74 protein-coding genes and 1 CRISPR repeat array are annotated in these 48,849 nt (G+C 57.9%); of the genes, 29 read left to right on the forward strand and 45 right to left on the reverse strand.

The features are described 5' to 3' along the window. Positions 1–229 precede the first annotated feature (229 nt). Together PSOLE_RS18200 and PSOLE_RS18205 are read right to left on the reverse strand one after the other, a co-directional pair. Positions 230–580, reverse strand: coding sequence for a hypothetical protein (locus PSOLE_RS18200; protein WP_074860731.1), 351 nt, complete (start codon positions 578–580; stop codon positions 230–232). Positions 581–605: 25 nt separating this feature from the next. Continuing rightward, a complete protein-coding gene (locus PSOLE_RS18205) occupies positions 606–1,418 on the reverse strand; it encodes a hypothetical protein (protein WP_074860734.1) in 813 nt (270 codons plus the stop codon). Here PSOLE_RS18205 and PSOLE_RS23880 point away from each other — a divergent pair. Then, positions 1,417–1,623, forward strand: a complete 207-nt coding sequence (locus PSOLE_RS23880; RefSeq protein WP_139205022.1) for a hypothetical protein — start codon at positions 1,417–1,419, stop codon at positions 1,621–1,623. The genes PSOLE_RS18205 and PSOLE_RS23880 overlap by 2 nt on opposite strands. A gap of 196 nt (positions 1,624–1,819) precedes the next feature. Here the strand turns inward: PSOLE_RS23880 and PSOLE_RS18215 are convergent, their stop codons facing one another. The 5 genes from PSOLE_RS18215 to PSOLE_RS18240 form a co-directional block, all read right to left on the reverse strand. Continuing rightward, positions 1,820–2,065 carry a hypothetical protein gene (locus PSOLE_RS18215; RefSeq protein ID WP_074860740.1) on the reverse strand — a complete coding sequence of 82 codons (246 nt, stop codon included), beginning with the start codon at positions 2,063–2,065 and terminating at the stop codon, positions 1,820–1,822. A 222-nt stretch (positions 2,066–2,287) separates the two neighbouring features. Further along, positions 2,288–2,533, reverse strand: a complete 246-nt coding sequence (locus PSOLE_RS18225) for a hypothetical protein (protein ID WP_020308294.1) — start codon at positions 2,531–2,533, stop codon at positions 2,288–2,290. 31 nt (positions 2,534–2,564) lie between these two features. Then, positions 2,565–2,951 carry a hypothetical protein gene (locus PSOLE_RS18230; protein ID WP_020308293.1) on the reverse strand — a complete coding sequence of 129 codons (387 nt, stop codon included), beginning with the start codon at positions 2,949–2,951 and terminating at the stop codon, positions 2,565–2,567. A 232-nt stretch (positions 2,952–3,183) separates the two neighbouring features. After that, positions 3,184–3,390, reverse strand: a complete 207-nt coding sequence (locus PSOLE_RS18235; RefSeq protein ID WP_020308292.1) for a hypothetical protein — start codon at positions 3,388–3,390, stop codon at positions 3,184–3,186. A gap of 13 nt (positions 3,391–3,403) precedes the next feature. After that, positions 3,404–3,622 (reverse strand): hypothetical protein, encoded by a 219-nt coding sequence (locus tag PSOLE_RS18240; RefSeq protein ID WP_073937579.1) that lies wholly within the window; start codon positions 3,620–3,622, stop codon positions 3,404–3,406. A gap of 295 nt (positions 3,623–3,917) precedes the next feature. Here PSOLE_RS18240 and PSOLE_RS18245 point away from each other — a divergent pair, with 295 nt between their 5' ends. The 9 genes from PSOLE_RS18245 to PSOLE_RS23885 all read left to right on the forward strand — a co-directional run bounded on the left by PSOLE_RS18245 (position 3,918) and on the right by PSOLE_RS23885 (position 10,198). After that, positions 3,918–4,403, forward strand: coding sequence for a hypothetical protein (locus PSOLE_RS18245; RefSeq protein WP_020308290.1), 486 nt, complete (start codon positions 3,918–3,920; stop codon positions 4,401–4,403). Then, a complete protein-coding gene (locus PSOLE_RS18250; RefSeq protein WP_020308289.1) occupies positions 4,400–4,663 on the forward strand; it encodes a PapB/FocB family fimbrial expression transcriptional regulator in 264 nt (87 codons plus the stop codon). The genes PSOLE_RS18245 and PSOLE_RS18250 overlap by 4 nt, the downstream gene beginning before the upstream one ends. Positions 4,664–5,205: 542 nt before the next feature. Further along, entirely contained in the window at positions 5,206–7,146 is a 1,941-nt protein-coding gene (locus PSOLE_RS18255; RefSeq protein ID WP_020308286.1) for a hypothetical protein, read from the forward strand. Between the two features lie 432 nt (positions 7,147–7,578). Then, a complete protein-coding gene (locus tag PSOLE_RS18265) occupies positions 7,579–7,836 on the forward strand; it encodes a hypothetical protein (RefSeq protein WP_020308285.1) in 258 nt (85 codons plus the stop codon). Between the two features lie 217 nt (positions 7,837–8,053). Next, complete coding sequence (locus PSOLE_RS18270) at positions 8,054–8,617, forward strand: hypothetical protein (protein ID WP_020308284.1); 564 nt, start codon at positions 8,054–8,056, stop codon at positions 8,615–8,617. Then, positions 8,614–8,823, forward strand: a complete 210-nt coding sequence (locus PSOLE_RS18275) for a hypothetical protein (protein ID WP_020308282.1) — start codon at positions 8,614–8,616, stop codon at positions 8,821–8,823. Before PSOLE_RS18270 ends, PSOLE_RS18275 begins: the two co-directional genes overlap by 4 nt. 138 nt (positions 8,824–8,961) lie before the next feature. Then, the gene (locus tag PSOLE_RS24790; RefSeq protein ID WP_244597308.1) at positions 8,962–9,399 is read left to right on the forward strand and encodes a hypothetical protein; all 438 of its coding nucleotides are present in this window, start codon (positions 8,962–8,964) and stop codon (positions 9,397–9,399) included. 325 nt (positions 9,400–9,724) lie between these two features. Further along, positions 9,725–9,991: a hypothetical protein gene (locus PSOLE_RS18285; protein WP_020308278.1), complete on the forward strand. Its 267-nt coding sequence runs from the start codon at positions 9,725–9,727 to the stop codon at positions 9,989–9,991. A 3-nt stretch (positions 9,992–9,994) separates the two neighbouring features. Continuing rightward, complete coding sequence (locus PSOLE_RS23885; protein ID WP_135406897.1) at positions 9,995–10,198, forward strand: hypothetical protein; 204 nt, start codon at positions 9,995–9,997, stop codon at positions 10,196–10,198. Between the two features lie 287 nt (positions 10,199–10,485). On the opposite strand, the gene PSOLE_RS18290 is transcribed toward PSOLE_RS23885, so the two are convergent. The 11 genes from PSOLE_RS18290 to PSOLE_RS18340 form a co-directional block, all read right to left on the reverse strand. After that, positions 10,486–10,746: a hypothetical protein gene (locus PSOLE_RS18290; protein WP_074860748.1), complete on the reverse strand. Its 261-nt coding sequence runs from the start codon at positions 10,744–10,746 to the stop codon at positions 10,486–10,488. Further along, a complete protein-coding gene (locus PSOLE_RS18295) occupies positions 10,743–11,045 on the reverse strand; it encodes a nicotinamide mononucleotide transporter (RefSeq protein ID WP_074860751.1) in 303 nt (100 codons plus the stop codon). The genes PSOLE_RS18290 and PSOLE_RS18295 overlap by 4 nt, the downstream gene beginning before the upstream one ends. Continuing rightward, the gene (locus tag PSOLE_RS18300; RefSeq protein WP_020308275.1) at positions 11,045–11,467 is read right to left on the reverse strand and encodes a hypothetical protein; all 423 of its coding nucleotides are present in this window, start codon (positions 11,465–11,467) and stop codon (positions 11,045–11,047) included. Before PSOLE_RS18300 ends, PSOLE_RS18295 begins: the two co-directional genes overlap by 1 nt. Positions 11,468–11,856: 389 nt before the next feature. Continuing rightward, positions 11,857–13,128: an IS200/IS605 family accessory protein TnpB-related protein gene (locus PSOLE_RS18305; protein ID WP_211098131.1), complete on the reverse strand. Its 1,272-nt coding sequence runs from the start codon at positions 13,126–13,128 to the stop codon at positions 11,857–11,859. A gap of 271 nt (positions 13,129–13,399) precedes the next feature. Further along, complete coding sequence (locus PSOLE_RS18310) at positions 13,400–13,684, reverse strand: hypothetical protein (protein ID WP_074860753.1); 285 nt, start codon at positions 13,682–13,684, stop codon at positions 13,400–13,402. Between the two features lie 159 nt (positions 13,685–13,843). After that, the gene (locus PSOLE_RS18315; RefSeq protein WP_020308271.1) at positions 13,844–14,197 is read right to left on the reverse strand and encodes a hypothetical protein; all 354 of its coding nucleotides are present in this window, start codon (positions 14,195–14,197) and stop codon (positions 13,844–13,846) included. A 515-nt stretch (positions 14,198–14,712) separates the two neighbouring features. Further along, the gene (locus PSOLE_RS18320; protein WP_074860756.1) at positions 14,713–14,997 is read right to left on the reverse strand and encodes a hypothetical protein; all 285 of its coding nucleotides are present in this window, start codon (positions 14,995–14,997) and stop codon (positions 14,713–14,715) included. Positions 14,998–15,008: 11 nt separating this feature from the next. Next, a complete protein-coding gene (locus PSOLE_RS18325) occupies positions 15,009–15,509 on the reverse strand; it encodes a hypothetical protein (protein WP_074860759.1) in 501 nt (166 codons plus the stop codon). Positions 15,510–15,629: 120 nt separating this feature from the next. Further along, a complete protein-coding gene (locus PSOLE_RS24410) occupies positions 15,630–16,742 on the reverse strand; it encodes a hypothetical protein (RefSeq protein ID WP_074860762.1) in 1,113 nt (370 codons plus the stop codon). Positions 16,743–16,783: 41 nt separating this feature from the next. Beyond that, positions 16,784–17,137, reverse strand: coding sequence for a hypothetical protein (locus PSOLE_RS18335; protein ID WP_074860765.1), 354 nt, complete (start codon positions 17,135–17,137; stop codon positions 16,784–16,786). A 50-nt stretch (positions 17,138–17,187) separates the two neighbouring features. Then, positions 17,188–18,390 (reverse strand): ParB/RepB/Spo0J family partition protein, encoded by a 1,203-nt coding sequence (locus tag PSOLE_RS18340; RefSeq protein ID WP_139205023.1) that lies wholly within the window; start codon positions 18,388–18,390, stop codon positions 17,188–17,190. Between the two features lie 163 nt (positions 18,391–18,553). On the opposite strand from PSOLE_RS18340, the gene PSOLE_RS18345 reads away from it, so the two are divergent. After that, complete coding sequence (locus PSOLE_RS18345; RefSeq protein WP_074860786.1) at positions 18,554–19,798, forward strand: RNA-guided endonuclease InsQ/TnpB family protein; 1,245 nt, start codon at positions 18,554–18,556, stop codon at positions 19,796–19,798. Between the two features lie 36 nt (positions 19,799–19,834). On the opposite strand, the gene PSOLE_RS18350 is transcribed toward PSOLE_RS18345, so the two are convergent. From PSOLE_RS18350 to PSOLE_RS18400, 9 genes are all read right to left on the reverse strand, one after another. After that, positions 19,835–20,197, reverse strand: coding sequence for a histone-like nucleoid-structuring protein, MvaT/MvaU family (locus PSOLE_RS18350; protein ID WP_074860772.1), 363 nt, complete (start codon positions 20,195–20,197; stop codon positions 19,835–19,837). A gap of 601 nt (positions 20,198–20,798) precedes the next feature. Continuing rightward, on the reverse strand, positions 20,799–21,146 hold the full coding sequence (locus PSOLE_RS18360; RefSeq protein WP_020308260.1) for a hypothetical protein: 348 nt from the start codon (positions 21,144–21,146) through the stop codon (positions 20,799–20,801). Positions 21,147–21,281: 135 nt separating this feature from the next. Beyond that, a complete protein-coding gene (locus PSOLE_RS18365) occupies positions 21,282–21,863 on the reverse strand; it encodes a hypothetical protein (protein WP_244597309.1) in 582 nt (193 codons plus the stop codon). After that, positions 21,863–22,147 (reverse strand): hypothetical protein, encoded by a 285-nt coding sequence (locus PSOLE_RS18370; RefSeq protein WP_074860775.1) that lies wholly within the window; start codon positions 22,145–22,147, stop codon positions 21,863–21,865. The genes PSOLE_RS18365 and PSOLE_RS18370 overlap by 1 nt, the downstream gene beginning before the upstream one ends. Before the next feature lie 20 nt (positions 22,148–22,167). Then, positions 22,168–22,374 carry a hypothetical protein gene (locus tag PSOLE_RS18375; RefSeq protein WP_074860777.1) on the reverse strand — a complete coding sequence of 69 codons (207 nt, stop codon included), beginning with the start codon at positions 22,372–22,374 and terminating at the stop codon, positions 22,168–22,170. Positions 22,375–23,159: 785 nt separating this feature from the next. Further along, a CRISPR array of direct repeats spans positions 23,160–23,983; the repeat unit is 29 nt; unit sequence CCGCTCACCCCCGCGCACGCGGGAAATAC. 55 nt (positions 23,984–24,038) lie between these two features. Further along, positions 24,039–24,707, reverse strand: a complete 669-nt coding sequence (locus tag PSOLE_RS18385) for a hypothetical protein (protein WP_074860578.1) — start codon at positions 24,705–24,707, stop codon at positions 24,039–24,041. Further along, complete coding sequence (gene csf2 / locus PSOLE_RS18390; protein ID WP_074860576.1) at positions 24,707–25,750, reverse strand: type IV CRISPR-associated protein Csf2; 1,044 nt, start codon at positions 25,748–25,750, stop codon at positions 24,707–24,709. The genes PSOLE_RS18385 and csf2 overlap by 1 nt, the downstream gene beginning before the upstream one ends. Before the next feature lie 14 nt (positions 25,751–25,764). Next, complete coding sequence (gene csf1, locus PSOLE_RS18395; protein ID WP_139205014.1) at positions 25,765–26,487, reverse strand: type IV CRISPR-associated protein Csf1; 723 nt, start codon at positions 26,485–26,487, stop codon at positions 25,765–25,767. Further along, positions 26,471–27,181, reverse strand: a complete 711-nt coding sequence (locus PSOLE_RS18400; protein WP_074860572.1) for a hypothetical protein — start codon at positions 27,179–27,181, stop codon at positions 26,471–26,473. Before PSOLE_RS18400 ends, csf1 begins: the two co-directional genes overlap by 17 nt. Positions 27,182–27,248: 67 nt before the next feature. On the opposite strand from PSOLE_RS18400, the gene PSOLE_RS18405 reads away from it, so the two are divergent. Beyond that, entirely contained in the window at positions 27,249–29,405 is a 2,157-nt protein-coding gene (locus tag PSOLE_RS18405) for a helicase C-terminal domain-containing protein (RefSeq protein WP_074860570.1), read from the forward strand. 157 nt (positions 29,406–29,562) lie between these two features. On the opposite strand, the gene PSOLE_RS18410 is transcribed toward PSOLE_RS18405, so the two are convergent. The 18 genes from PSOLE_RS18410 to PSOLE_RS24415 all read right to left on the reverse strand — a co-directional run bounded on the left by PSOLE_RS18410 (position 29,563) and on the right by PSOLE_RS24415 (position 38,806). Then, positions 29,563–29,910, reverse strand: a complete 348-nt coding sequence (locus PSOLE_RS18410; protein ID WP_074860568.1) for a DnaJ-like cysteine-rich domain-containing protein — start codon at positions 29,908–29,910, stop codon at positions 29,563–29,565. Between the two features lie 30 nt (positions 29,911–29,940). Continuing rightward, a complete protein-coding gene (locus PSOLE_RS18415) occupies positions 29,941–30,432 on the reverse strand; it encodes a phage protein NinX family protein (RefSeq protein WP_074860565.1) in 492 nt (163 codons plus the stop codon). 117 nt (positions 30,433–30,549) lie between these two features. Further along, entirely contained in the window at positions 30,550–31,284 is a 735-nt protein-coding gene (locus PSOLE_RS18420; protein ID WP_020308252.1) for a LabA-like NYN domain-containing protein, read from the reverse strand. Between the two features lie 15 nt (positions 31,285–31,299). Beyond that, positions 31,300–31,608, reverse strand: coding sequence for a hypothetical protein (locus PSOLE_RS18425; protein WP_020308251.1), 309 nt, complete (start codon positions 31,606–31,608; stop codon positions 31,300–31,302). Between the two features lie 123 nt (positions 31,609–31,731). Continuing rightward, positions 31,732–31,977: a hypothetical protein gene (locus PSOLE_RS18430; protein WP_020308249.1), complete on the reverse strand. Its 246-nt coding sequence runs from the start codon at positions 31,975–31,977 to the stop codon at positions 31,732–31,734. Between the two features lie 11 nt (positions 31,978–31,988). Further along, positions 31,989–32,246, reverse strand: coding sequence for a hypothetical protein (locus tag PSOLE_RS18435; RefSeq protein ID WP_020308247.1), 258 nt, complete (start codon positions 32,244–32,246; stop codon positions 31,989–31,991). Between the two features lie 120 nt (positions 32,247–32,366). Then, entirely contained in the window at positions 32,367–32,807 is a 441-nt protein-coding gene (locus tag PSOLE_RS18440) for a hypothetical protein (protein ID WP_020308245.1), read from the reverse strand. A 213-nt stretch (positions 32,808–33,020) separates the two neighbouring features. Continuing rightward, entirely contained in the window at positions 33,021–33,392 is a 372-nt protein-coding gene (locus tag PSOLE_RS18445) for a hypothetical protein (RefSeq protein ID WP_020308244.1), read from the reverse strand. A gap of 112 nt (positions 33,393–33,504) precedes the next feature. Beyond that, positions 33,505–33,696, reverse strand: a complete 192-nt coding sequence (locus PSOLE_RS18450; RefSeq protein ID WP_020308243.1) for a hypothetical protein — start codon at positions 33,694–33,696, stop codon at positions 33,505–33,507. A 169-nt stretch (positions 33,697–33,865) separates the two neighbouring features. Further along, complete coding sequence (locus tag PSOLE_RS18455; protein WP_020308242.1) at positions 33,866–34,114, reverse strand: hypothetical protein; 249 nt, start codon at positions 34,112–34,114, stop codon at positions 33,866–33,868. 27 nt (positions 34,115–34,141) lie between these two features. Then, positions 34,142–34,471: a hypothetical protein gene (locus PSOLE_RS18460; RefSeq protein ID WP_020308241.1), complete on the reverse strand. Its 330-nt coding sequence runs from the start codon at positions 34,469–34,471 to the stop codon at positions 34,142–34,144. 227 nt (positions 34,472–34,698) lie between these two features. Beyond that, positions 34,699–35,019, reverse strand: a complete 321-nt coding sequence (locus tag PSOLE_RS18465; protein ID WP_020308240.1) for a hypothetical protein — start codon at positions 35,017–35,019, stop codon at positions 34,699–34,701. Between the two features lie 52 nt (positions 35,020–35,071). Continuing rightward, positions 35,072–35,344, reverse strand: a complete 273-nt coding sequence (locus tag PSOLE_RS18470) for a hypothetical protein (protein WP_020308239.1) — start codon at positions 35,342–35,344, stop codon at positions 35,072–35,074. 168 nt (positions 35,345–35,512) lie between these two features. Beyond that, positions 35,513–35,755: a hypothetical protein gene (locus PSOLE_RS18475; protein WP_020308238.1), complete on the reverse strand. Its 243-nt coding sequence runs from the start codon at positions 35,753–35,755 to the stop codon at positions 35,513–35,515. A 10-nt stretch (positions 35,756–35,765) separates the two neighbouring features. Beyond that, complete coding sequence (locus tag PSOLE_RS18480) at positions 35,766–36,515, reverse strand: hypothetical protein (protein WP_020308237.1); 750 nt, start codon at positions 36,513–36,515, stop codon at positions 35,766–35,768. Between the two features lie 328 nt (positions 36,516–36,843). Continuing rightward, positions 36,844–37,260 (reverse strand): hypothetical protein, encoded by a 417-nt coding sequence (locus tag PSOLE_RS18485; RefSeq protein ID WP_020308236.1) that lies wholly within the window; start codon positions 37,258–37,260, stop codon positions 36,844–36,846. Positions 37,261–37,798: 538 nt separating this feature from the next. Next, on the reverse strand, positions 37,799–38,077 hold the full coding sequence (locus PSOLE_RS18490; RefSeq protein ID WP_074860563.1) for a hypothetical protein: 279 nt from the start codon (positions 38,075–38,077) through the stop codon (positions 37,799–37,801). 42 nt (positions 38,078–38,119) lie between these two features. Beyond that, the gene (locus PSOLE_RS24415) at positions 38,120–38,806 is read right to left on the reverse strand and encodes a hypothetical protein (RefSeq protein WP_174575452.1); all 687 of its coding nucleotides are present in this window, start codon (positions 38,804–38,806) and stop codon (positions 38,120–38,122) included. A 124-nt stretch (positions 38,807–38,930) separates the two neighbouring features. Between PSOLE_RS24415 and PSOLE_RS18500 the strand changes: the two genes are divergently transcribed. The 17 genes from PSOLE_RS18500 (at position 38,931) to PSOLE_RS25290 (ending at position 47,898) form a co-directional block, all read left to right on the forward strand. Beyond that, positions 38,931–39,614 carry a site-specific integrase gene (locus PSOLE_RS18500; protein ID WP_074860561.1) on the forward strand — a complete coding sequence of 228 codons (684 nt, stop codon included), beginning with the start codon at positions 38,931–38,933 and terminating at the stop codon, positions 39,612–39,614. Between the two features lie 68 nt (positions 39,615–39,682). Continuing rightward, on the forward strand, positions 39,683–39,958 hold the full coding sequence (locus PSOLE_RS18505) for a winged helix-turn-helix domain-containing protein (protein ID WP_074860558.1): 276 nt from the start codon (positions 39,683–39,685) through the stop codon (positions 39,956–39,958). Positions 39,959–40,004: 46 nt separating this feature from the next. Further along, positions 40,005–40,163: a hypothetical protein gene (locus PSOLE_RS24145; protein ID WP_158212585.1), complete on the forward strand. Its 159-nt coding sequence runs from the start codon at positions 40,005–40,007 to the stop codon at positions 40,161–40,163. Positions 40,164–40,173: 10 nt separating this feature from the next. Next, complete coding sequence (locus tag PSOLE_RS18510) at positions 40,174–40,692, forward strand: hypothetical protein (RefSeq protein ID WP_074860557.1); 519 nt, start codon at positions 40,174–40,176, stop codon at positions 40,690–40,692. 19 nt (positions 40,693–40,711) lie between these two features. Continuing rightward, on the forward strand, positions 40,712–40,966 hold the full coding sequence (locus tag PSOLE_RS18515) for a hypothetical protein (protein WP_074860555.1): 255 nt from the start codon (positions 40,712–40,714) through the stop codon (positions 40,964–40,966). A 38-nt stretch (positions 40,967–41,004) separates the two neighbouring features. Further along, positions 41,005–41,250, forward strand: coding sequence for a hypothetical protein (locus PSOLE_RS18520; protein WP_074860553.1), 246 nt, complete (start codon positions 41,005–41,007; stop codon positions 41,248–41,250). Positions 41,251–41,457: 207 nt separating this feature from the next. Continuing rightward, positions 41,458–41,667 (forward strand): hypothetical protein, encoded by a 210-nt coding sequence (locus PSOLE_RS18525; protein WP_020308214.1) that lies wholly within the window; start codon positions 41,458–41,460, stop codon positions 41,665–41,667. 15 nt (positions 41,668–41,682) lie between these two features. Further along, a complete protein-coding gene (locus PSOLE_RS18530; protein ID WP_020308212.1) occupies positions 41,683–41,934 on the forward strand; it encodes a hypothetical protein in 252 nt (83 codons plus the stop codon). A gap of 11 nt (positions 41,935–41,945) precedes the next feature. Continuing rightward, on the forward strand, positions 41,946–42,200 hold the full coding sequence (locus tag PSOLE_RS18535; protein WP_074860551.1) for a hypothetical protein: 255 nt from the start codon (positions 41,946–41,948) through the stop codon (positions 42,198–42,200). Positions 42,201–42,368: 168 nt separating this feature from the next. Further along, positions 42,369–43,592, forward strand: coding sequence for a tyrosine-type recombinase/integrase (locus PSOLE_RS18540; protein ID WP_074860549.1), 1,224 nt, complete (start codon positions 42,369–42,371; stop codon positions 43,590–43,592). A gap of 44 nt (positions 43,593–43,636) precedes the next feature. After that, entirely contained in the window at positions 43,637–44,455 is an 819-nt protein-coding gene (locus PSOLE_RS18545; RefSeq protein ID WP_074860547.1) for a hypothetical protein, read from the forward strand. A gap of 114 nt (positions 44,456–44,569) precedes the next feature. Beyond that, entirely contained in the window at positions 44,570–44,791 is a 222-nt protein-coding gene (locus PSOLE_RS18550) for a helix-turn-helix transcriptional regulator (RefSeq protein ID WP_074860545.1), read from the forward strand. Then, entirely contained in the window at positions 44,788–45,036 is a 249-nt protein-coding gene (locus PSOLE_RS18555) for a helix-turn-helix domain-containing protein (protein WP_244597310.1), read from the forward strand. Before PSOLE_RS18550 ends, PSOLE_RS18555 begins: the two co-directional genes overlap by 4 nt. Before the next feature lie 115 nt (positions 45,037–45,151). Beyond that, complete coding sequence (locus PSOLE_RS18560; RefSeq protein WP_244597311.1) at positions 45,152–46,042, forward strand: hypothetical protein; 891 nt, start codon at positions 45,152–45,154, stop codon at positions 46,040–46,042. A 173-nt stretch (positions 46,043–46,215) separates the two neighbouring features. Further along, positions 46,216–46,635, forward strand: a complete 420-nt coding sequence (locus tag PSOLE_RS24150) for a J517_1871 family lipoprotein (protein WP_074860541.1) — start codon at positions 46,216–46,218, stop codon at positions 46,633–46,635. Positions 46,636–46,727: 92 nt separating this feature from the next. Then, complete coding sequence (locus PSOLE_RS24795; protein ID WP_139205010.1) at positions 46,728–47,303, forward strand: hypothetical protein; 576 nt, start codon at positions 46,728–46,730, stop codon at positions 47,301–47,303. Between the two features lie 301 nt (positions 47,304–47,604). Beyond that, positions 47,605–47,898 carry a DUF7740 domain-containing protein gene (locus PSOLE_RS25290; protein WP_020308207.1) on the forward strand — a complete coding sequence of 98 codons (294 nt, stop codon included), beginning with the start codon at positions 47,605–47,607 and terminating at the stop codon, positions 47,896–47,898. Positions 47,899–48,849 lie beyond the last annotated feature (951 nt).

Here is a 48,849-nt window from a genome sequence, read left to right on the forward strand (position 1 = left end):
TGTGGAGTGAACGGCGCTGTCAGGCCGTCAGCAGCAGGAACCCACCGAAGCGACGACGCGGCGAAAGCCGCCTAGCGCCGTAGGAATCCCCGGCCTTCCAGCTTGCTGCGAGCGAAGCGAGAGGCCGGGGAGGATGTCAAAACGACCTCAGACAAGGCCCAGCAGCCGGACTTTGCCGCCCGTTCACGGGCTCGATCCATTGACGCGCCTGAATTTAATTTTCGCTCTCCTAGAACCCTGCATTCATGCCTTGTTCTCCTTGTCTGCTTTGATCGAGGGCCTGAGCGCGGCGGCGAGCTGCCGCCTCGAACGAGACAACATTGTCGCGAGGCTCTACCGCAACCAGTTGCCGATGGGTGTGAGTCAGCGTGCGGCGAATGAGCTTGGAGTCCTCGATCATCTTGCTGATGAACCCCACTGGTCGGGAGTGCCGACCATTGAAGCTGCCCGCCAGCACGTCACGGCGGTGCTGGCGGAGGTGTGGGATGCACTGGTTCTTGATCCGGTCGCGCACGCCGGCATCGGCGTAATCCCCGGAGACGCACAGATTGACCATGCGCAGTAGGTGACTGGGCAGCATGCTTGTAACTCCCTCCTGGTGATGGTCAGTGCTTCACAGCTTCGGTAGGAACCTGGGCTGCCGCACGCAACGCCTCACCACCACGCATCCGTGGCGCAGAGGCCCGGCCAAATACCTCGGAAGCTGTCTCCAGGTCGTCTAGCAGGTCATCGTCAAGAAACAGCTCATCATCTTCCTTAGTGTCAGTAACCGGCTGTTGCTTGCGTAGGTCCGGCGAAGCGAGGGCGATACCCAACTGGCGAGCAACGTGGCCGGTCAGATCGCCGCAGGCCTCGCCGAGGGCGCTACGAATATCTGCGGGGTGGGTGTAGAACGTCGCCAGCGCCGGGTAGTCCTCGTCGAACAGCATCGCATCGATCAGGACCGGGGACTCATGGTCATGGTGCCGTGCGATGGCATAGACCTTGATGCCGCCATCGACTTCAACGTAGCGAACCATGCTGAGAGAGGTCTGCTGCATGTGGATGTGGCTGGAGCATTCGACAGTGCTTGCGGTGCCCTTCATGAGCCAGCTGTTTGCCCGAGAAACACGCATCTGGGTCTTCACGTCCATCGTGATGGAGCGGAACAGGTCGCGCAGGGAGTAACCGAGCAGGCCGATGATGATCGCGCCAGTGGCCAGCTTGAAGTTCTGTGCATGCGAGCCGAGGGCTGCGGCGTAGTTCGCATCCATGGCGACATAACCGCTGTAGACCCCAATAGCGGTGATGGCGGTGCTGATGGCGCCAGAGAGAAGACTCCGGGTCCAGGCATTGCCGGCCAGGAAAGGGGTGCGGTCGAAGCTGAACACGGCCAGCATCGTGGAGTGATTGGTGACGCTTTTCAGGAAGTCTTTCATGCGGGCATTCCTCTTTGATTGGAGTGCCCATCGTCACAGGGACAACCGTGTGTCAGCGGCTGCGGCGCGTTATCGCCAGAAATTGTCGGGAGCGGGAATTGGAACCGAGAATCCCGGCGTGCCCAGCCTATTCGTTGTCGATGCGGTCGAGCAGGCGGTGCTGTGCAACGATGCTGAGGTAGCCATCGGACTCAATCGCAGCTGAGGCGTCGCTTGCAGTTGCGGGGTGAGTCAGGAGCAGGGTGGTAGTGAGTTCGTAGGCGGTCGGTTGCATCGTGCGATAGCCGGCTCCGAAGAACAGCCAGTATCCAAACATTGCTGTTACGAAAGCGCCGGAGAGCAGTAGGCAAGCGTAAAGGCCACCAATGGCGCTGGTGCGCGTTGTCGAAGCCATCACTGTGTTAGGCCGGAACAACGTTGAGCCCCAGTTCACGCGCCCGGCTGGTTGCGGCAACGGCTGTGTCAGCGCAGTCGATCCAGAAGTCGCTGCCCTTGGCCACGATAGCGAACGGCGGTACATCATCCCCGCACTCCCGCTGGCGAATGATCACAACATCCGTGGACTTCTCCAGGTATGCAGCCATATCGCTGCGGCACTCAGGGAATGCAGCATCCACAAGTGCCTGCTGAACAGCGGACAATGCCATAACGTTTCTCCTAGGCGTCAGTCATCGAGGTCGGCGGGGGCGGTTCCAGAGCGACATTCTTGATCGGGACCCACTCTAGGCCAGCACGATCCAGCAGCACTCTGTGGTGCATCCAGTCGATGCCCCAGACCTTGTACGCCCCTGCGTCGCCTTTCACCTTCGCAATGAGCTGTGGCGCCGAGGGCATGTTGCCGTATTTGCTTCGCCGAGCCATTCCGGCATTCACTCCGATTCAGGTGGGGTGTAGTTGGGGCTGAGTTTTCGACCCTCAGCAGTTGCCACCCAGCATGGGTATTGAGATTCGCGCTCCACAAGGCCCATACGGACGAGAGCGGTCATGGTGTCGAGGTTGCATACGCGCTCGCCGTTGATTTCAACAGCGGCGCCATGCGAGACGCGAGCGCCCCAGCCCTGGCTGAGCCATTGCATGACTTTTGCCTGAGCAGGGCTGAGCTTGGGCTTCTTCATCCATCCACCTGCGGTTTAGCAGAATTCTGCCTCAACTGGGCTTCTTGTTCTTTGTGCTCAGTATCAAAACGAATGGGCCAATAAGCAGGAGCATGCTTAACAGTATCCAAGTCGCGCCGAAAACTGCTTCTCCAGGGGAGAATGACGGAGATATGGTTCTGAGATATGCACCGGCAGCGCTCAGAGCTTTCGCCAGCCCTACGAGTCCAGCGAAACCTATGGCCAGCCGCCAGCCCTTTCTAAAGGTGAGGTGCTCAATCAGGTTAGTTAGCCACATGAACGCGACTACGACACTTGCAAGCACTGCTACCCAGAATAAAACACCGGCAGCGTCCGCCAAGATTGCATAGGTAAATTCCGAGTCTCGCTCAAAGCGTTCTGCGAGAAATCCGGTAGCACTTGATTGATCGTGATTCATGTCCTTGTACCCTGACTTCCAGCAACTATGCGGTGGACTCCAAAAACCACTCGGCTAATAACCCAAATTGACGCTCCTGTGTAGCAAGCCAGAGGCAGGATCGGAGCCCAGGTAGGTAGCCTCAGCCAGAACGCGGTTGAGCTATCCCAAATTGCAATGCTGACCACCACGCCCAAAAAACCGACCAAAGTGGCGAGCAGCAAAGCCAGCGTTTCTCTCATGTCTGAATTCCTTACTTGATCCTGCCGGACTGAATGGCAGAAAACAGGTCGTTCCTATACTGGTCGCGTTCGATCACTTCGGACTCGCCATTCCGCCGCAGCTCCCACTGGCCGTATGCCTGAACCCAGGTTAGGGTGAAGCGCAACTCGCCTTCACGCTTCACCTCGATGCTGCCGTCTGGTTGTTCGTGGTCGCTCCAGGGCTCAAGCATGGGCATGACGGATAACCTCTTACTCGTCGTCGAATACTTCGAGTTGGCCGAAAAGGGCTATTTCGCCCAGATGAGTTTGATCAGGTCGGACGTGCTCAAGCTGCCGCAGGATTTTTTGAGCCAGATCGAGAGCCTGATCCTTCGGGATGACCAAACGAACAAGGTCGGGATAGTGGGACTTCTCGGAAATAACTTGGTGGCCTTTGCCTACGGTGAATTCGTAATCCTTGGTAGCCATGCCGGTTCCTTTGTTTAACGTTGTTAGGGGAGGGGGCTTTGGCCAGCAGCTGGTGCAGAATTCGCCTTCTCGCCCTCGGCCATGATCAAACAGTTGTGAGCGAGCGCCCTGGCTACTCATCAAAGCATGCGCTGAGGATAACGGCTTTGCCTGGCTCACCCCATTCAATACCGACACTTTGCCAAACCCAACTATGGGCCTCGACGATTTTACACCGGGCACTTCCGTTCGGCTTGCCCAGTCTATGGTTTACCGTAGACTGTGGCCATCGAAACGAATCCAGGAATGGCGAAAAATGGTCCCGGTCGAACTACTAAAAACCGCAGTCGAACAGCTGCCGAAGTGGAATGTCAGCGCTGTAACCCGGCTCACATCGGTGAACTGGCGGCAGGGGTATCAGATCAAGATGCACTGGTACGATGGCGCCGCCTTTATCTGCTACCTGGACTTCAAGCGCGACTACAGTGCCCGAGAAGCTGTACTCAAACGCGCCTTCGAGCTGTTTGCTGACGAAGGCGCCAAGCCGCGCACCATCGACGGTCACGGCTGGACGAAGCTCGATTACGAGTTCCGCTCTGGCTCCTTCATCAGCGTCAACGAGATTGCTGAAATCGCCCAGTCGATGGGGTATGACTTCACAGTGCTCTACGTCCAGGAGTCCATCTGCTCGCGGCCAGTTTTCAGCGTGATGGGTATCCCGCTAATCCCAGGCGAAATGGGCAAAGAGTGGGTGGATGGTGAGTTCGTCCCGTACTCCTGCCCTATGGGGAAGAACCTTTGAGTGCAAGTCTCAAGCCCGGTCATGTAGCACAAGAGCAGTTCGAGCTGCTTCTGGCCGGCACTTCCATACGCAGCGTGAAGGTCATCAACGCACTGCGTGATCACCTTGTCTCTGGGGTGCCAGGGAAAGATGCGTGGAGCCAGAACGGTGCGAGCAAGGCCCAGTTCTATCTGAACCTCGGCGTTCTCAAGGAGGAAAGCGAGCGATCCCGCAAGCTTGCTCCGTTCTATGCCGCCGTAGAGGTCGCCGATGAGCAATAACGCGATGGCTCCAGTATGCGACCGCTCTGAAACTGCGAGCTGGTGCTCCGGCATCGATGTGCGGGCCGTTCGCTTGGTGAGCAAGATCGAAGATGGCAACCTGGAGCACAACGGCCCTGAGCTGCTGATGTGTAAGTGCTGTAGAGCAGTGCATGGCTGGCGAGTAGCGCTGGTTCCAGAGCACGTCGCAGTCGCGCCGCTGGAGGGTGCTAGTGGACAGTAGCCAGCCAGATGATCAGGCACGTCTGCCGTTGCCAGTAGGAGCAGTAATCGAATACTGCGGCGACCTTGCGGTGGTTGTGCGTGATCCTGGCGGGGAAGGGCGTCTGACCGTCAAGGTTCGTGGCTGTGTGACGCAATGGCGCTGGACGCATGAAGGGGTGTCTTGTTCTGTCGTGTCTATCCCCGGCTGCAAGCGATGAACAAAGCAACCCGAACCCCCAGGCTATGGTTTGAAGATTTTTCGTGTGTGGCGATGACACCGTTCAAGCTGGGTAAAGCTCAGCCCACTACCAGCTGAAATCGAATTTTTCGGAGCGTTTATGAGCACCAAATTTGACCCTGCTGTCATCCCGGTCGTTGAGGTGGAGAAGGTTTTCACTGACTTCGAGCAGGCCGAGCTTGGGCAGTGGTACTGGGTTGCCGATGACGATGAGCAGTTGCTTATGTGCGTCATGGAGATAGGCACCAACTATGTCGAGCTGCGCGAGCCTGAGCTACGCGGCTATCGATCTACGCGGGTGCATCGTGACGAGTTTGGGGACTCCCTCTCGTTTGAGCCTAACCCTGAGCAGCATTTCCAGAAGATGGTTCAGCACTATCAGGACGCTTTGGCTGCCAACATGGCCGAAATCCAGCGCCTGACTGAGAGCCTTGGCATTGCCCCTCAGATCGGGCACCAGCCAGCCGGCGATACCGAGGGGAAGTCGCTTGCTTTGCTCTCTGGTCAGGTTGACGTAAGCGCATTCAAGAACGCGCTAGTCCTGGCAAAAAACGAAACCCTCCCTGAGCTATTCGAGCGAAACGAAAAGCTCGCTGGCGAGCTTGCCCGTTGGCTTGGTGCCCCAGGCTTGGCAATGAAGGCCAAGCTGGTGCCTATGAAAGAATCGGTCAAGCAGATCGAGGACAAGCTGTTCAACATCAGCCTTTACTCGGGAATTTTCGAGTCGATAAAGCAGATTTCTGACGGCGTTCCAGCCGGCAGGGATGAGAAGCTTCGAATCATGCAGCGCCGGCTGTACTGTGACGAGGAATGCCTACTCGATTACCACTCAGGGGGTATGGAGTTTGATGGCATGGACGAGTTCGACGAGTGGCTGGCTAAGCCTGTGAACCGTGATCGAATCCTGCCGTTCCAGCGCTGCATGGTTTCGATGAAGGTACGCCGGAATGAGAAAGACCGCACCGGCGTGGGGCTGGACTTCTTCGTTCAAATACGCCTTGCAAATGCCGACAAGTTCACCTTCTTGATCGTTCGCAATGGGGAGCAGCTGTACCGCATCAGCACAGACATTGACTTTGGGGAGCTGATGTTTCCTGAGCGTGCTGTGTTTGATCCCAGCGAGCCGATGATGATGAAGGTCTGGAATCGTGACCGCATCGAACAGATGATCACCAAGCGCGAGTTTGATGCTCTTGTCGAGCAACGAAATCAGCGTGAGGCGGCTAAGCAACAATGGGAGTTGGACAACCCCCGCGAAGAATGGGAGAAGGCCAATCCTAATCAGAGCTGGCAGTTCTCTAACCCCCATCGCGGCTACGACTCTTTCTACCCCGGAGAATGGCAGCCGTTCGACGACACCAGTGTTTACTTTGACCTGGGCATTCGAAAAATCCAAAGCCAAGTAAAGGAGTACAACAGGATCGCCCTTGTCGTGCAGGGTCTGTTTGATCGTACCCAGACGCTGATCCCACACAACCCAGTTCAGATGTGGCGCCCTGCATCCTTTGCCGCGTCGGTCGAGCTGGTCTATGACGGATCAATGGCATTGCACTGGGGGGAGGCCCCCGATATTCATGGCTACATCGCTGCTTGTAACGCAAAGGCAAACGCTGATTCGGTCATGTTTGGCCAAGAGCAGCTTTGGATGGAGCGCGAGGCCGAGCGCGAGAACAACAAAACCAGGAACAACTGGCGGATTCCGAGTAACAACAAGTATTACTACAAGACGCTTCGGCCAGAGGGTGATCTTGGGCCGGGACGTGTTGCAAGGATGGCCGGCTGGACTCCGCGTAGCCGTATGGCCACATTCACTTGGTTGAAGGCGCGTAGAGCTTTCAGCGACGACATGGTACGAGCGCAGCTCAAAGCCCCGCTCGACAAGCTGTTCAACGTCAGTGCTTACAAGCTGGGTGACTTCAAACGCTTCTTCGCAGACCCGAGGACGCGAGCACAGTACCTGGAGTGGGCGCCAATGCTCTTGAGCGCTGAGGACTACCATCGCGGTGCCCTGGCTGCCGCTGACCCTATCCCCTCGGAGTAGGGCCAAGCAGCACTCGACAAGCACTAAGCCCTCAGCCCCAAGCATCGGGATCGACGAGTTTGATCATCGCCCGATGACACAGTTGCATGACCACCACTCTGCCACCTAGTTGAGTAACCTTTGATAGGTATCGCCATGCTGATCGTGAAGCTTGTTGCTGTCTTCTATTTCCTCATTTCGCTAAGGGGCCTAGCGCAGGAAATTCTGGACAACGCGCAGACCCCAAACACATATGCTCAGATTGCCTTGTCATCAGGCTTGATCTGCTACTTCGTTTTCTCAATCTGGACGGGTTCAAAAGGCTAGGGTGGCCAATAAGGCCAGGCATCCCAGTCCCCACCATAGGGATCGACGATTTTTATAGACCCCCGATGACACAGTGAGGGACGGGCTCAAGATGCAGCCATCACTTTCACAAACGAGGGATTTCCAGTGAGCCGCATCAATCTGACCCGCGCAGCCTTCATCGCCATGTCTTTGATCCTGTCCGGCTGCGCGTCCAGCCATAGCGCCGAGCAAGTCGAGACGGCCTCCGCTCCCGACCGTGCGAGGGCTATCCCGGTCTTCGTCGTGCCGAACTGCCAATCGCTGGGCGGTGAGCAGCGCTGCCAGTGGATCGAGCCTCGCGGCTTCGAGCGCGATGCGCCTGCTCCGTCCAGCACGTCTACTGTCCAGGGCATTGCCCTCTGACCCACAAAGGGGTGCCTTCGATGAACACCACGCTCTGGACCGCAGCTCGATTCCCTGATGGCAGTTGGTCAACTGGAGGCGCACCGGATGACCCTGATTACGTCCATTGCACCGTATACCGAGTGCCGGCAAAAGACTCCGACGAGGCCCTGCGCTTGGGCAAGGCGGAGCACCGTAAGGCGGTGCGGAAAGCTGCTAAGGCAAGCGGGGTCAAAGCATGACCATCCAATCCATGCCACAAGCCGCCACCTTGACTTGGGAAGGCCTGCGCAATCTGCCGATCCCCCAAGAGGTACGCCAGGGCTGCGTCTTCAATGAAATCGAACTCAGCCGAAAGGGTATCGACGAACTGCCGGCGCCGCTGAACCGCGCTACTTGCTGGATATACTGCCGCGAGGCGTGGCCGCACTCCGATCCCGACTTCGAGGGTGATATTTTCATCACGCTGGCGGTCCAGGCCGATCATCGATACTGCCAGCTCGTTCCGGGGAACAAGCACACGGAAATCCCGGTTATCCCTGGTCTTCTGTTCACGACTGATCCGTTGTCCCTGCATTGGCTTGCGCCGAACAGTGATGACGGGGCGGGTTTCATTGGCCTCCAGTTCGAGGTGCCTTACCACTCTGCGGACGAGTTCTTCTCGGCGCTGACCGCAGAGCTGTCCTCGCTCGGTCAAATTCGAGTTGAGCGACCGGCTCTGAACGATGCCCTCCTTGTCGCAACTGGGGAGTATGTCGGTACGCCTCCAGGGCCGCTTGCTGAAATGGAGAACTGCGCATGAACGTCGATCTAGTGGATGGTTATCTAGCTGCTTTCGAGGCTGCAAATCCAGACAAAAGAAAGCCCAGGATTACCTACAAAAATGGCTGGTATCGCGTGAGTAGCATCACCAAGTCTGTCCGAGAATCGAAGCTTGCTGAAATGCGCGACGTTCTGCTCAAGAGGGTCGAATCGGCTCAACACCTCAATACCCAACAAGGGAGCTGACTGATATGGCATTGATCACTGGACTGGCCATCGAAGAAGCGGCGGAAATGGAACTTGCCGAGGGCGGACGATTTGGAGATTCGCTGTTTGGTGGGCAGGTCATCGAGGCCGCACGCGAGCTGCTTGAGCAGCAAACCAATGAGCACGCCGACCCACTGCCTCTATGCGAGTTCTTCGAATCGATCCGACGACATGGGGCTTGGGCGTCTGCGCCTGATCCTGGATGGCGACTCAGACGTTTCCATTGCCGTTATCACCAATGAAGGTGAAATGGCTGACGTTGAATTCTGCACCCCGTTCTCCGGGGGTGGCCGCTCTCCGAAAGTGCGTGAGGCCCTGCTGAATCTGGCCCGCGCCATTCGTGACGAGAACGCGGCCAACCCGCTTGACCGTGGCCTTGCGGGAGGCCGTTCTGCTATCCGCATCGAAGGTGCTTTTGCGGTGGCCTGGAAGACGCCCGATCAAGACGCCTGGGGGCTCATGCCGGGGAGTCTGCTGCATGATTTCGACGCGCTTGCTCTCAGGTGCAGGCCTTGGCCCTGGCCGGCGATGCTGAAACCCAGTATTCGGCAGTGAAGATCGAGCGCAGCGGTATGATCCCGGTAGGAGAGATTCACTGGGGCGTGAAAGAGCTGTGATTGTGGGGCTTCGGGCTGTGTGTAACTGAGCGTCATTCAGTTGCGCCGCCTTCCGGGTTCTTTGCACTCTGACTAGGTTGAAGCTGGCACGGCGCCGTTATAGTCCCCCTCAAGTAAGTTAGGACCACCGCATGATCATCGCCCACAAGATCGCACTTGCCCCCAACAACGCACAGGCGACCTACTTTGCCCGTTGGGTGGCTGATCGGCGGCATCCCCTGCGACAAGTCGAGCAACACCAACCAACAGCAATAGGAGCCGCTATGAGCACCAATTCCCAAGTTGTGACCTCGCTCTACCTCTGGAGTGACGGTCATAGCAGCGTATACGGCCCTGGAGAGAGTGCCGAGGTGTCCGCTCCAGGCTGGCTGTTCAATTCCGAAGACACCGACCCGGATACCCACCGAGAACTGCTGGCGAATTTCAAAGACAAGATCATCGAAGCCTTCGCCCTGATCTGGGGCGAAAAGACTCATGCCGCATACGACTTCGAGCTGGCGGCGCCGAACGCCTGCGCCGAGGCGGAGTAGTCCATGCCCAGTGTCATCTACGAAATTGCCGGTATTCTGGCCTTCATGCTGGCTCTGGTGCTTTTCCAGGTGGCAATGAGCAGCCCTCGCCTTTGTCCTGCTCGACACCGCGCTCAATTTTTCCGCGCATGCGCGGAAAGTCAGGGCGGTCAACAGGCCTGCATCAGTCAGGCAGGTTCGTGCTCCAACCATCGCCGGGGCTTGTGATGACAGTTGCACAGGCCAATCAAGGGTATGCGGCCCGGCAGGTGGCTGATCACATTCAGCCGCTGGCTATGCCATTGCCAGAATCCTGCTCAGACAGCTATGCCGCAGGATGGGCAATCGCGGATATGGCGATAGTGCGGGGGGAGGGGGTGAATCACGATGCGCCTCTCGATTGGGATGAAGACAAAGCGAGAGGCTTTCGTGAAAGGATCGTCGCAGAGGATTCCCGTGTGGCGCGGTCAGCAGATGCATTCTCTGAATGATTCGCCAGCGGGGCGCAAGGCTCCCTAAGCGGTAGTGTGCTTTCCTTGTTCGTCGAGGGCGCGATTCATCAAGCCGGCCACGCGGTCGGCGCTCAGCACCATCAGCGTTTCTGAGCAGCGGTTGCAGCCCAGTACGAACTGACATGCAACGTCGCTCAGCCTCAGCCGACCATTCTGTACTTCACCCGGCGAAACGATATTTGTCGCCCAGGATTGATCCAGGCTGCCGCAATGCTTGCAGGGCGTATTGCCGTTCTGTTCGATAGAGGATGCGTTCGTGCTCATAGCGCTGCTGTTCCCTTGTTGAAATGGTTGGAAGGCTGCGGGCACTTAGATTTGCTCGCTCTCGACCGCATGTAAGGTATCCACACGCGTACCAGGCCAAGCAGGTTCGTCATCACAAAGCAGAGATTCAGCAGCATGATCCCGTAGGCGCCGATCAGCAGGCCGTACAGCGACAGAACCACGCTGCTGGCCAAGAACAACCACCAGCCCCATGGCGAGAGCCGCACATTGCTGGCAATCAGCGTAGCGCCGGCAATACCGCAGATGGTTCCTGTCCACTCAAGAATGTCGAGCATCATCATTCGTCACCTTCGTATTCGCCAAGTTGGCGCTGGATTTCGTCAATCTGTTCGGCCAACTCAACACCCCGGCCACCTGCCGCCGCAAATTCCCCTTGAAGCTCTGCCAGCTTCACACGCAGCTCCGATTCTTCGATCTGGGATGTAGCCCAATCCGGCAGTGAGCCAGTCGCCTCCAAGCCAAATGCGCTCGGCTCATCGAACAGCTCTGGGTTGGCATTGACCATCGAGTCTTCAACATCCAGCAGCTCAGTGCGCGAGGAAAGCCCATAGCTGTCTGCCGCTGCGCGGTTGCGCTGTACTTGCAGCACCAGAACCTTCCGGGTAGTTGCATCCAGCACAACACGCGTCATGCGTTCGCTGCGCTCGCCCTCAAAGATGTGGCCCCAATTGCCTGTGATGTACTGCGGTGCGTTGTTCATGTCGCCTCCAGATATGGCTTACTCAGTGAAGCCATTCTCAGGCCTTGGAGTCTGTGTCATCGGCGACTTTGGAATTATTTCACTGGAACTACAGGAAGCATGGATTGGTATGGATAGCCGACTACACTCGGAACGCTAATCGAAGAAAGCCTTTGGTGGTGAAGTTGAAGCTTCGCATGGCCATTGCCTTCATGCTTGTGGCGATGGGAACCATGCTCACTGCGCATTGACCATCCGTGCTACTCAACCGATAGCGTTTACCGCTGAACGTCACTCTGGGGAGTCGAGCCGCTTCCAGGCTCGGTGGTACTTTGCGATGCGTTTCAGGTCATTCTCCGATACAGCATTCAGGCGCAACAGGTTCATGTTGTCGTGAATGCTCCCGCTCATCATGCTGCGCATAGATGAGGGGCTTCCTGCTCTCTCTGCCAAAGCGTTGAGAGCGTGACCGGCATTCTCGGTTTGCCGGGGGAGCTTTTGTCCTCCGGCAACTGCCCGTCCTTGCGGCGGGTCAGTTTGAGTTTCCAGGCCCAGTAGCGGGCCGCGATGTTGTAGCTGGCATTGAGGTCGCAGTTGTACTGCTTACCTGTACTGAAGGTGGCCAGTTCGTAGTGCTTGGCGTCGCGCTTGAGTTTCCCTGAACCGTCGAACGCCCAGGACGAGGTGCCCCGCGCATAGACATACTCGACTCGGCCACCGGCCTCGGCAAACTTCGCCTCGATCAGTGTTGCCAGCCGCCGATGCAGCCAGCCGTGGAAGCGCTGGCGCAAGGCCGAACGCTTGCCACCGGCCTTGGGCCTCCAGCCTTTCAGGTTCTCCAGCACGATCACATCCGCCCCATGCGCCAATGCGTACTGCACCAGATGCTTAGAGGTGAGCTGTGCAATCTGCTCATTGATGTGACGCGCCTTGCGGTGTAATTCAGCACAAAACCCCTTGGAGAGCTTGGCTGTCTTGCGGGCTTTGCGGCGTATCAGCAGGCCGCGTTTATTGCGTCGGTCTATGTCCGCAGCCGGATGGAAAAACCTCCGGGCTACGACAGTGCCGCCAGATGAAACGATACTGGCCGTGGCCAGCGTGTTAATACCAATGTCCACAGCGCATACCCGATCAGCCATTGGCAGGCGTTCGGGCTTCACCTCGACCGGGACGGATAAGTGGCAGTGGCGAGCCACCACAAGGGCGGGCGATTTGATTGTGCCAAGCAGGTGGCGATGGCGAACCGACTTAATTGGCACGTCATGCCAAAGCCATTCCCGGCCATCCCAGAGTTTCAGGCTGGCTTGGGAGAAGTCGTCGTTGAACTTGACCTGCTGCCCCCGGTACATGGCCGGGTAGCACCCTGAAGCGGGGCTAAAGAGCGGTGGCTTGGCATCAGGGCGGCGGCGATCACCGTCCAGCCATGCGTCATAGCGCGTCAGGTAGCTCGACACTTGGCCTTTGACAAACTCGATAGCCGCACGCCGCAGGTAGGACGGAAATTTGTAGAAACGCCTGGCGAAGTAGCGGTGACGTGGCTTCGGGTTTTTCGCCGTAGGGTGGATAAGTCGTTCAACGGCAGCGGCAAAGCTGGGAGCCTGGCTGAGCGCAGGCCAGTTGTTAAGCACGACAATGGACAGGGCGCGGCAGTATGCCCGGTATTCCGCCAGGGTCAGGCGCATCAGATGTTGCTGATGCGCAGTGGCTTGCAGAGGCCATTTGTCGGTGCGTATCACGGGCGCTCCCATAGTCGGAGGGTGAATCATCTATACAGCCGCTTGACTAGCGCATGACGCTAAAGCGCTCATGCGTAGGATGCGCGGCTAAAATGCTCAATAGGGAACCCGAAGCGTCGATGCAGGGCAGCAGCGAGATACATGCACTTGCCGCAGACGTACTGCTCGTTCAGTTCATCGGGTAGGTCTTTGAAAAAGAGAGGCATAACGGTGAGCCTCAGCAGGCGACAGGCCGGAGCCTGCACTGGAATGCCGACTCGATGTAGCAGTCGCTCGGAATCGAGGATTGCTCGAACTCAACCCGGTTCATGCGCAACAGGTGGGCGAAGACTCGACCGTCCTTGTGGCGAGAGGTTACAGGGATCGTGCGGTTGGGGTCGGTGTTCGGTACGGCCACCAGCTTCTGATGGTCGAACACGTACTTCGCCTTTACCACCCGGCGCCCATCCACCTCCTTCACATCGGCATCACTGTGAACCTCGAAAATGTAGGCGTCGGCCATGGTGTTCTCCTTCTGAACTGGTGGGGATGGAGTAAAGATATGGCCTTAGCGGCTGTGTCATCGCCGCAGCGAGGAAGGGATCGAACATCCTCAGACCCATAGTTTGGGTTTGGCAAACCGCCCCAGCCGGGCCGGGGCGTCAAGCCTTGAAAGCCACTTTCAGTTCGGTTTTTGTGCTCCGGCAAGGGCTTCGCGAGCCTGCTTCTTGGCGGCAGCCAGCTCGGGAGTGTCGCAAGGGTCTTCATCGAGCCAGGACATTGCATCGAGCGCCATCAGCGCAGCCAGGGGCTGGGTCTGGACGATGGCCACCTCATCGGACGCCTTGTGTCGAGTAGCGAAAAGCCGGTACTCATTGCGCCAGGATTCTTTGCAGCGCGGACAGGTGACTGTCTCGAATACCTCGGCACCAAACGCCTGCGGGCCTTCGCCTACGGTTTCTTCCTCGTACCCGCAGCACGGGCAAATGAACGCATGCACTTGGTGTTGCAGGATGTGGGGCATCGAGGTGGTCATGGCTCTGTCTCCAGTTCAATTTGACTGGGTAAACAATACGGGGGGAAGCGCTGTGTCACCGCCCCGGAAAGCCATGAACAAAAAGTTCCCGCTCAGCAGAACGGGAATTCAGGAATACGGGGAGAGGTCACTCCTGGGGAGCGCGGCGAGCCTTCAATGAGAGCACCGGGAGAGTGCGTACTCTGGGTGTCGCTGGCGCCTTGGTTTGCGCTGCGGCCTTGGCCTTGAAGCGAGCGATAGTGGCGGGAGAGCAGTTGCAGTCGTCCACGTCCCCCACCGAGCGCAGGGGCTTGGATTCCGCCTCGTAGCCGAGTCTGAGAAGGCGTTCCAGCTCTTTGCGGTCTGCTGGCTTGAGGAATCGCTGGATGCAGTACAGCCCTACGCCTTGGCATGCTGGGCATCGAGCAAGAGTGACAGGTTCGTCCTGGGAGATAACTGGCTGGCGGATCACGGGGAATCAACTTCGGGTGTGAGCAATCGGCTCTGGGCAGGGCTTTCTGCAATGCCCAGTGCGGTTAGGTCATGTAGTAGTCCGGCTTGAAGTCCGGCTCGTCGATCAGCGCAAGCCAGCGCTCGCAATGCTCTGGCTGCTCGAAGAATATCCTCACCATGCTGGGCGTCCACAAGTCGCCGCGCTCTGGTGCGCCCGCCGTGATCGCGTCGCACATCAGTTTGAGAGAATCGTGCAAAGCAAGGCCAACCTCGCCCCGCTGATCGTCAGTCAGCTCCGTCCGCAATAGTCGGCACAGGGCTTTGACCGTGTTCGATGACTTCTCATACCGCCAGTCTGGAGTTGGCATTACTGATCCTCTCATTGTCCCGCGCTGACGACTGCGCTGGGCTTGCTGGTCAGCATTCTCGCAGCAGCGAGGGCGGCTTTAAAAGTCTGCTCATTATGCGCGACGCCTATGTACTCGAAGAATTCTTCCTTGGGGAGCGCGTCCACCCAGTTACCGTACTCATCCTCCGACATGTTGTCGATCTGCTCGGCCAGCTCCACCAGTTTGGGCAGCAGGCGCCGGTATGCCGCTTCATTACGAGCCGCACTGCCCTGCTGATCAGGCTCGGTATCGGATGCTGCTGCGCCCAATGCTGCGGTTGCTTCGAGTGCCTGCTGAACAATCAGGCGTTCAGCTTCGATGTACTGATCACCATCGGCAGCGAATGGCACGCACAGACTCGCCAGTTCATGGACTGGGCTTTCGGATGGAAGCGACGCCCTCTTGCGCCAGGTGAGCACGTCAGCAGACAGGGCAGCGACGTGCTTCTCAACGAACTCACGGGCCGTCTTCCGGCTCTGTTTGATCGTCACTTGTGTTCTCCTTGATCCGACACAACTGGAGTGAATGGGTAGCACTGCTTGTGTCGCCAGCCCTCAAAGTTGGCAGGTAGATCGCGAAACATAACGCACTATCCAGTGAAGTCGAGGTGGCTAGCCGAGGCGACGGCTGGGAGTTGCTTTGTGCTTGGGGGATCGCTCAAGCGGCAAATACGGGTGCTCTGTGATGTGCCGTCGCTGAGTGAGTGCAATCGGAGCGGCCAGGGGTAGTAGAGCTGCTGCCAGGGAGCCGGAAAAAATCATCGCAGCCGCCAGCTGGAATACATCCCAGGTGTCGGGTGCGACTGCGAGCCCGAACAGCCCGAGAATCGTCAGGCTGGCTGTGATGAGCCAGAACCGAGGATCGATCCTTGCGTTGTTTAGGTTGGCGAGGTTTGCCGACATAGGCTCATTCATGTATGCCTCGGTCGCTTTCAGCGTATCGAGGTCAACGATGGGTTCTTCTGGTGCGTCAGGGTGTCCAAGGGCCGTTGTCGTGCCTCGGGGGCCGAACAGGGCCTGAATCACCAGCTCCGGCGCTGGGAAGTCAGATGGCCAGGAAGCACTGACTCCCACGCAATAGGCTTCCATCACCGGCAGCGTCCAGCTTGGGTTCTCTACTCCCGTGACCCAGCGACCATCGAGGACTGCCCAGATGGCCGAGAAACCATTGACCTTGATGCTGTACAGGCTGAGGCGTTCCGGGCTCGGGTAGCTGTGCTCGGTCACAAGGGCGGGGATGTAGTCGATACCCTGGCCGCGTAGGAAATCGACCCGATTCTTACCCTCGGACGGAGCTATCAGACCAAGGGGCTTGATCCAGTCGTAGTGGGTAGCGCCTAAAGAGCCATCAAGCATCTTCTTGGCGTCGGTAAGCTTGTCAGCCATAGCCGGAACATCGTCATAGTCGAAGTTCTTCATGCAGCGTTTCCAGCTACCGCCGAGGGTGTTTGAGGTAGGCACCAGGGCAGGGCAGGGCTTAGAGGTCTTGCTGCTCAAGAAGAAGAATGGCAGCACACGGTAAAGAAAAGGGGTTGGCTCATGCGGAATAGGGCCGTAGTCACAGAGGTCGCGGGCAAGCATTGAGGCCCGATAATCCTTGACCGCCCTGTCCATGATGTACTTGTTCAGCACCATTCGCTGAGCAGCATGGTTCAGCGCATCGCTCACCCCGAGGTGGATCGGAGCGACCTCAGAAGTGGTGGAGTCGGAGGGCTGCGTGGTCATCGTGGAATCCTAGATTCGAGGTTGAGAGTGCAGCAGTGCGCTCATTCGTCGCTGGCGCTTGTATCGTTTGCGCGGTTCGAGCGCAGGCCCTCAACAGCAGCAGCGAGTTTGCTGGAGAGAGAGAAAATCAGGTCCACCTGGGCTTGATCCGGGTGCAGCAGGGCATTGATTCGACCGATTCGCTCAATGTCGTCTTTCAGTTTGTCCAGCCGCATCTTGAGCTTATGGGCGTGTACGCCGTGCAGTTTCACCGCCTCCTTCACGTCCATCCCATTGACCAGATGGTCGCGCAGGGCGCAGACCATTTCAGGCCCGTAGTTGTTGCCGGCAGTCAGTTCATCAAAAACTTCGTTTGGCAGGTCGCCTGGGGCGACCTTGCGCAAGTCAATCAGCATGTCGAGGTTCCGCAGTTACCAAGGGGAGAGTAGGACCATCAGGCCGCGAATCAGGCGGCAGCCTGCTCGCCTCCCTCAGTGGTATCTTCCTCGGTTTGAGCCGGCAGGGTGTCGGCTTTCTCGGCTTCTTCGAGCTGAGCCAGCAGAGCGTCCAGCTTCTGGCGGGTTTCCTCGGCAAGGCTCGAATAGGCCGGGTCTTCCTTGAGGGCGCGGGTAGTCTTGAACAACTCCAGGCCGTGCTTGCGGACAACCTTCTTGACGTGCGCGTCGGAAGCGTGACGGGCAGTCAGGCGGGGCCGAACAGGGGCGGTGGTGGCCGGGACTTGCTCTTGCTGCGCCGAGCCGGGCTCCTGGGTAGTTTCCGGGGCCTTGCTCTGCATTTCAGCCAGAGCGCGAGAGCGGCGAGCTTCCAGCTCTTGTACTGCGCCACCGTTCCCGTGAGCGCGGATCACCTTGATTGCTTCCGAGGCAGACATTTCGTTGCTCAGAACCGCGTCAACCAGCGGCTTGGGAGCATTCACCAGACGCATCAGGCCATCGACGTACTGCGGTTTGATGCCCATGCGTTTGGCGATAACTGCGTCGGAATGGCCGTTCTTGGCCAGTCGTTTGCAGAGCAGGCCCAGCTCGAACGGGGTGTGCTCTTTTCCTTTGTTCAGCCTGAATTGCTGAACATAGAGGTCGTCGAGGTTGACGTTGCGGCCATCTTGAACAACTACCGGCAGAAGCTCGATGGGCGAGCCCTTTTCAATAGCACGCTTGGTAGATTCGAGGCGGCAGTGACCATCGAACGCATACAGACCCAGTTCGCCGTCGATTTCAAGCACCAGCGCTGCGAGAGGGCGATGCTGAAAGAAGCCTTCTTCCAGGATGCTGTCGGTCAGGAAGTCGATGTGTGCGTCCAGCTCGGGGCCGGGCAGCCGAACGTTGAAGCCCTCCAGTACCTTGATTTCATTGACAGGCACTTTCCACAGGTCCGAGCTGCCGCCCGCACCCTTGATCTTGTCTTCTTCCTTGGCTTGGCCTTCGTAGACGGCTTTGATGCCGGCCATGAGTTTCTTGACGCTGCCCGGCACGAGGGTCAGGTCGAACGATTCGATAGCCAGTTGGGTTTGCTCGAACATGGACATTTTGGTGTTCCCTTCGCGTTTGGATTTGATGGAAAGAATATCAACCCTAAAGGGTTGTGTATCCAGCAAATAAACCTCAAAGGGGTAAAAGTCGTCAGCCCCGATAATCGGGGCTGAGAACAATGCCGCTGCGCCCTAGCAACTAGCACAACTAGGCGTGCGCGTGGGATTCGCGGGCTTCCTTTACCACTTAGCGCGAAAAGCCCCGGAGTTCAGTCCGGGGATGGATAGCGCGGACGGCCAAACCGTCCTTGCTTTTATAGCTGTATATAAATACAGTTACTCTATGGTCAGACGCCAAGCATTTAAATACAGAATCGAGCCTACTGGCGAGCAGCTGCGCAAGCTGCGGCGGTTCAGCGGTGCGTGCCGGTTCGTGTTTAACAAGGCATTGGCGTTGCAGAAGGAACACTACGAGCAGGGCGCTAAAAAACTCGGTTATGCCGGCTTGTGCAAGCTGCTTACTGAATGGAAAGCCCAGCAGGAAACCGCCTGGCTTTCGGATACCCCCTCGCAGGCGCTTCAGCAGACACTCAAAGATTTGGAGCAGGCCTACGGCAACTTTTTCGCTAAGCGTGCGGCCTTGCCTCGGTTCAAGAAGAAGGGCCAGCACGACAGTTTCCGCTACCCGCAAGGCGTAAAGCTTGAGCAGGGTAATAGCCGTGTCTTTCTGCCCAAGCTCGGCTGGCTGAAATACCGCAATAGCCGGGCAACTCTTGGCGCTGTGAAAAACGTCACGGTTAGTCAGTCTGCCGGCCACTGGTATGTGTCGATCCAGACCGAGCGAGAAGTCGATGTACCGCTGCATGCATCACCGTTGGCGACGGGTATCGATCTGGGCGTGGTGCGCTTTGCCACGCTCTGGGATGGCCATGCCGAAACCGTGTTGTACCCGCTTAACAGCTTCAACCGTCATCAGCACCGCCTCGCCAAAGCCCAGCGGCAGATGAGCCGCAAAACTAAATTCAGCAACAACTGGAAGAAGGCCAAGGCCCGCGTCCAGCGCATCAACCGGCAGATCGCCAACGCCCGTAACGACTACCTGCATAAGGCGTCACACAGCCTCAGCAAAAGCCACGCGCTGCTGTGTGTCGAAGACTTGCAGGTGAGCAACATGAGTCGTTCGGCAGCGGGCGATACCGATGTACCAGGAAAGAACGTCAAGCAGAAATCGGGCTTGAATCGTTCGATTCTGGATCAGGGTTGGGGCGAGTTTCGCCGACAGCTTGAGTACAAGGCGCAGTGGACTGGCGGCGATGTGCTGGCGGTGCCGGCGCACAACACCAGTCGGCAGTGCCCTGCCTGCGGCCACACCGACAAAGACAACCGCAAGACCCAATCTTTGTTCCTCTGCGTGGCCTGCGGCCACACCGAGAACGCGGACTTGGTGGCAGCAAAGAATATCCGTGAGCGCGGGTTGAACCTGCTCAAAGGGCTGGACATAGCCCAGATAGCTTGTGAAGTGAACGGTGCAACAAAGCCGTCAGCAGCAAGAACCCGCCGAAGTGATGAAGCTGCGAAAGCAGCCTAGCACCGTAGGAATCCCCGCTCTGGGGCGGGGAGGATGTCAATTCTGGAGCCAGGACTGTACGGCTTCGGCGCCCCACTTTTCCTTCCAGGCCTTGAGGGTCTTGTGGTTTCCACCTTTGGTTTCCACAACTTCCCCAGTGTTGGGGTTCTTGTACACCTTGATGGCGCGGGGAGAACGCTTGCCGGTGCCTGCCTGCTTGGCTACTTGCTTGCCGTAGTTCGGATCGAGAAGCGCGATCACGTCACGCAGGCTCTTGTTGTACTCGCCCATCAGTGCGCGGAGTTTCTGGTCGAACACCAGCTCCTTCTTGAGACGGTCATCATTCGAGAGGGATTGCAGGCGCTCTTGCAGCTCCTTGATGGCTTCTTCGGTGTTGCGGTATTCGTTGATCAGCGACATGTCGGCTCACTTGTTGGTTTGTCGTTGTGTTCGAATCAAAGCAGGCTTACAACTTCGAGGCAAGCCTACATGCTGTAAATGACTGGGCCTGTATATTGAGGCTCACTGGAATTGTGGCGCCGGCTGCGGACCAATCAGGTACTCACCCTCACGCAGCCAAGACTGCTGTGCGCTATTAAAAGACTTCATCGACTGCCCCCAGCGCTCTTTGTTGAACATAACCGGGCGCGGCTCAGGTTCACCGTTCGCAAAGTACCATTAAAGACCATCTGAAACTGTTGCAACTGTTGGATGCGAATAAAGTTTCATTCTAACGCGAACGATTTTGCTGGACTGGCTGGGAAGCACTCTGCCCGGATTGCATCTAAAGTTTCATCCTAATGCCTCGCATCGGCCTTCAAACGGTCTGAAAACCACGGGATGAAACTTTATTAGTACGGATGACACATTATTCGCATCCGTCAACGTCACCCAGCTCAACCTCCAGGACTTGGAATTCGCGTACACCGGCACCTTCCTCTCGTCTGGATTTGCCGATATTCGAGACTTCTTCCCAGAGGGGCGTCCGAGAAAGACTGGGAAGGGCAGGTGAGCTAGGCGGTTACTGCTCGCATGCACTGAACGTCACGCGCCCTTTGCCGCCTGCGAGGTGGCCATCCTGGTCTGCCATCCTCTTGGCCATGGCGTTCGCCTCGCTTTTACTGTCCGCCTCGATTGACCGATACACGATCCCATCAACCTCGTCCCAGGCCGGGTACTGAAAGCGCATGGTCACGTCGAAGCACTTGCGTTTGGCAGCGGCGGGCTCAGCAGGTGATGGCGTCGGTTGAGTCCGAAGGCCCATCGCTACTTCGACTTCTTCCAGTGAGCCGACGAAGGGCTCGGCGTGATAGCCATTCAGGTAGCTGTAGAACTTGCCACCGTTTAGCCGACCGATAGATGGGTGCATGTACTGCTCCTGCCTGATCCGTTGGTGTAACTATCTTCCGCCAGCCAGACCTGTGTCACCGCTGGCCTGCAAAGAATCAACCAGCGTCAATACCTAACGAGGGGAGCGAGGAACGCCGCGGTTGATTCGATGGGGTTAGGAGTGCTGGAGCCAGTACGCGAGCGTGGGATAAACCGGAAGCGGTCGATAGGGGGTTGCCCTGAGAACACAGAAGCCTGCATGCGCAATGCCGTTGATACCCAGATAGGCGCCCGCAGCCAGGGAGTTGCGGATGAAGCGCCCCTCAGCGCCATATTCGTCGTCCTGAATGATCAGGTTGTCTGGCAAGCCAATCGCCCTGCCGGCAGCAAAAGCCCAGGCCGTAGCCTCGGCGTCGCCCGTCTGGAGCATGGCCCGCTGTAGATGGGAGTCAGGCTCCAGCTCCATGCTGTCCAGGTGCTCGTATATCTTCTTCATGCCGGCGACCAGATTGCCGCCCAGCAGATGCCTGAACTCGGTTGGGACAATCGCCAGATGCCCAGCCTCATGCAGGAGCCCGGAGGCCGGAGCACGGGGATCAACGTGAAGGCCACCGTTCACGACTTCGACGTGTTCGATGAAGCCGCTGGCGCCGGGAACCGACTGCACCGTAATGCCAATTTCACTGAGAAACTGCATGGCCCGCTCAGCGTGCGGGCACTGCATGCCGTAGGTTCGATCAGCAAAGGCCTGACTCATCAGAACATCCCAAGATCACGGCAGTAGTCTTGCCACGCCGACAAAACGCCACCAGCGAGCTGAGCGTCGGTAGAGCCCACCCATTGGTCGCGGTCGTAACCCTCGACAGCTCCGATTTCATCGAGACAGGCCGTGCGTTGATCCTCGGTCATTGCCGGCAGCGTGGTGTCAGAGCGGTATGCGTACACCCGCAGTACCCGCTCAGCGCCGCTGCACGCACAGGCTTCATCCGGGTTGCAACAAGGGGCAGTGATGCCGGCAAAAGCCTCGTCCAGTTTTTCCATGGTTCGTAGCTCTCCAGGGGTCAGTCGATGCTAGTGACCGGGCAATTAGCCGGATCGAGTTTGGCCAGCTTCGCCAGAAGCTTGTTGCAACGCTCTTTTTGGGCGGCAACGCTGGGCAGCTGTACGGTCATGTGCCGGCCAGCATGGGAGCGGTCGAGCATGTTGCGGTACGAAAGGTATGCAGCACGCAGCTTGCGCTTGATCAGCCAGATTCGAAGTTGCTTCATAGGCTCTCCTTGAGGGAGGTTGGGAGTGGAATCTGATGCTCATGATCGCTCAAGCTGGAGTGTGTAATCCTGGCTCATTTGCAATTCCCAAGGCCCCAGAACTGGAATGCAGCAGAGCTTTAGGCTTCCAACTCGTCCTCATCACCTTGCCAGTTTGCCAGCACGGCCATACCCAGGACCTGAACCTCTACTGCACTCAGGGTGAGCCCAGTCTTGGCCAGGGAGCGCCATTGAGCGCCCAGCACTAGACCTACTCGGTAGCGCTCACCTTCCGTTAGTCCAGGGCGCAAGCCAGCCCAGTGGTAGGGTTGGCACCGTTTATCCAGCGTACTCTCAGGGGGAAGCATGACCAGCTTGATACGCTCAACCTCGGACTCGCGGGGAACACCTGCGTGGTTACGTAAATACAGTTCATACACCCCGTTCACTCCCGCAAGCGCGAGAAATACGAACGAGCAGTTTCTCATGCTCGATCCATGGGCCGCTCACCCCCGCGCACGCGGGAAATACTTCGCGCTTGCTCATTTCTCACCCCCACAGCCCCGCTCACCCCCGCGCACGCGGGAAATACAACCGTCAATACCCCTTCAAATCCCCAAAATACCGTTCACCCCCGCTTGCGCAGGGAATACGTTGCTGCGGTTTCGCAACGTGCGCTACAGGACCGCTTACCCCTACGGCGCGGGGAACACGGGTTCATCAACGGCGATGACGGGCGCAGCTACCGAATACCTCCACGCAGGTGGACAACACCAGAACCCTGATTTTCTCCCTGGATATATAAGCCGCTTACCCCCGCGCACGCGGGAAATACGTAAACACGCTGCCGTAGTCGTTGGACAGCATCCGCTCACCCCCGCGCACGCGGGAAATACCCGAAAACAGCGCCACCGCTCTCATCGTATGCCCGCTCACCCCCGCGCACGCGGGAAATACTGGCACCGCATGCTGTTCAGTTCGCAAACATGCCGCTCACCCCCGCGCACGCGGGAAATACGCCGCAGGCCGGGCACTTGCCCTTGCGCATGTACCGCTCACCCCCGCGCACGCGGGAAATACGGCATCGTCGCACTGCTGATCGCCTACTTCGCCCGCTCACCCCCGCGCACGCGGGAAATACCACACGTACCGAGAAGGATTTCATGGCAACGTCCGCTCACCCCCGCGCACGCGGGAAATAAGGTCCCTATATCCCTTAATTTTGAGAAGCTGACCGCTCACCCCCGCGCACGCGGGAAATACTCATCCAGAGGCTTTTCGTAAGGTGGATCGGGCCGCTCACCCCCGCGCACGCGGGAAATACAAATGATGGGAGCTGAGAAGATCGCCACAAACCCGCTCACCCCCGCGCACGCGGGAAATACGCCAAGCGACCATCTCGCTGAGACGCCCGTTCGCCGCTCACCCCCGCGCACGCGGGAAATACTCGGCTCAAAAAAGCCACTCAAGGAAGGCGACCCGCTCACCCCCGCGCACGCGGGAAATACTGGAAGAAGGAAATCGCACCAGCCCTGCATAGCCGCTCACCCCCGCGCACGCGGGAAATACTCGCGTCTCGAATCTGATGCGTAACTTGGATGCCGCTCACCCCCGCGCACGCGGGAAATACACATAGATATTGATCTTCCGCATAGTGCGAACACTACATCTGGTAACTTGCAAGGTTAAGCCAAACTGGTGGGCACAAGCGCCGGCTTGTGCAGACTGCGATCCCAATATGGACTCTGGAGAGCCGACATTGCGAGTGCATACTCTCCGCAGAGGATGCTTTGTTCGCTGTCATCCGGCATTGCCCGCAAGGCCCAGGTACATTCGACTTCTGGAACGACTTCCACCGAGAATCCGGCTACCCGACCGCATCCTACGCCGCGCCGACCTCCGATCTGCCGACATTGAGAAAGAAGGTCAGCAATCCTGGCCTGATCGCCAACGCAATATGCAGTGAGCGTGGCCCAGACCAACGGGTAGTGGTACAGCGAGTTCTTGAATGGCCCTCCAGCTGGGTTGGGTTTCGCTGCCCGCAATAGCAAGAATCCTTCGCTACGGTGCCGTGCTGCTTCGGCAGTGTTGATCCGGCTTGTCTGCATCCAGTTTTGCGATGCAGCACCCTTGTTAATATGGAATGCAGAGGCCTTGAAAACCCATTGCCCGGATCGAGAGCGGTACTGCTCCAACGGCAGGTCATAATGGTGATCACGCGGGTTGATGCCATCGCCCAACTCTGCCCGAACCTCACTGACCCGAAGGGCACCGAGTAGTGCGTCCAAGTGGAACAAGTCTCCAGGTTCCACCATAGGGGAGCCGAGGTTGATGGTGACTTTCAGAAAGTCCATCAGGCCTCCTTGGCGCTCGCTGCGAACTGCTCAAACTCAGAACTGGTCATGCCGTCCAGCGCCTCCGCGATGGCATCGAAGAACTGCTCAGTAGCTTGACCGGAAACACCGGATGGAGTCCAAACGGACTCGCCATCGAGGATCACATCTTCGATAACAAAACGACCGTAGTCCTTGGCGTGACCGCCCGCGATGCGCTGGTTCGCCAGCTTGTTAAGAGCCAGCAGAATCAGGCCGATCTGTGATTCCGAGGGGCGATCAACATTGATCCGCCACAGCCACTTCACGCCCGCGATGACCACTTCATGTGCGTTAAATGCCTTGAGGCCGCGACCGTTATCGTCCGACGACTCAGCGGCTTCGTCCGCTTGCTTGGCGGCTTTGCCCTTTTTCGCCTTGGTGGTGGCCAGCAGGCTGGTAATCCAATCGTTCGCAGCTTGGGCGCCACCCTCAATAACAGCTGCATCATCAGGGCTACCCAGTTGCAGAATAGGGTCATTTCGGCGCGTCCATACAATTTCGGTAATGCCACCCTTGATCGAGTCGTTGATGTAGTCGCTTCCGATAATGCGCTGCGAGAACTGGTGGATGGGGTACAGGCTATCGACCATGAGCCGACCTTGCAGCATGCGGGGGCCACCCCCGAACAAGCCGAGAAACGGGTGGGCGCGCATCGTGACGATTTCGTCGAAGCTGCTTGGTACGCCGTCCGGGTTGCCACTGGAGTTGCCGGCATAGGCAGTGGCATAGGCGCCAATACTCAGCTGAGCGGACTTATCACGCAGGGCGGGTTCAATCACATCCTTGAGCATGGTGCGGCGCAGAAGGTTGCGCATGGTGTTGCCGGGAACAATGGGCAGCGGCACCGCCTTAGCCACGCCGTCGCCGGTTTCCGCCACCACGGTCATGGTGCGAGCGCGGGTCAGAGGGAAGCGCGAAGCGCCCTGCGGGGGGTTGATCGTGCCGTCCAGCGATACGTAATAACTCCCAGGTGCAGCGGAGAAGATCGGGGTGATGTTGCGAATGAGAACTTCGATTTGCATGGTCTAACTCCGCCTTAGAGCTTTTCGAGGATTTTGGAGGTGATGCACTCGGGTTCCTCCGGTTGGGGGCGCTTCGAGTGCATGATGTAGGCAAGCGCCCAGCGCTCACCTGGAGTGATATTCAGCAGAAACTCTTGATCGGCAGCGCTCAGATGCTCACGTCCGGCCTTCGTGAGCGCACCATGCCCACTGTCTGCCGCTTTTCGGTCGAGGAAGATCGGCGCCTGCCACTTCTTTTGGCCTTCATTCATGCGATCAGCAATTTCAAGCGCCTCCCGGATGGCTTCTGGCCGAACAACGAACAGGTTGTTGCCGTACCGCACCTTGATGAGACGGTTATCCAGGGTGACTGGAGTACGCCAGCACAGATGCTGCATGGTCGAAGACGAGTGCATTACGAAAAATGGCGCTGGAGGCGGGGTGGTGAAAAGCCACGCCTTGTTGGTGTCCTTGCTGATCTGAAAAACCCCATCTTGGGTAATCAGGGCATAGGAAAGGCCATTAAGCATTTGTTTCTTTCGCAGGATCAGGCAGCGCCAGCAGATGCTGCGCGAGGTAGACGCAAGGTTGCGGGTATCGCTGAAAAACGCGCCAACACTCGATGGCGAGTAAAGATCGCCTTTCTCAATCGGGCGGGCGCAGTGGCTGCACGCTACTGGGTCGTTATCCCAGGTAAGCAGACCTTTGTCTGGCGGCAGCTTGAAAACCTGATCAACAACATCACTCGGATAGCGCATTGACGGCCCCCGATAGTTGGTGAGTTGCGTTGAACTGGCCGTAGCCCTTGCTGAGCATAAAGCCCGCCGTCCAGATACCGCCGAGCCGCGCATTCACATCGAACACTGCCCCGCGTAGCCCTCGATAGGCGACCTTGGAGTTAGGGTTATGCTTCGCCGCGAAATTACCAACTGCCCCCTTGAACTCAACTTCTAGGTTTTCTGGCAGAGGCAGTCCTACCGCTGCTGCCTGCCGCTGGAGTGATCGAAGGAACAACCCCTCCAGGTGTGCTTTGCCTTCTGCTTCATGGAGCAAACGCTCGGCATGGCGCTGCTTCTTCTGAACGACCATGCGCGGGACCGTGTAACTCAGCACATAGGGTCGAGCCTCAGCAGACAGGCTGTGTTCCTTATGCTCAACCTGAATGATCCGGTCAGGCATTCGGCGGGCAAGAGCCGCGTGTATCAGTGGAACTGCGTCCCGAACGATGGCGCCACCCCCGTCGCCAAACCCGAGCAGGCAGAAACCGTCCGATGCGCCACCGAACTGCACCGTAGGAAACTCAGTGCGGGAAGTGCTTGTGCCTGGGATGTAGTTCATAAGCGTGGCCACTAGCCCCGGCTGAACCCCGTCCATCAATTCGGCAACCATGGCCCTGGCCCTGTCGGGGTAGGCGCGCTCGCCCATGTTGAAAATAACCTGTGTGACAAACATCGGGGATTCCCTACCAGTTCTTTTGCGTGCGATATTTATAACGTGTTTTAAAGTAGGATCAAGTGAAGTGGAAGTAATTCGTATCGGTGCAATCGCTCCCCCGGAAAAGCAGCGGAGTCAGTGGGCTCGCGACAAGCTTGCCGAGGCCATTGAGCTAAAGCTTGAGCCCATTGCAGTACCGCTTCATGAGGTGGAAAGCTTCACGTCCACTATGAATCCAGCGCTGGCAAGCCAGCTCAAGCGGATGGCCAAGGACTGCAACATACCGCTCGCACGGCTCACTGCTGGCTTGCTCGCGGCGTTGAGGCGTCACTACGAGGCTATGGAAGTCGCCCCTGCGCCCGTGAATCCCGAGACTGGGATTCCGGGGCAGTCCGAAGTTCGTGAGGTGCTGCTGCCGCTGCTGGAGCAGAGTGCTTCGGCAATCGAGAAGGGAAAGATCGTTTTCGCTGAGGCGGCTACCGGGACTGGCAAGGGCAGGATGATTGCCTCGCTAGCCGCGAACGCTGCGGCCAAGGGCGACACCGTTGTGATCAGCGCACCGCTCGCGGTGACTTGGCAGCTCATTGATGCCCTCAAGGGTATCCGTGAGGCTCAAGTGGCCGGCATTACGCTGAGCCTGGGGCGACCAAATTTCGTTTCTCCAGATCGGGTGCTGGAATGGGCTGTCGATAACGAGCGTGTCGAGCTGGCTGCATGGGTAGAGCAGGGCGGAAAGCCACTCAGTGAACGCACCAAAGGCGCCAGCGAAGTTATCGAACATGAACTTTGCTGGATGCTTGAAGACGCCCTGGTGCTGGCGGAGGATTTGCCTATCGACGCCATCATGCTGAGTCCCGATGACGATGATGATTGCCCGGCCCAGCGGCTCTACAAGTCAATGCGCAACAACCACTCTGAGGCTGGGATAGTCCTGTGCTCCCACTACATGCTCGCAGCCCATGTTCGTTTTATGCAGTTACGGGGATTGGCGGGGGAGGATGACCCCGCCGAGCCGGCGCAGTCCTTCTCATTGCCCCAAGCCATCGATACCCTGATCGTTGATGAAGCCCACCTGCTCGAACAAGCATTCGCAGCGATCTACAGTCACACACTGCGGCTGCGCCCGCTTGTACGCGCAATAGAGAGTCATGTGGGCCGAGGGAAGACACCAGTCGTCAATGCTCTCAACGCTCTGGCTCAGCAGATAACCCGAACCGTTCAGCAGGGCAAAGATGGTGGAGCTAGGGTCTGTCAGCTTGATGAGGTGCCAAGCTTGGAGCCGGCGCTGCGGGATGCTTTGACCGCCCTCGAAAGTATCAGCGTCAAGTCACTCGATGGTGGAGCGAAAGCTGTGATTCGTGTTGCCATCCGCGCCATCAAAGATGCGCTGTCTGGTCGCTCGCGGCTACGCATGGAGCTTACCCCCGTGCGTCACTTCCCAATGCTGGTTTCGGGCAGGGCAAATCTGCAAAAAGCCTTGCTGAGCCTTTGGGATTCCGTAGCTGGAGCAGCGCTCGTATCGGCCACCATCTATGCAAGCGATGATCATGCGGTGCTCACCCGTTGGAAGCTGGAAGTCCCGCCAGCCCGCGCCATCTATTTGCCCCCAGTTCACCCAGCTTGGACAACAGAGCCAGTGGTTCTGCATCCTGACAGGAATGCCATTGAGCCAAACGATAGCCCTGAATGGGCCGACGAAACAGCTGGCTTGATAACGAAGGTTGCAGAGAGAGCAGCGGGTGGTACGTTGGTGCTCTGCACTTCCTACCAAAATGCAGAATTGCTCCAGGGGCGCCTGCTGGCAGTGTTGGGTGAGCGCCTGATTGTCCAAACGAAGGTCAGCAGTGCTTCTATGTGCGTCGCCCAATACAAGGCGCTGTACCGAGCCGGGGCAAGGCCGGTTTGGCTTGGTGTGGGAGCAGCATGGACGGGTATCGACCTATCGGATGAGCAGGCGACTGATCCAGCAGATGACGCCATGCTGAGCGATCTGGTCATAACTCGCCTGCCTGTAGGCCTCAATCGATCCCTGACGCATGAGCGGCGAGTTGCTATTGCCGGATTCAAGATAGTCACGCTTGAAGCTGTATGGCAGCTGCGTCAGGGCTTGGGCCGGCTTGTTCGCCGCCCCGGCGTTAAGAACAAGAACCTTTGGGTGCTTGACTCTCGAATTGGAGGCAATACTCCATGGGTAGCGCCCTACAGGAAGCTGTTGAGTCGATATAGAACCGCCCCATTGTAAATGGGGCCGAAATCGACAGTGCCTGGAGATTTCATCACGCCAGTGAAGAAGTCATGAGCCGATTGGAAAGGGTGAGCTTCGAACATTTGGATTCTGACCTGCGCACATTGCGTATGGAGCGGAGCGCGCCTGTCTTGGGTTTATGAACCACTCCTAGTCAAAGAGTCTTGATGGTTCCGCTACCATCACATTTCAGGCATGTCCCACCGCGCACATGGCTAAAGGCTTGGATGTGACCCGTTCCGCCGCAGCGTGGGCAGTTTCCCTTGGGGCGATCAATCTTCGGCGCAAAGGCCAAGTAAACCTCCTGCAAGGCGTTATGCCGCTCGTTTGGGCCGAGGCTTCCCCAGCTCTCGTTCTCGGGATCGGCGAGCTGGCGGTTCAGTGCCTCGCGGTAGGCCTTAACCAGCGGCTGTAGCTCGTCAGGAACCGCGCTGAGGCGTATCCGCTCCAGGTCAACTGAAAGCCGGTACTGCTTGAATCGCGTCAGAAGATCAGCACTCATGTCTAGAGCCTCCAGGGTGTGGTTTGCTCGTCAGGCAGCTTTCACCTTGCAGAGGAAGCCAGGGACTTGCACCTTCGGGTTCTTCGTTTTTCCAGCCAGCGCCTTGGCGATGATAAAGCGAAGGCCAGCAATCATCATCGTCGGGCCACTGAGGTATCCGAAATCCAGCTCGGGGTAGGAGCAACCATACTCACGCCACTCCACGCTACGCCCGGTAGCGCGGAAACGGCAATCCTGGGCAAGCCAGAGCCCATGGTGCGAGTGACCCTCGCAGTCGATGTGTCGAAACTGGATTTTCTCACGCTCCAGCAGAGGGTGGCCGTGCGCGGGGTCGGTCGATGGGGAGTAGACAGCGCCTAGTGCATTCTCATCCGAAAGGGCATAGCGAACATGGGCGCCGTCGAAGATCACAGCTACGCCTTCCTGCTGGGCTATCAGCCAGTCGATTTGGATGGTGGTCAGGGTATTCACGACGACCGCAACAGGGGCGCTTTGCTTGCGGCGGGAGGTGGTGGTGTTCATTCTGCCTCGCAGATGCTCGTTGATGTGAGCAAATCTTGAGGCAGGCAATACTGTGTCAGCTCACGGCAGGTAGAACTTGCTCGGCTCCCAGGTTATGAGGTGAGGGGCTGGGGGTGGCTACGCTATGTCGTGGTATGCGGAAAGTCCGTCAGCGCCTGTCCATCCAAGAATTCGCCCAGGTGTGAAGCGCCGAGACTCGTACATTTCGCGACTTGCTCTGATTTCCTCACGTACCCACGCAGGATCGTCCGGCGATAAGGTGGTGGGCGAGTCCCGGAGGTATTCGATACTCATCGCCATTTCGCGCATGTTGAAGCCGGTGACACGGAATACCCTCTTGAAGCTGTATTCAGGTGAGTAATGAACGCCCGGTATCAGTAGCGGGTTGGTGAGCTGGTTGCAGGCGCGAGCAAGCTCACCTGAGACTCCCTGGTAAGCGGCAACATCCACCCATATGCCTTTGTCTTGAAGCGCCTGCACCAAGCGCAGAAAGTCACCATCACCGCTCATCAGGACCACCCGATCCAGGCGCTCGCTGTGCAGAAGCACATCAACCGTCAGGTCAACATCGACGTTGGCTTTAGTCGTCACTTCCCCATCAGGGCCTTGGTAGGACTTAGGGGTCTTCAAGTGCAGCATGAAGCCGGCCTGCTCCATCCTCGCCCGACAGCCACGACGCCACGCAGCAAACCGCTCATTGCTCGATTCGGTGCCCTCATCGTAGGACAGATAGGCATGCAGTTGCGTGACGCGCCCGCAGCCCTCGTAGTGCTTGCGGAGCGCGGGATAGACCATGCTGCCCAGGCCGTTGCTGGCTATGTTGTCGAAGTCGATGTAGATGCCCGTGCGCATCAGGTGATCCTTGGGTTATGAGCGGTCTGGGCTGTTTGGGTCTTTGAGGTGGTCGGTGCCCCAGGTGTCGCGGAGCAGCTGCCGATCATCCTCGTTGTCGATGTTGTCATCCATGAACTTGAGCAATCGATCCAGGGTCATGGGCTGGGATGGGAGATTGGAGACGATTTCGTACCGATAGGCCGTACCGTTGGGGGTGCTCCCGTTACCGGCGCTGCCGAAACCAAGCGAGTCGGTTGCATTCGACAGGGCCAGCCCGAACTCATCTGGTGATGGCCCTTCAATGGTGATGGTGATCGTGGCCTTGAAAGGCGGCGTAGTCATGCTGGGCTCCCATTCTAGGGCTTCGCGGCGCAGAAAGAAGACAGCCGCTCGCGGCGGCTGTCAGTGCTGCGCCTAGGATAGTCGGATCGGCCCCATTGTGACTACGCATCATGCCGGGGCGAGTCAGTGCTGGTTGCCGAGGGCGAGCCAGCGCGGCCCGCCCTCAAAGTTTTCGCACAGCCACTGCCAGCCGGAACTCCCCCTGGAGCTGCCATCGGGGAGCAGCGTCACAACCTCATCTACGCCATTCTCCGGCGTCAGCGTCAGGGTCACGAACCCCAAGCCGACGAACTCGTTTGTGATGCTTCCGGGCCTGCCGTCAGCGCTGCGGACTTGTTTGCCAAGCCAGCCAAGAGATTTCGGGATCATGGTGGCTGCCCTCAACCTGCGGCCTGTGCGTACTCAGTTCCGCCATGGAAACGCAGCTCGGACTGGTGAAAGTTGCCGGCATAGTTGCCGGTAGCACCGAAGTTGCACTGACAGAAGCCAGTGCGCGGGTTCACCGAGACTACAGTCATCCAAAATGGCAGGTTCGGGTTCCTGGCCTTCACCTCATCGCCTTTGGCGAACATGACTTCCGACAGAACAGCGAGCGAGCTATGTGGGGCGGCGACCTGAGCTTGGGATGCAATGGACATGGAAGTGATCCTTCATGCGTTGATGTGGGATCAATCTTCCCCCTGGTAAGGGTGTGTCATCTGCCATCACTGAAAGTCGTGGGCGCCGAGAATCGGGAGTGAGGAAGGCTCATTGCCGGCTCAATGGTGGCGATGTTGAGGGTGGGGAGTCATCGGCTTGGGCGTCAGGTTGCGGGCTTTAGCCGCCTCGGCACGCAGCGCCTCCAAACCCTCCAGGTGAGAGAAGGCCGTGGCGGAGGTTTCAGGCGTCACATAGGTGAGCACGAAGCTGTTGATCAGACTCTTGAGAAGGCCGGCACAGTCCTCGTTGCGCATGATGCTCATGAGGGTGAACTGTTCCAGCAGGACTGCCGGTAGGCCCATGAAGAACTCCACGCCGAGCCTGTTGGCCACGTCAGTGAAGTTCCGAGACAGCCCTTCGCGCAGCTGTTCCGCAGTGATGTTGTACCCGCTGCGACGCAGGTCGTCAGCCGTGAGGCGTCGCCCGCTCCTGAAACCCACTGGTATTGACGCCAGTTCGTTGAGCTTGGCGTGAACTGCGAGTTGGACTATCTCGTTCATAGAGGGTGACATTGGGCTTCCTGGAGAAAGTGATTCGCCAAACGCTGGCAGGCTATCTTAGGATTCGGGAGGCTTGAGCAGCCACTCAACCCGGCGCAGATAGCCGAGTGAGAGCATGAAATTCCGCGCATGCGCGGGAATTTGCCAACATGGCCTCGGTGTTTGCTCTAACGCATAGGGTGTTGTGCCCCGGCCAATCCGGGGCGGATCGTATTAAGCAGCTGCTCGCTTGCTGTTCCAGTATTCGAGGTCGGCTCGAACATGCTGCACAGCAGCTTCAATTGCTGCTCCCACGCTTTGTTGCGGCCCCAGGCAGGCCATCGCACGCTCCTGAGTCAACTGGCAGCGGTAGTACAGCCAGTAGCTGGTGCCGCCACAACGGCTACTGACGGCCAGACCAGTCCAGTCAGCCCCGTACTGCATGAATGCAGCCGCGTTATCGGGTGCCGGCCCGTAAATATCGCCGTTGGCCATGATGTGCGGCAGCTCAAGGCTGGTGCATTGCTCAAGCAGCTCGCTGGAGTACGGCAGGGCGCTGCGGACAATCTCTACGGCGGCAGCGGCAATCTGGGAGGGGGTCATCATCGTGCAGTCCTCATGGGTGCTGTTTCAGTGAGGCCATGATCCAGGGAAGCCGGCTGTGTCACCGAGGCACCCCCGAAATCGCAAACCCCCAGAGCCGGAACTCAGGCCGCGATTACCGGCGAACCATCAGGGCGAACTCGTAGTGCCCGTCACGGCCAAAGATGGCCGCGCCACGCACCAGCTTCACGTCTTGGCCATCGAACTGGGCCAGCACAGCCTCATCTGTGCCCTCAACGGTCTTCTTGAGCTTGTAGCCTTCTGCCGCAATTTCGGGGGCGGTGCCAAAGCCGGTGATCGTCGCCATTTTCTATCTCCTGGAAGTTGGGTTATGCGGGAATCCAGCGCTCTAGGTGCTGTCCTCTGCCTGTTGGGTCTGGAGGTAATTCTCGGCTGTCGTGGCTGGTGTCATCGGGAGTACGACCAACATCGTCACTCCCGAATCTGTGAAGCCGGCAGGTGCCGGCGCCTAGGCATCAGAAGTCCAGCACGCCCAGCTCTACGAGCGATTTCTTGATTTCCTCGTAGGCAGCGGTGGTCTGCTCATCAAGGTCGGTGGATGCCGCAAGAGCTGCACGCTCGATGCGTTCATGATCCAGCTCATCGATCAGTTCCTCGGCCATGTGCTCGAAGGACTGCCCCTTGGTGTCGGTGACGCGGAGCGAGTAGGAGCGAAGGACGTTTTCCACGTCTTCGGTACTGATCTGGAATGCAAAGCAGGCCATAGAGGTTTCCTCGGTAGTGAAGGACTGTCAGATGTGGGCTTCGGCCAAGCTCGGCAGGTGCCAAGTGCTTGCATCCGAATCCAGCTCGTCATCACAAGCAGCTTCCACCAACCCCGCATGTGCGGCTTCCAGCATCAGCTCCCCGAAAACCACCATTTGATTGGCAGTCACCTCGATGCGCTCCACCAGCTCCGTGACGGTCAGGTGCTGGTAATCGGGGCTGATAGTGAAATCACGCACTTCACTCGCCAGAAGGCAATTGCCTTCCTGGGACAGCGTTTTCAGGCGCGGGTAAACCTCGTCCGCGTCGAACTTGAGCAGGTGGCCATCCACAAAATGGGTGGCTGCGAGGGTCAATGCGCGGGCTACTGCGTGGCTCATGATTCATACCTATCGGTGTGTTTGGGATGTAGCCACGATATGGGGGGATTCGATGTGTCAGCGGCCCCACTCAACAAATCCCCGCGCCCCATAACTGGAACCGAAAGCCGCGCCGGCTAAGCCAGCAGACCAAGAAAAAAGGCCACTGGCGGGGCCAGTAGCCTTTGGTGTGGCCGCGCCATCCCGGCGCAGGGGTAGGGTCGCTAGCGTAGTGCGTCCAGCCAGCGTTTGACTGCGCCACGCACGTCCGGGGCTTCGGCATACAGCATCTGGGCGAGGCTTCCGTACTCGGTGTCCTCCAGCCGCTCCAGCCACACGCAGCCATCCCAATCCGGGCCTTCATCCTCATGAAGCTCTGCCAGTGCCTGTGCCGCTTGATCAGCGTGCTGCATCAGCGTTGCGTAGCCGATGGCGATGATCGACAGATCAAGGCGCTCGGAATTGGCTTCGCCGTAGCGCAGGATCGAATGAAACAGCAGGCCAACGTCTTCGGGGTCTTTGGTGCGGGTGTTTGTGGTGATCATGAGCGTGTCCGCGTGTAGGTAGTTCGGTGTGTTGCTGGGGTAAGCACCCGCGTCAGTGACTGCGGATCGGCTCAACCGGCGTGAAAATCTGCAAGCCTTGAGTAACGTCCATCGGATCGCAGCAGGCAATCAGTACCCGGCTGTCCTCGTAGATGGCGTAGTGCTCAACTTCCCAGCTATGGGCTTGAGGAACATTGCGCTCGACAACATGCGGGAACGCCTTGAGGTGGGCATGAAAGGTGGTGCTGTCAACGAATGTCCACTGCCCTGCAACTGCACGCACTGGCTTGCGGAGTGGGTACTGGTGTTCGGCTTGCGTCATCATGTTTGGCTCCTGATGAAGGGCTTCCGGTTTATGGAGTCATCATCAGGCCAAGGGCGCTGTGTCACCGCAGCGAGGGCTAACAAGCTGAAAATCGTCAAAGCCATGGTTGTGAAATGGGCCGCCCGATCCCAAGCCTATTGAAAGCGGGCCGTGGACTGTGGAACCCGCTTACCACTGAACCTCACCATCGGCGTAGCCGTATTTCTCGCGCTCGGCTCGCTCACGCAGCACAGAGGCAGGAGGTAAAGGCGGGAAGGCGCGAACAACCTTGATAAACGGCCCGCTATACCCCGTCACAACACCTTTGACCTGCAACTTGATTTGCAACTCAGCCTCGGTCGGTGCGGTGTAGCTCACGCCGTTGGCACCCGACCGTATATCAGTGAACTCGTAGTGTTCGATGTGGCCCATGACACAACCCTCAATTGCAGGTCAGAAATTTCAGTGGCGAGGGGATCACCGCAGGCTGCTGCCCGAACAGGTACTGCTCGGCACAGTCTTTGTCCGCTTGCTGGGGCTTGCCCAAGCTGGCTCGGAACTGGAGCGCATTGAACTCATCGCCTCGGGCCTGTGCCTCGTCCAGGGCGTTCTGCATCAGCCACTGATCGACACGCTTGAGGGTGTTGGATGCCTTGCGCTCGCCACCAAGGTCGATCTTGGGAAACGGCGAGCAGAGTCGCCCCGAGGCACTGCGGACAACTTCCCCAGCTGAATAGGCGCCACCGATACGTCCCTGGCGAACGGGATCGGCTGCCGTCTTTGCGGGGCGTGGATCGCTTACGAACTCGGTGTAGAAGCGAAGAAGTTCAGCTGAGCCTGCCTTGAACTGGACGTGTACGCTAAGCGTCCCTTCTTGTTCGGCGAGGCCGACACGGTACTGCCTGACCCACTTATCGCCAGTCGGCACCCACTCTGCGGCATCAATGACTTTGTACCCTTGGTCATGACGCTGGAAATGATTGCTTGCCGAGGCGGCGCGAGCGAGCCGCAGCCCTTCCGGGTCATCGGTCACGATGGTTTCGGGCTGGCACTCAACGATCACGCCCCCTTCATGAAATACACCCGCGCCGTCCGGCATGATCCAGCCGAGGGTGGCGTAGCCGTTGGAGGTGAATCGACACTGGATGCCTTTGAGGTCGATCAGCTCGATGCTGTGTTGCTGCCAGTTCATAACGCTGCCCTATGTGATGGATAAGGGGCCATCATCAGGGCCGCAAAGACGTGTCATCGCCAGTCGGGCAACTTCCCCAATACCCAATCTCAGAACCGAGCCATTGCCACCCCAGAAAAGACAAAGCCCGCTTACGCGGGCTTCGTGTTGATTACTGAGGGTCAACCTCATCCAGGACTGCTTGAGCTGACAGAATGTCCTGGCAAAGCTGGCAGGTGCAGGACTGAGAGTGCTCTTGGGGCTTGGCCGATTCAACCAAGCAACCGAGCACAGACACCAAACGAAGTTGCTGATCTTCGGTGAGATTCATGAGGGCTCCGTTTGGCAGTTAGCGAGCTTGCAGCTGATCGCGCATAGCTGCGACAGGGATGCTGGCGAAGAACTCACCTGTGACACAGCAGGTGTCGCCTTGATCGTCCTCAACATCGGTATCGCAACCAGAAAGGACAAGGCGAATGTGGCTCCCTTCATTGAAGGCGTCCAAGAACAATTCCAGATCGAGCACCCCATCCAGGCCCGTATCGTCACCGTCCTCGTTGATGAATGCTGCTTCAAAACCATCAGCCCCGAGGTCAATGCTCACAGACTTGATGCGCATATCGCTATTCAGCATCTGGGTGAAGCTCTCGATAGCAGCCACGGTAGCAGCAGAAAACTGAACAACCACCTTTTCCGGCGTCAGCTCGGCACTGAGGTCATCCATTCCGTAGGTTTCGAGGGGGAGGGTGATTACCTGCTTCGACATTTGGTGCTCCTGCTGAGCTGTTTGTGATGTGCTCAGTATCAGGGACAGTTGGCTGTGTCATTCCAGGGAGCAGGCTGGGCAGGGAAATGCTCGACTCCAAAGCTGGCGCCCGAGGAATGCAGGCGCTGGGCGGTAGAAAAACAAAGCCCGCTTGCGCGGGCCTTGATTTGCCGGGTTTCCAGTAAGTCACCGGCCCCCATTCTTCCTGGGCACTCCCTAACTTAGCCGTCTCAGTTTCGGGTATCGCTTCTATCGACTGGTTGCGCAGTCGAGGTGCGGCGCGAGAGTCATGAATATAGCAGCGCGACCCCAGCGCTGCTAGTGGATGCAGCTATCCCTCACTGTGGCTCGAAAGCTTCTTGGCCGTGTCCGAGAGGTCGTGAAGCGTGTGGCAGTTGCCGCAGGACAGATAGACGGCTGGGAACAGCTCTCCGTCAATGTCCGTGCCTTGGGACTCTATGCGGTAGCCCCACATATCGTTGCAACCGCAGTTCCCGCAGATCAGGTGGAGTCTTGCTCTTGCCATGACGTTGGCCTTTCAGAGGCGGGATAGCCAGCGGTAAACGTTGTCGTGAATCGACAGCGCCTTGTCCATGTCCGGCTGTGCAAGCTCGCTGAGGAATGGGCTGGATTCCACGAACAGGCGGCGAGGGTTGGTATGAAGAAACGTGGCGCTAGTGTCGCAGGCCGCTTGAATCGAGGCCTCGTTGGCGGACGGCAACTGCTCCAGCTTGCCCTCTGGAAGGGCATCAGCTGCCATCCGCCGAGATTCTGCCTCCAGCTCATCGCGGCGTGCCTGCACCACGATGAACTTCACTTTCTTGGTGTGCCGAAAGCGGGCCTGTTGTAGGCAGGCAGTTCATGCTGCCGTTTGCTGACTGGCCCGCTTGGAGAGCCTGTCGAGAGTTATCTGACGAACCAACTCGCGCTCGGCGCGGGCCGCTTCATCGCGGGTCTTGAACGTGAAGTCGCCGGGTTGGCCCAGCGCTTGCCGGCGCCCATCACACACAATGCGCCACGCACCGTCATCGTAGTTGTTGCTCACGCAGCCGCAACCCCCGGAAGGGTATTGCACGTTGCGAACATACCAGCCGCCGTGCCGCCATTGGGTATAGGCCGGCACCCAGTTCGCGCTCTCGTCGAGTGCGTCGGTGACGTTGAACTGGCGGGCCGAGAATGCCTTCGCCGAGTCTTTGATGAAGCGGACGATCACCTCGACCTCGATGTGAGTATTCCCACGCTTGGCGTTGCAGACGCGGATCAGATCATCACCATCTGCGAACCAACCGATGGACTTGGTGTAGACGTAGCCGAAGTCGGTAGTGGCGAACATCAGCTCAGCGACTGCGCTGCGGGCCAGGAACAGGCCATCTGCATTGCCTGTCGAGATTGTCTCGGGGGCATAGATGCGCTGGGTATTGTCGGCGTAATCGACGCCAGAGCCATCCGGCATGATCCATCCGTCATGCTCGGCGCTCGCGCTACTGAACTTGCAGCGCACGCCTTCGGCTTCGATCTGGGCGCGGGTGAATTTGTCGTTGCTCATGGGGAGTACCCTCCTGTTTTTGGTGAGCACATGATGAGCGCGGGTTGTGGTGTGTCAGGGGGGGCTGACCTTATTTCTACAAACATCCCCAGACCAAAGATTAAGAATCGGCAGATGACTTTCCGTGAACAGCGCGCATGAATACCCGTCGCGCCACCTCGCTACGCCCGGCCAGTTCAAACACCTTCTACGAGTCGCCTCAGTAACAGGCCGCATGCCCGTGCGGGACGTGATGCTTTTGTGGGTGACTCACACCACAGGCATTCGTGTGACCGAACTCGCGCTGCTTGAGGTGGCCGATGTGCTCTACCCGAGCGGAGCGATCAAGCCCGAGGTCTACTTACGCGCCGAGATAACGAAGGGGTGCCGGGCGCGAAACATTCACCTGACCCATCCAAAATGCATTGCCGCCATTGAGGCGTGGATTGCTGTTCGGCTTGAGCGCGGCTGGGGTATCAGTTCTGAGGCCGAGTATCGCGGCCTTCGTCCAGACAGCCGCTTGGTGATGGCGCACAAAGGGCAAGCATTTGAGCTTGCGTTCAAGCATCGCATGCTTGACTCAGGGGCAGAGGTCTATCGGGCCTGTGACGCTCTACAGCAGACGATGACGCGCTTCTACAAGCAGGCGGGGATCAAGGGCGGCAGCAGTCACTCAGGCCGGCGAACGCTGGCCGCCAGGGTACTTGCAGCAACCGGCGATGTGGACACCGTGCAAGCCATTCTTGGCCATCAGTGCCTCGATCACAGCAAGCCATACCTGAGCATTGACCAGGGCGTTATTCGACATGCTTTTGAAATTGCCCTTTAGGGACTTCCAAAGGTCAGTACAACTGACCATAATGCAAAGTGATTTCCAAGAGTCTGGAGTTTGGCCGTATGGCTGATGATTCAAAACAGCAGTTCCCGCGAGGGGATGTGCGACGCCTGCTGCGCCTCGCCCTGGCCATGACCGAGGTTGAGCGTCCGACGCTCAATGCCCTGGCTGCCGAGACTGGCCACCATAAGCAAACCATCCTCGATGACGTGCCCCGACTGCGCGAGCAGCTGGGCGTCCTGGTCGAGAAAGAGGGAGCCGAATACCGGCTTGTCGATTGGGGGCCTGTGGTCAAAAAGACAGGGATAAAAAAGCTCTTGCAAGGTCAGTTGAGCTGACCTAGAATAGCCACAGCAGATAACAGATTTACCGAGGAAACCTGGCATGCGTACTTTCACTGGCACCATCAAAACCGACGTAGAAGGCTCCGAAGTCGAATTCGATTTCGAGGTGCCCGACGACGCCACCCAGGAACAAATCGAAGCAGAAGCCAAGCAGGCCGCGTTCGATTTCGTCCAGTGGCATTTCGAAGAAGTGAAGTAGGAAAACACGAATGAATCTTGGGATTGAGTTGGCTAAAGCATTCATGCGCGGGGAGCTGGAGCCATTCGCTGAGCCCGTCGAGGACAGCGAGCAGTTCATTGCCCTGTCGGCGACTTACTCTGAGCGCAGCGCCTCAATTGAGTCCGCAGTGATGGAGCTGGCACATGGTTCGTGCCATGCGCTGACACTGGCTTTGTCAGATGTCCTTGGATTGAACTCAGCCCTTGTTATCAGGGATGCAGCAGGCATGCCGGTTCACAGCGGGCTGTACAACACCGATCTTCGGTTGATCCTTGATGCCAACGGCGTGCATACCATTGACGAAGCATTGAATTTCTGGAGCCGCCTTGCGGGTGGTAAATGCGATGCGACTCAAATTGAGGTGGATGATTTGTACTCGATATGTAGTTGTGATGAGGACGAAGCAGCCATAGTCCTGGAGGACTTCGCACTGATCGCTGATTTCATTCAGGCGGAGATTATCGCCAAGCCGTATCTGCAACCTGCTCCCGCCATGCGGATGGGCTGAATAGTTCGAGGAAATCGCCATGCCTCTGATCAAGCCAGACGCTACCGAGCTGGAATACCTGAAAGCCCGTATCGTTGGCCTTGCCGCTCTGCATCGTGAAATCGCAGCGTTGAGCCAGGCCGCTGACCTGCCAGCTCTGCTGCGCATGGGAGAGCTTGTTGATAGCCACCTGCGCGAGCTTCATCCGGCTGCGATCAACGAATATGAAATGGTGGCCTTCCGTGGGCAGGTGCGCGAGATGACTCACAATTGTCGTCGCGTGCTTGCTCACTGAACTGAATATCGAGAAAAACGCCCTGGAGGGCTCCACCGATGAACAAAGACCTCAGTTGGCACATTGAACAAGCGGCCCAAGAGTCGGATTTAGACTCGATTGGTCTGGCCCATAACTTGGGCGATGCGACCCTAGATCAGCTACACGACATTGTTGCATTTGCCGAGCGGCTGAAAGAGGCCGCAATGGTCGAAATGTGGGGCCGGGAGCGTGAGGCAACGGGTATGGACAGCTCGACGTTGGAGCTGCCACCAGAAGGCTACACCGGCTACAACCCGAGGTAGAGGAAAAATGCCCTGACTGGCGCGACCTATGCGACGTTGATTGCTCAGCGTGATGCACTGATTGGGCTGCTACAGCAGTGCAGGAGCCGTGTTGAGGGGATGCAGTCCATCCAAGGGCGGCACGAACATCTTGGCCATACCAAGCTGCTGGCGGAAATTGACGAAGTGCTTGCACGGCACGGATTGAACTGATCGAGGAAAGAGAAGATGGCCAACCGTAATGCGCAGTTCCTTTCGGTCATTGACGACAAGGCGAAAGCCTTGATTCTGGAGTCAATCGCCGCTCACTACGCGATCACTCCTCAAGAAGCCTACACCGAGGTGACTGATGCCGAGGCTGAGCACCTGCTTGATTACATGGTAGAGCCCCAGCGCTCCGCTGCGTCGGTTCTGATGCAGCGTCACGGAATGGCTTGAGAGGAAAACGTGACCATGGCACAACTGATCGAGGCGCTACGCTTGACCGCCGCGAAGTGGCGAGCAGGCAAACAGGAACACCGTGAAGGCGTCGTGCTGGTGTGGGACGGCGAGGTGTACGGCTGGAAGGATGAACTGCGTGACCCTGCCAGCGAGCGCCCAGGTGCGTATGCCGTGGACAAGGCCGGGGTGATCTTCAAGGCCGAGGGCGGCGACGACTACAACGGTGCAACAGCGTGGGTCGCGGTTGACCCTGACGCGCAATAGGAAAACAGCCGATGAAGTCACAGCAGCACGCCGAAGCCTTTGCCCGCGCTCTGGCTGGGATTCTCTTGCAGTTCCGCGAATGTGTGGAGGCTGGAGAGAAGGAAGGTGCCAATCTGGCCTACGCCACGGCAATGGGGTTGATTGCCGGGGCTGCTCTGTGCGGCGGGATCAGTAGGGAGAAGGGGCAGGCATTGCAGGCCACTCTGGACGAAACCCGTGCTGCATTGATGAGCGCGTTCGGTGCTGTCCCTGGGCACCATCTTTAGTTTTCAGGCATTGCCTAAACCGCCTGAAAGCCCCGAAAAACCGGCCTCTGAGCCGGTTTTTTATTGCCTGCAATTCCCTACCCCACCCTTGTAAGCCCAAAGTTTTGGGGGCATTGTTGGGGGCATCGCCGGTTCGGTCATGAATCATGCCCCTACGAAGGTGCCCCAATGCCCCGCAAAGTCACACCATTGACCGATTCGGCCATCAAGGCCGCCAAAGCGCAGGACAAGCCCTATAAGCTCACTGATGGCCAGGGGCTGTACCTGGAAGTCATGCCCGGCGGCTCCAAGCTGTGGCGCATGAAATACCGCTACGCCGACAAAGAAAAACGCCTCGCCTTGGGGGCATATCCTGCCGTGCCCCTACAGCAAGCGCGCCAGCGCCGCACAGAGGCCCGCGAACATCTTGCCAATGGCGTAGACCCCGGCGCACAGAAGAAGGCCGATAAACAGGCCCAGCAGGCGGCAGAAACCACATTCGAGAAACTGGCTCGCGAGTGGTATGCCTATAACGCCCCGCGCTGGGCCGAAAGTACCGCCTACAAGGCCAAGCTGTATTTGGATAACGACCTGATACCCGGCATCGGTGCGCGCCCGGTCAAGGCCATTACCCGCCCCGAACTGGTGGAGCTGGTGCGCAAGGTGGAAGCACGGGGCACGCTCAATGCCGCCGGCAAGATTCGCCAATGGCTGCACCAGATATTTCGCTACGGCCTGGCAAGTGGCGCCGTGGACAACAACCCGGCCACCGACCTGGACGTGGTAGCCGCGCCAGCAAAAGCCCCACGCCATCATCCCCACGTCAGCTTTGCCGAACTGCCCGAACTGCTGTGCAAGCTCGATGCCGCCAAAATCAACACCCTGACCCGCTGCGCCATCCGCCTGCTGATGCTGACCGCTGTTCGCCCCGGCGAGCTACGCGCCGCGCCCTGGGCTGAATTTGACCTTGATTCGGCCACCTGGACGATTCCAAAGCAGCGCATGAAAGCCCGCCGCCCGCATGTGGTGCCCCTACCCCGCCAGGCTGTGGCCATCCTGCGCCAGCTACAGGAAATAACCGGCGCCTACCCGCTGCTATTTCCCGGCCAGCAGAACGCCGAACGCCCCATGAGCGAAAACACCATCAACAAGGCATTGCGCCTAATGGGTTACGAAGGGCGCCAGACCGGCCACGGCTTCCGCCACCTGCTAAGCACCGAACTGAACGGACGCGGCTATAACCGTGATTGGATCGAACGCCAACTAGCCCATGGTGACGCCGACGAAATCCGCGATACCTACAACCATGCCACCTACCTAGAGCAACGCTGGGAAATGATGCAGGCGTGGGCTGATTCGATAGACGCCCTTTGCTCGGGCGGCAATGTGGTGAGCATCAAACGTAAGGCTTAACGGTTTTGGCTGGCATAGCCCAACGGGTCAGGAAGGGGGACAAGATGGGTTTTCATAAATTTCTATCGTACGACCCATATTTGAGCTTTGCGGAGGGCCAGCAGGGATTTCAGGACAAAGTTTTTCTTCGATCAAATGGATCGTCCTGCGAGTCCTGGTATGGCAAAAATCTAGACGGAAAGGACTACTTATCGACTATCTGGCGGCTCGGCAGGGACGCGTATGCCACGATTGCGCGCAAGCTGGGCGAACAACCTTCAGCCGAATATTTTGAAACCACAGCGACTGAAATCAGAGCACTTGAGAAAGAACTACTCTCAATAATCCAAACACTTATTGAGCGCGGTCAATTGGCGCTGCACGAGGACAGGGACGCACCTGCTTTAGGAGACTTAAACGACATCGCAGACGCTCCGGACGGCTGGCTTACCGAGGTTTATATGAGGATCATAATTCCTTGTGTAGTTTCTGGAGTAATTGCAGAGGCCGAAGCACCAGACTTCGAGAGCCTACTCCTAGCTGCAGCTGTCCTATACGTCGATGACTACATCATCGCCAAACAATTAGCGCGCGGCGAAGACATCGCTTTCGATTTAGTTGCGACCAACATCGCTTCAGCCAAACTCTATCGAGAAACTATTGATGCCGCGAAGACAGCAGTTAGCGCTAATGGCCGACGCTCTGCCAATGAGCGCCACAAGGGCACCAACGCGTTAAAGGAAAAAGCCCTGGCCGAGTGGGATAGAGAAGGGAGCAGATATAGCGGCATGGCCGCTTTTGCGCGGCACCGCCACAAGATATACGAGGTAACTGAGCGCACTCTGTACAGCTGGGTTCAAACACACCGCAAGACTAAAATTTAGCCCTTACAGTCTACGCGCAGACTGCACAGTCTGCGGGTAGACCGGACTGCCAGGCTGTGCCGCTGCGGTATGAAATGCCAATCGTGTTCAACAAAGCCCAAGAGGCACACGACCATGGCAGCACATACTGAAAAAAACCAAACACTGCGCCGCTTTATCAAGCTACCTGCAGTGAAACACTACACCAGCCTTTCCACGTCTGAAATTTACCGGCGTATTGCCGCTGGCACCTTCCCCGCGCAGATAACGCTTGGCCCCAAGTCCGTAGCCTGGCTCGAAGCCGAAGTGCTGGCATGGTGCGACGCACTGGCCGCCCAACGGGAGGCTGTGCAATGACCGCGACCATTCAATACAGCAGCGCCAGCGCCCAACGCGCTCGCCTACTCGCACGCCTGCAACTTGGCCCAATCGACACGCTGACAGCTCGCAGTGATTTGAACGTGCTCCACCCGGCAGCCCGCATCAAGGAGCTGAAAGAGCGTGGCCACCCCATCCGAACCCAGCGCATCAGTATGATCGAGGATCAAGGCCGCACCCACCACGGCATCGCGCTGTACTACCTGAGCCAGACCGGGGAATAACCATGGCTAGTTTTCAACGCTGCCACATGGCAGCAACGGCATCGGCATGCCTGGGAAAAGCTTATGCCTGGTTAAATAGACTTGAACCTGTAGCTTTCTGCCCGGGAGCTGCAATATGGTTCGTCAGTACCTTTGCAATAGGTCTACTGACGTGAAAGAGGGCGCCATCGGTTATGCCGTTGGCACTCTGCCGCAGCGCCCTGGACTACTAGGGCGGCTGCTGGCGCGTGGGGATGCCGTCAGCATTGAACGTGGTGTGCTAGTGATTGCCCCAGCCAGCGGTAAATGCGTGCCACCGAACTGGCTGAGCGACAATGGCGACATGCTGGTTCGGCAAATCCTCGGCGTCACTGGGCAAGATGCCTATCGCTATCAAGGTCACAAAACAGGGCATTACGGGCCGCATAGGTCGGCAGGTCTGACGCTGCAATTCCAGTCCGTAATGACTGATGACGAGGCATATGCCATCTTCAATACTGAGCTTACCCGTGCTCGCAATACTGCCAGTGGAAAAAAGGGTGATCCACTACCGGCGGGGCAGTTCAGGGCGGCCTCTGGCAGCCATCTGATGAAGTTCTGGCAGACCACAGGAATTGCACTCAAGCGCCTGGCCGCTATGCATGACTACATCGGCCGGCTGCGTAATGTCCTAATCAGCGCCAGCCCAACACGAGGGCGGGATGATGGCCGATTAGATGCTGGCAGTTTGCGTGTATTGAACATATCGAGCGCGTTAATTCGACAGGCTATGGAATTGGACAAGCAGCCGACAAAAACTGAACAGGCCACGGATAAGCCCCGGACAAGGAGGCCATACAAGGATATTACTCAAGCCCAACATTCATGCGGGGTACAGCCGGTTATGACTGCGAGGGAAAATCAGTACGGTAATAAGGTAATAAGAGAGCGCGGTAATACGGGAACCATTGAAGCAATACATTCGCGCAAGCTACCGCAAGAGCAAAGCGTTGATGAATGGCTGGCTGATTTTGATTCGGTCATTTAGAGGTTAAGTGCCAGCGCTAGAGCCGACCCTTGTACCTGATGATTAAAGACTGAATTTGCTAATTGATTTAGGTTCTTTCCTATGCATTCAATGTGTGATGGACTAGATCCCTTAGCCCCTGTTCTTGGCTGCATGATAGGGGTGGGCTGAATTTCGGTGACATGGAGATTTTTATGCAAAGGCTACTGAGCGCTACGCTGGCGGGCATTCTACTTACAGGTTGTGCAAGTCCTTACGATGACCTTCTGAAAAATGAGTTCATCGATGTTTCCGCGACCCCGGTCGCTCCAGATTATGTAGGCATATGGACTGGCGCATCTGGCCCCTTTGTGATGACTCTCCGAATTGAGCCAAATGGAGAGGGGATTGGCTGTACATCTAGTGGGACGGGAGACGGTCGTTTTTTGCTTAGGCATCGCAATGGGACGATTTACTTTCAGAGCGGTGGCCGAGTTGATTTGTCTAGGGAGGGGGATCGATTGGTCGCGACCTATCCGCGGTATGGGATGGCGCAGGCTGTTGTTCAGATGGTGGCTGATGATGATTTGAAAAATGCCACGCCTCACTGTAAGGACGCACTTGCGCAAAAGTAGCTGTATATAAAAACAGTTGCGAGAGATGATCTGAGCCTAATCAGCAATTGATCTAGGTTTGCCTGATGAGTCGAAAACGAGAGAAAGCCTCCGTGAGCGATTACCGCTCGCTTGATGTACGAGAGATTCACCGCGCTGGCCTTTTGGCTGGCTGGCGTGGTGATTGGCAATGGAAGCGAGGCGGAGAAGTCGTCGCCTCTATCAGGATCACTGCCAGTCACAACCGATTGCAGTTGGTTTACCAGAGTCGAGCTGCTGGCGCTGATCCTGTTAAGCATGACTACCAGGTGGCGATTGGCTGGACGCCCTGCCACCTGGGCGGGGAACGCCCGTGGCTGCATTGCCCGAACTGCGCCCGGCGCGTGGCAAAGCTGTATGGCGGCGCCGTGTTTATCTGCCGTCACTGCATGCGCCTGAACTACCCAAGCCAGCAGGCCAGCAAGCGGGATCGCGCCATGGATCGCGCGTGGACACTGCGCCACAAGCTGGGCTGCGATGCCGGGCCATTCGACTACCCCGCCGAGTACATACGCCGCCCCAAGGGCATGCACCAAAAAACCTTCGCCCGGCGCATCGAACAGCTATCACGCATCGAGGCACAGGCCATGGCCGATACAGTCAGGACGATGCAGAAGCTTGGCATCAGGATCGACCGCATTGTCTCCTGACAAAGCGGACTTGCCCCCACGCATATCGGCGCTTACCATGCTCGCCCTGAGCTGGCATGTGCTGAGAAGTACAGGCAATCAAAGGCGCCCAAAAGATGGGCACCTTGAGTTTTAGGGGCATGTTTAGGGGCATGCGCGGACCACCAAACCATCGAAAGCCAATAGAAACAAGGCTTTCAGGTAGCGGTTCGATTCCGTTCCTGACACCCCTGCTGAGCTGCGGATCAACTGAGGAAAAAGCTGTTGAGTAACAGACCCTAAATACTGAGCTGGCAATACTGGCGAAAACGAGATTGAAATTTTGGCTCAACCGGATAATACGCTGACTGCAAGGCGGATATGCCTTCTCACTGCGATCACTGCGATGGCCTTGGCTGCCAGAATCCATGGCACCGATAAGGCTGTGATGATGGCGGGCTACCGTGTACTGGCTGGGCTTAGCCCAGCCTATCAGCCTGTCGTCCTAGCTATCATGAACGCGCCATCGCCCTTGGCGCACATGAACCTTTACGTCGCCAACCTTCCGCAGCGAATCTTAGAAATGAGGGTGAGTAAGCTGGCGCTGCCAATGCTCGATTCAGCTATCCACGCCTGAATCCTCGGCGCCGAGGCTGGGTAGTAAGGATGTACTGACCGTCATTGGCCTCCCGAGTGCGCTGCATCTGAATCACTTCTGCTCCCGTGCAGCTATTGCGTCGCCAATAGCTGCGGGCCTCGTACCAGTTCACCAGGATCAACGGAAACCGACTTCGCTGGGCGGCAGCCATCAAGCTGGTGAGGAAGGTGTCCCAGTCGCAACAGCGGCGATCCACCCACTTTTGCTCTCTGGCCAATTCGAGTCTCCAATCCTAATTCGGGGTCTGAGAGTTATCGTTGCCCTCATTGGGCAGGTCTTGTGGTGCTTCGCGTACCACGCCCCCACTTCTTGGAGTTGGATTTCAGAACCGCCTGTTTCAGCAAGCGGCATTGACCAAGCATCGAATGCCTTCTGGGGGCGGCGACAACCCTCCGGCATGGCCTCCAATTGGGCGGCAAAGGCGCGCACCGGTTTGGTGCCTTGCAGACTTGCTGGTTCTTCAAATGGGATCAAGTCAGACCCCTGGCCCTGAACAGAGTGAAAAGGGGTGGGCGCTCTTTACTCGGAGGGGTCAGGGCTTGGCCTGTTGGCCCGCTCTGCTTCGCGATCACGCTCACCGGCTGACAGATCAAGCCCTGGTGTCAGCTCCCCCCATAGGAAGTCAGCGCCTTCTTCGTCTTCGTGGGCATCTATCCTGAGCGGGCGCAGCCCAATGCCTCAAGTTTGGTCAGCACCATTTCAGTAAGAGGCCATAGGCCCGCTGGGCTATCCGGGTGAAGTGCTCGATCAATGGCCATTGCGCGGGGTGCCGTTCCTCTGGGCATCGCGCTGGAGCAGCCGCTCCATCGTGCTCTCCCGCAGGGCACCCACACCGAAGGAGGTGTGGGGTGAATGCGGCGCAGGGCATCAGCCCTGCTGATTCTGTATGTAAGCCTTGATCACATCCAGCGAAGCGCCACCACACGACGA

The sequence above is a fragment of the Pseudomonas oleovorans subsp. oleovorans genome (assembly GCF_002197815.1).
In the GTDB taxonomy this organism is placed as follows: domain Bacteria; phylum Pseudomonadota; class Gammaproteobacteria; order Pseudomonadales; family Pseudomonadaceae; genus Aquipseudomonas; species Aquipseudomonas oleovorans.

Excerpts from the sequence above, each read along its gene's own strand:
- PSOLE_RS18270 (WP_020308284.1), top strand. The coding sequence starts at position 8,054 with ATGACCATCCAATCCATGCCACAAGCCGCCACCTTGACTTGGGAAGGC.
- PSOLE_RS23885 (WP_135406897.1), top strand. The coding sequence starts at position 9,995 with ATGCCCAGTGTCATCTACGAAATTGCCGGTATTCTGGCCTTCATGCTG.
- PSOLE_RS18335 (WP_074860765.1), bottom strand. The coding sequence starts at position 17,137 with ATGCTGATTGACTTGCGCAAGGTCGCCCCAGGCGACCTGCCAAACGAA.
- PSOLE_RS18305 (WP_211098131.1), bottom strand. The coding sequence starts at position 13,128 with ATGCGCCTGACCCTGGCGGAATACCGGGCATACTGCCGCGCCCTGTCC.
- PSOLE_RS18535 (WP_074860551.1), top strand. The coding sequence starts at position 41,946 with ATGAAGTCACAGCAGCACGCCGAAGCCTTTGCCCGCGCTCTGGCTGGG.
- PSOLE_RS18300 (WP_020308275.1), bottom strand. The coding sequence starts at position 11,467 with ATGAACAACGCACCGCAGTACATCACAGGCAATTGGGGCCACATCTTT.
- PSOLE_RS18240 (WP_073937579.1), bottom strand. The coding sequence starts at position 3,622 with ATGGCTACCAAGGATTACGAATTCACCGTAGGCAAAGGCCACCAAGTT.
- PSOLE_RS18370 (WP_074860775.1), bottom strand. The coding sequence starts at position 22,147 with ATGGAAAAACTGGACGAGGCTTTTGCCGGCATCACTGCCCCTTGTTGC.
- PSOLE_RS18215 (WP_074860740.1), bottom strand. The coding sequence starts at position 2,065 with ATGGCATTGTCCGCTGTTCAGCAGGCACTTGTGGATGCTGCATTCCCT.
- PSOLE_RS18525 (WP_020308214.1), top strand. The coding sequence starts at position 41,458 with ATGGCCAACCGTAATGCGCAGTTCCTTTCGGTCATTGACGACAAGGCG.
- PSOLE_RS18555 (WP_244597310.1), top strand. The coding sequence starts at position 44,788 with ATGACCGCGACCATTCAATACAGCAGCGCCAGCGCCCAACGCGCTCGC.
- PSOLE_RS18475 (WP_020308238.1), bottom strand. The coding sequence starts at position 35,755 with ATGGGCCACATCGAACACTACGAGTTCACTGATATACGGTCGGGTGCC.
- PSOLE_RS18320 (WP_074860756.1), bottom strand. The coding sequence starts at position 14,997 with ATGCCAACTCCAGACTGGCGGTATGAGAAGTCATCGAACACGGTCAAA.
- PSOLE_RS24415 (WP_174575452.1), bottom strand. The coding sequence starts at position 38,806 with ATGAGCAACGACAAATTCACCCGCGCCCAGATCGAAGCCGAAGGCGTG.
- PSOLE_RS18435 (WP_020308247.1), bottom strand. The coding sequence starts at position 32,246 with ATGTCCATTGCATCCCAAGCTCAGGTCGCCGCCCCACATAGCTCGCTC.
- PSOLE_RS18275 (WP_020308282.1), top strand. The coding sequence starts at position 8,614 with ATGAACGTCGATCTAGTGGATGGTTATCTAGCTGCTTTCGAGGCTGCA.
- PSOLE_RS18540 (WP_074860549.1), top strand. The coding sequence starts at position 42,369 with ATGCCCCGCAAAGTCACACCATTGACCGATTCGGCCATCAAGGCCGCC.
- PSOLE_RS18420 (WP_020308252.1), bottom strand. The coding sequence starts at position 31,284 with ATGCGCACGGGCATCTACATCGACTTCGACAACATAGCCAGCAACGGC.
- PSOLE_RS18295 (WP_074860751.1), bottom strand. The coding sequence starts at position 11,045 with ATGATGCTCGACATTCTTGAGTGGACAGGAACCATCTGCGGTATTGCC.
- csf2 (WP_074860576.1), bottom strand. The coding sequence starts at position 25,750 with ATGCAAATCGAAGTTCTCATTCGCAACATCACCCCGATCTTCTCCGCT.
- PSOLE_RS18445 (WP_020308244.1), bottom strand. The coding sequence starts at position 33,392 with ATGATGACCCCCTCCCAGATTGCCGCTGCCGCCGTAGAGATTGTCCGC.
- PSOLE_RS18515 (WP_074860555.1), top strand. The coding sequence starts at position 40,712 with ATGCCTCTGATCAAGCCAGACGCTACCGAGCTGGAATACCTGAAAGCC.
- PSOLE_RS18245 (WP_020308290.1), top strand. The coding sequence starts at position 3,918 with ATGGTCCCGGTCGAACTACTAAAAACCGCAGTCGAACAGCTGCCGAAG.
- csf1 (WP_139205014.1), bottom strand. The coding sequence starts at position 26,487 with ATGCGCTATCCGAGTGATGTTGTTGATCAGGTTTTCAAGCTGCCGCCA.
- PSOLE_RS18480 (WP_020308237.1), bottom strand. The coding sequence starts at position 36,515 with ATGAACTGGCAGCAACACAGCATCGAGCTGATCGACCTCAAAGGCATC.
- PSOLE_RS18225 (WP_020308294.1), bottom strand. The coding sequence starts at position 2,533 with ATGAAGAAGCCCAAGCTCAGCCCTGCTCAGGCAAAAGTCATGCAATGG.
- PSOLE_RS18425 (WP_020308251.1), bottom strand. The coding sequence starts at position 31,608 with ATGACTACGCCGCCTTTCAAGGCCACGATCACCATCACCATTGAAGGG.
- PSOLE_RS18520 (WP_074860553.1), top strand. The coding sequence starts at position 41,005 with ATGAACAAAGACCTCAGTTGGCACATTGAACAAGCGGCCCAAGAGTCG.
- PSOLE_RS18440 (WP_020308245.1), bottom strand. The coding sequence starts at position 32,807 with ATGAACGAGATAGTCCAACTCGCAGTTCACGCCAAGCTCAACGAACTG.
- PSOLE_RS18350 (WP_074860772.1), bottom strand. The coding sequence starts at position 20,197 with ATGTCGCTGATCAACGAATACCGCAACACCGAAGAAGCCATCAAGGAG.
- PSOLE_RS18465 (WP_020308240.1), bottom strand. The coding sequence starts at position 35,019 with ATGATCACCACAAACACCCGCACCAAAGACCCCGAAGACGTTGGCCTG.
- PSOLE_RS18430 (WP_020308249.1), bottom strand. The coding sequence starts at position 31,977 with ATGATCCCGAAATCTCTTGGCTGGCTTGGCAAACAAGTCCGCAGCGCT.
- PSOLE_RS18365 (WP_244597309.1), bottom strand. The coding sequence starts at position 21,863 with ATGAGTCAGGCCTTTGCTGATCGAACCTACGGCATGCAGTGCCCGCAC.
- PSOLE_RS18385 (WP_074860578.1), bottom strand. The coding sequence starts at position 24,707 with ATGGACTTTCTGAAAGTCACCATCAACCTCGGCTCCCCTATGGTGGAA.
- PSOLE_RS18400 (WP_074860572.1), bottom strand. The coding sequence starts at position 27,181 with ATGTTTGTCACACAGGTTATTTTCAACATGGGCGAGCGCGCCTACCCC.
- PSOLE_RS18550 (WP_074860545.1), top strand. The coding sequence starts at position 44,570 with ATGGCAGCACATACTGAAAAAAACCAAACACTGCGCCGCTTTATCAAG.
- PSOLE_RS18285 (WP_020308278.1), top strand. The coding sequence starts at position 9,725 with ATGAGCACCAATTCCCAAGTTGTGACCTCGCTCTACCTCTGGAGTGAC.
- PSOLE_RS18485 (WP_020308236.1), bottom strand. The coding sequence starts at position 37,260 with ATGTCGAAGCAGGTAATCACCCTCCCCCTCGAAACCTACGGAATGGAT.
- PSOLE_RS18545 (WP_074860547.1), top strand. The coding sequence starts at position 43,637 with ATGGGTTTTCATAAATTTCTATCGTACGACCCATATTTGAGCTTTGCG.
- PSOLE_RS18375 (WP_074860777.1), bottom strand. The coding sequence starts at position 22,374 with ATGAAGCAACTTCGAATCTGGCTGATCAAGCGCAAGCTGCGTGCTGCA.
- PSOLE_RS23880 (WP_139205022.1), top strand. The coding sequence starts at position 1,417 with ATGCGGGCATTCCTCTTTGATTGGAGTGCCCATCGTCACAGGGACAAC.
- PSOLE_RS18510 (WP_074860557.1), top strand. The coding sequence starts at position 40,174 with ATGAATCTTGGGATTGAGTTGGCTAAAGCATTCATGCGCGGGGAGCTG.
- PSOLE_RS18450 (WP_020308243.1), bottom strand. The coding sequence starts at position 33,696 with ATGGCGACGATCACCGGCTTTGGCACCGCCCCCGAAATTGCGGCAGAA.
- PSOLE_RS18310 (WP_074860753.1), bottom strand. The coding sequence starts at position 13,684 with ATGGCCGACGCCTACATTTTCGAGGTTCACAGTGATGCCGATGTGAAG.
- PSOLE_RS18315 (WP_020308271.1), bottom strand. The coding sequence starts at position 14,197 with ATGACCACCTCGATGCCCCACATCCTGCAACACCAAGTGCATGCGTTC.
- PSOLE_RS18290 (WP_074860748.1), bottom strand. The coding sequence starts at position 10,746 with ATGAGCACGAACGCATCCTCTATCGAACAGAACGGCAATACGCCCTGC.
- PSOLE_RS24150 (WP_074860541.1), top strand. The coding sequence starts at position 46,216 with ATGCAAAGGCTACTGAGCGCTACGCTGGCGGGCATTCTACTTACAGGT.
- PSOLE_RS24410 (WP_074860762.1), bottom strand. The coding sequence starts at position 16,742 with ATGACCACGCAGCCCTCCGACTCCACCACTTCTGAGGTCGCTCCGATC.
- PSOLE_RS18530 (WP_020308212.1), top strand. The coding sequence starts at position 41,683 with ATGGCACAACTGATCGAGGCGCTACGCTTGACCGCCGCGAAGTGGCGA.
- PSOLE_RS18455 (WP_020308242.1), bottom strand. The coding sequence starts at position 34,114 with ATGGCCTGCTTTGCATTCCAGATCAGTACCGAAGACGTGGAAAACGTC.
- PSOLE_RS18345 (WP_074860786.1), top strand. The coding sequence starts at position 18,554 with ATGGTCAGACGCCAAGCATTTAAATACAGAATCGAGCCTACTGGCGAG.
- PSOLE_RS18410 (WP_074860568.1), bottom strand. The coding sequence starts at position 29,910 with ATGAGTGCTGATCTTCTGACGCGATTCAAGCAGTACCGGCTTTCAGTT.
- PSOLE_RS18255 (WP_020308286.1), top strand. The coding sequence starts at position 5,206 with ATGAGCACCAAATTTGACCCTGCTGTCATCCCGGTCGTTGAGGTGGAG.
- PSOLE_RS18230 (WP_020308293.1), bottom strand. The coding sequence starts at position 2,951 with ATGAATCACGATCAATCAAGTGCTACCGGATTTCTCGCAGAACGCTTT.
- PSOLE_RS18235 (WP_020308292.1), bottom strand. The coding sequence starts at position 3,390 with ATGCCCATGCTTGAGCCCTGGAGCGACCACGAACAACCAGACGGCAGC.
- PSOLE_RS18200 (WP_074860731.1), bottom strand. The coding sequence starts at position 580 with ATGCTGCCCAGTCACCTACTGCGCATGGTCAATCTGTGCGTCTCCGGG.
- PSOLE_RS18470 (WP_020308239.1), bottom strand. The coding sequence starts at position 35,344 with ATGATGACGCAAGCCGAACACCAGTACCCACTCCGCAAGCCAGTGCGT.
- PSOLE_RS24790 (WP_244597308.1), top strand. The coding sequence starts at position 8,962 with ATGAGCACGCCGACCCACTGCCTCTATGCGAGTTCTTCGAATCGATCC.
- PSOLE_RS18415 (WP_074860565.1), bottom strand. The coding sequence starts at position 30,432 with ATGAACACCACCACCTCCCGCCGCAAGCAAAGCGCCCCTGTTGCGGTC.
- PSOLE_RS18360 (WP_020308260.1), bottom strand. The coding sequence starts at position 21,146 with ATGCACCCATCTATCGGTCGGCTAAACGGTGGCAAGTTCTACAGCTAC.
- PSOLE_RS18560 (WP_244597311.1), top strand. The coding sequence starts at position 45,152 with ATGGTTCGTCAGTACCTTTGCAATAGGTCTACTGACGTGAAAGAGGGC.
- PSOLE_RS24145 (WP_158212585.1), top strand. The coding sequence starts at position 40,005 with ATGCGTACTTTCACTGGCACCATCAAAACCGACGTAGAAGGCTCCGAA.
- PSOLE_RS18205 (WP_074860734.1), bottom strand. The coding sequence starts at position 1,418 with ATGAAAGACTTCCTGAAAAGCGTCACCAATCACTCCACGATGCTGGCC.
- PSOLE_RS18505 (WP_074860558.1), top strand. The coding sequence starts at position 39,683 with ATGGCTGATGATTCAAAACAGCAGTTCCCGCGAGGGGATGTGCGACGC.